This window comes from Aliiroseovarius crassostreae, assembly GCF_001307765.1.
In the GTDB taxonomy this organism is placed as follows: Bacteria; Pseudomonadota; Alphaproteobacteria; order Rhodobacterales; family Rhodobacteraceae; genus Aliiroseovarius; species Aliiroseovarius crassostreae.
The window spans coordinates 1-47,167 of record NZ_LKBA01000010.1 but is presented as its reverse complement, the minus strand read 5'-3'; the positions used below and the strand labels follow the sequence as shown (position 1 = coordinate 47,167).

At 57.2% G+C, this 47,167-nt stretch carries 33 protein-coding genes and 4 pseudogenes; 19 read left to right on the top strand and 18 right to left on the bottom strand.

Features of this window, described 5'->3' with window-relative positions:
* Both AKJ29_RS19695 and AKJ29_RS18850 read right to left on the bottom strand, forming a co-directional pair.
* Positions 1 to 401, bottom strand: a 401-nt coding sequence (locus AKJ29_RS19695; protein ID WP_161805411.1) for a hypothetical protein, incomplete at its 3' end; no start/stop codon positions are given.
* Between the two features lie 250 nt (positions 402 to 651).
* Positions 652 to 935: pseudogene (locus AKJ29_RS18850) on the bottom strand (transposase); the annotation flags it as partial.
* A 107-nt stretch (positions 936 to 1,042) separates the two neighbouring features.
* Between AKJ29_RS18850 and AKJ29_RS11935 the strand changes: the two are divergent.
* Positions 1,043 to 2,845, top strand: coding sequence for an autotransporter assembly complex protein TamA (locus tag AKJ29_RS11935; RefSeq protein WP_161805410.1), 1,803 nt, complete (start codon positions 1,043 to 1,045; stop codon positions 2,843 to 2,845).
* Positions 2,842 to 6,603, top strand: a complete 3,762-nt coding sequence (locus AKJ29_RS11930; RefSeq protein ID WP_055191197.1) for a translocation/assembly module TamB domain-containing protein — start codon at positions 2,842 to 2,844, stop codon at positions 6,601 to 6,603. Before AKJ29_RS11935 ends, AKJ29_RS11930 begins: the two co-directional genes overlap by 4 nt.
* Before the next feature lie 206 nt (positions 6,604 to 6,809).
* Here AKJ29_RS11930 and katG read toward each other — a convergent pair whose 3' ends face one another.
* On the bottom strand, positions 6,810 to 9,002 hold the full coding sequence (gene katG / locus AKJ29_RS11925) for a catalase/peroxidase HPI (protein ID WP_055191195.1): 2,193 nt from the start codon (positions 9,000 to 9,002) through the stop codon (positions 6,810 to 6,812).
* A 120-nt stretch (positions 9,003 to 9,122) separates the two neighbouring features.
* On the opposite strand from katG, the gene AKJ29_RS11920 reads away from it, so the two are divergent.
* The 6 genes from AKJ29_RS11920 (at position 9,123) to AKJ29_RS11895 (ending at position 18,076) form a co-directional block, all read left to right on the top strand.
* Entirely contained in the window at positions 9,123 to 10,070 is a 948-nt protein-coding gene (locus AKJ29_RS11920; RefSeq protein WP_055191192.1) for a LysR substrate-binding domain-containing protein, read from the top strand.
* A gap of 196 nt (positions 10,071 to 10,266) precedes the next feature.
* Positions 10,267 to 10,716: a ribose 5-phosphate isomerase B gene (gene rpiB, locus AKJ29_RS11915; RefSeq protein ID WP_055191190.1), complete on the top strand. Its 450-nt coding sequence runs from the start codon at positions 10,267 to 10,269 to the stop codon at positions 10,714 to 10,716.
* Positions 10,717 to 10,964: 248 nt separating this feature from the next.
* Positions 10,965 to 13,244, top strand: a complete 2,280-nt coding sequence (locus tag AKJ29_RS11910; RefSeq protein WP_055191188.1) for a calcium-binding protein — start codon at positions 10,965 to 10,967, stop codon at positions 13,242 to 13,244.
* Between the two features lie 67 nt (positions 13,245 to 13,311).
* Positions 13,312 to 14,463 (top strand): DegT/DnrJ/EryC1/StrS family aminotransferase, encoded by a 1,152-nt coding sequence (locus tag AKJ29_RS11905; protein WP_082392591.1) that lies wholly within the window; start codon positions 13,312 to 13,314, stop codon positions 14,461 to 14,463.
* A gap of 118 nt (positions 14,464 to 14,581) precedes the next feature.
* The gene (locus AKJ29_RS20330) at positions 14,582 to 16,960 is read left to right on the top strand and encodes a M10 family metallopeptidase C-terminal domain-containing protein (RefSeq protein ID WP_055191184.1); all 2,379 of its coding nucleotides are present in this window, start codon (positions 14,582 to 14,584) and stop codon (positions 16,958 to 16,960) included.
* A 273-nt stretch (positions 16,961 to 17,233) separates the two neighbouring features.
* Complete coding sequence (locus AKJ29_RS11895) at positions 17,234 to 18,076, top strand: glycosyltransferase family 2 protein (protein WP_055191182.1); 843 nt, start codon at positions 17,234 to 17,236, stop codon at positions 18,074 to 18,076.
* Here AKJ29_RS11895 and AKJ29_RS11890 read toward each other — a convergent pair.
* From AKJ29_RS11890 to rfbC, 7 genes are all read right to left on the bottom strand, one after another.
* Positions 18,016 to 19,059, bottom strand: a complete 1,044-nt coding sequence (locus tag AKJ29_RS11890) for a glycosyltransferase family 2 protein (protein WP_055191180.1) — start codon at positions 19,057 to 19,059, stop codon at positions 18,016 to 18,018. The two genes, AKJ29_RS11895 and AKJ29_RS11890, sit on opposite strands and share 61 nt — an antisense overlap.
* On the bottom strand, positions 19,056 to 19,883 hold the full coding sequence (locus tag AKJ29_RS11885; protein WP_161805409.1) for a sulfotransferase: 828 nt from the start codon (positions 19,881 to 19,883) through the stop codon (positions 19,056 to 19,058). Before AKJ29_RS11885 ends, AKJ29_RS11890 begins: the two co-directional genes overlap by 4 nt.
* Positions 19,880 to 20,581 carry a WbqC family protein gene (locus AKJ29_RS11880; RefSeq protein WP_055191176.1) on the bottom strand — a complete coding sequence of 234 codons (702 nt, stop codon included), beginning with the start codon at positions 20,579 to 20,581 and terminating at the stop codon, positions 19,880 to 19,882. The genes AKJ29_RS11885 and AKJ29_RS11880 overlap by 4 nt, the downstream gene beginning before the upstream one ends.
* A gap of 587 nt (positions 20,582 to 21,168) precedes the next feature.
* Positions 21,169 to 22,047 (bottom strand): glucose-1-phosphate thymidylyltransferase RfbA, encoded by an 879-nt coding sequence (gene rfbA, locus AKJ29_RS11875; protein ID WP_055191174.1) that lies wholly within the window; start codon positions 22,045 to 22,047, stop codon positions 21,169 to 21,171.
* A gap of 26 nt (positions 22,048 to 22,073) precedes the next feature.
* The gene (rfbD, locus tag AKJ29_RS11870; protein ID WP_055191172.1) at positions 22,074 to 22,937 is read right to left on the bottom strand and encodes a dTDP-4-dehydrorhamnose reductase; all 864 of its coding nucleotides are present in this window, start codon (positions 22,935 to 22,937) and stop codon (positions 22,074 to 22,076) included.
* 30 nt (positions 22,938 to 22,967) lie between these two features.
* Entirely contained in the window at positions 22,968 to 24,017 is a 1,050-nt protein-coding gene (gene rfbB, locus AKJ29_RS11865) for a dTDP-glucose 4,6-dehydratase (protein ID WP_055191170.1), read from the bottom strand.
* Positions 24,017 to 24,583 carry a dTDP-4-dehydrorhamnose 3,5-epimerase gene (gene rfbC / locus AKJ29_RS11860; protein ID WP_055191167.1) on the bottom strand — a complete coding sequence of 189 codons (567 nt, stop codon included), beginning with the start codon at positions 24,581 to 24,583 and terminating at the stop codon, positions 24,017 to 24,019. Before rfbC ends, rfbB begins: the two co-directional genes overlap by 1 nt.
* 394 nt (positions 24,584 to 24,977) lie before the next feature.
* Here rfbC and AKJ29_RS11855 point away from each other — a divergent pair, with 394 nt between their 5' ends.
* Positions 24,978 to 25,919: a glycosyltransferase gene (locus AKJ29_RS11855; protein WP_055191164.1), complete on the top strand. Its 942-nt coding sequence runs from the start codon at positions 24,978 to 24,980 to the stop codon at positions 25,917 to 25,919.
* 43 nt (positions 25,920 to 25,962) lie between these two features.
* Here the strand turns inward: AKJ29_RS11855 and AKJ29_RS11850 are convergent, their stop codons facing one another.
* The 4 genes from AKJ29_RS11850 to AKJ29_RS11835 form a co-directional block, all read right to left on the bottom strand.
* Positions 25,963 to 26,784, bottom strand: coding sequence for an ABC transporter permease (locus tag AKJ29_RS11850; RefSeq protein WP_235477513.1), 822 nt, complete (start codon positions 26,782 to 26,784; stop codon positions 25,963 to 25,965).
* Positions 26,781 to 27,434 carry an ABC transporter ATP-binding protein gene (locus AKJ29_RS11845; RefSeq protein ID WP_055191162.1) on the bottom strand — a complete coding sequence of 218 codons (654 nt, stop codon included), beginning with the start codon at positions 27,432 to 27,434 and terminating at the stop codon, positions 26,781 to 26,783. Before AKJ29_RS11845 ends, AKJ29_RS11850 begins: the two co-directional genes overlap by 4 nt.
* A gap of 3 nt (positions 27,435 to 27,437) precedes the next feature.
* Positions 27,438 to 28,571, bottom strand: coding sequence for a hypothetical protein (locus AKJ29_RS11840; protein ID WP_055191160.1), 1,134 nt, complete (start codon positions 28,569 to 28,571; stop codon positions 27,438 to 27,440).
* Between the two features lie 195 nt (positions 28,572 to 28,766).
* Positions 28,767 to 29,885 (bottom strand): polysaccharide biosynthesis/export family protein, encoded by a 1,119-nt coding sequence (locus tag AKJ29_RS11835; RefSeq protein WP_074963771.1) that lies wholly within the window; start codon positions 29,883 to 29,885, stop codon positions 28,767 to 28,769.
* 370 nt (positions 29,886 to 30,255) lie between these two features.
* Between AKJ29_RS11835 and AKJ29_RS11830 the strand changes: the two are divergent.
* A pseudogene (locus AKJ29_RS11830) lies at positions 30,256 to 30,416 on the top strand (IS30 family transposase); the annotation flags it as partial.
* Positions 30,417 to 30,892: 476 nt separating this feature from the next.
* Here the strand turns inward: AKJ29_RS11830 and AKJ29_RS11825 are convergent.
* Positions 30,893 to 31,195 (bottom strand): DUF2933 domain-containing protein, encoded by a 303-nt coding sequence (locus AKJ29_RS11825; protein WP_055191154.1) that lies wholly within the window; start codon positions 31,193 to 31,195, stop codon positions 30,893 to 30,895.
* Between the two features lie 260 nt (positions 31,196 to 31,455).
* Here AKJ29_RS11825 and AKJ29_RS11820 point away from each other — a divergent pair, with 260 nt between their 5' ends.
* The 8 genes from AKJ29_RS11820 (at position 31,456) to AKJ29_RS11785 (ending at position 36,965) form a co-directional block, all read left to right on the top strand.
* On the top strand, positions 31,456 to 31,944 hold the full coding sequence (locus AKJ29_RS11820) for a L,D-transpeptidase (protein ID WP_409360028.1): 489 nt from the start codon (positions 31,456 to 31,458) through the stop codon (positions 31,942 to 31,944).
* A 34-nt stretch (positions 31,945 to 31,978) separates the two neighbouring features.
* Positions 31,979 to 32,437 (top strand): c-type cytochrome, encoded by a 459-nt coding sequence (locus tag AKJ29_RS11815; protein WP_055191149.1) that lies wholly within the window; start codon positions 31,979 to 31,981, stop codon positions 32,435 to 32,437.
* Between the two features lie 53 nt (positions 32,438 to 32,490).
* Positions 32,491 to 32,787 (top strand): hypothetical protein, encoded by a 297-nt coding sequence (locus tag AKJ29_RS11810; RefSeq protein WP_055191147.1) that lies wholly within the window; start codon positions 32,491 to 32,493, stop codon positions 32,785 to 32,787.
* 40 nt (positions 32,788 to 32,827) lie between these two features.
* Positions 32,828 to 33,409, top strand: a complete 582-nt coding sequence (locus tag AKJ29_RS11805; RefSeq protein WP_055191145.1) for a c-type cytochrome — start codon at positions 32,828 to 32,830, stop codon at positions 33,407 to 33,409.
* Position 33,410: 1 nt separating this feature from the next.
* Positions 33,411 to 34,310 carry a c-type cytochrome gene (locus tag AKJ29_RS11800; RefSeq protein WP_055191142.1) on the top strand — a complete coding sequence of 300 codons (900 nt, stop codon included), beginning with the start codon at positions 33,411 to 33,413 and terminating at the stop codon, positions 34,308 to 34,310.
* 48 nt (positions 34,311 to 34,358) lie between these two features.
* Positions 34,359 to 35,753 (top strand): multicopper oxidase family protein, encoded by a 1,395-nt coding sequence (locus AKJ29_RS11795; RefSeq protein ID WP_055191140.1) that lies wholly within the window; start codon positions 34,359 to 34,361, stop codon positions 35,751 to 35,753.
* A 62-nt stretch (positions 35,754 to 35,815) separates the two neighbouring features.
* Positions 35,816 to 36,232 carry a c-type cytochrome gene (locus AKJ29_RS11790; protein WP_235477517.1) on the top strand — a complete coding sequence of 139 codons (417 nt, stop codon included), beginning with the start codon at positions 35,816 to 35,818 and terminating at the stop codon, positions 36,230 to 36,232.
* Position 36,233: 1 nt separating this feature from the next.
* A complete protein-coding gene (locus tag AKJ29_RS11785) occupies positions 36,234 to 36,965 on the top strand; it encodes a DsbA family protein (RefSeq protein WP_055191136.1) in 732 nt (243 codons plus the stop codon).
* Positions 36,966 to 37,100: 135 nt separating this feature from the next.
* Here AKJ29_RS11785 and AKJ29_RS11780 read toward each other — a convergent pair whose 3' ends face one another.
* Entirely contained in the window at positions 37,101 to 45,014 is a 7,914-nt protein-coding gene (locus AKJ29_RS11780) for a beta strand repeat-containing protein (RefSeq protein WP_055191134.1), read from the bottom strand.
* A 44-nt stretch (positions 45,015 to 45,058) separates the two neighbouring features.
* The gene (locus tag AKJ29_RS11775; RefSeq protein ID WP_055191132.1) at positions 45,059 to 45,595 is read right to left on the bottom strand and encodes a toxin-activating lysine-acyltransferase; all 537 of its coding nucleotides are present in this window, start codon (positions 45,593 to 45,595) and stop codon (positions 45,059 to 45,061) included.
* A gap of 257 nt (positions 45,596 to 45,852) precedes the next feature.
* Between AKJ29_RS11775 and AKJ29_RS11770 the strand changes: the two are divergent.
* A pseudogene (locus AKJ29_RS11770) lies at positions 45,853 to 46,376 on the top strand (IS6 family transposase); the annotation flags it as partial.
* A 25-nt stretch (positions 46,377 to 46,401) separates the two neighbouring features.
* On the opposite strand, the pseudogene AKJ29_RS20060 reads toward AKJ29_RS11770, so the two are convergent.
* Positions 46,402 to 47,164 (bottom strand): annotated as a pseudogene (locus AKJ29_RS20060) (IS5 family transposase).
* Between the last annotated feature and the right edge of the window lie 3 nt (positions 47,165 to 47,167).

The window sequence follows — 47,167 nt, the reverse complement described above, 5'->3', positions numbered from 1 at the left end:
CTGGTCAGCCGCGGTTTCCCCTCGATCGGCTGCGCCCCCTGCACATCCGAGGTGAAACCGGGTGAGGACCCGCGGGCGGGCCGCTGGCGCGGTGCGGAGAAAACAGAATGCGGCATCCCGATGTCGGTCGTGTTGGTCGAGATGAGGCCATCCTGCGCAGCATCAATCACAGCTTGATCTGTAATGGCAGTTGCCAGAGCGTCGTCCTGCGCAGCATCAATCACAGCTTGATCTGTAATGGCAGTTGCCAGAGCGTCGTCCTGCGCAACATTTTCCGCGTTAAACTGGTCGATTACACCAGCATTTATTTCAGCACTGTCACAGCTTGCGTCGCCAGCAAGAGTACAGTCGATCGCCGCTACAGGTGCCGACTGCGCCAAGGCGCCAGTTGTAGCACTCATCAAAAGCCCTGCTGTCACTGACAAAATACGTAAGTTCCAGCTCCAGTTACAGTTACAAGTCATGTCTTCTCCAAGGTTAAAATCAGTAACACGATGTTTATTCTTCATATTTACGATAATTGAAAGGAGAATCTTATCCCGCTTCAGAAAGATTTGAGGTGCCCCTGGTGTGCAAGATATTTTGCTATGTTTACGGATTGGATTGTTGAAAATACAACAGCCGATGGCAGCTAAGACTTAGGCTCAGGCCTCATAACCAAAACATAACTGTTGCGGCGAGAGCGATGGCCGAGGGGAAGACTTTGGGGCATCTGTCATATCGGGTGGCGACCCGCGGCCAATCCTTCAGACGCGCGAACATGATCTCGATCACTGCCCGGCAGTGCATTGCGCAGCAATGTCACGAGAGGGGCGATTGCGGCGCTTGTAGCGGCGTTTGTCGTATTTGATGGGTTTCTTTCGTGCCTTTCGGCCCGGGATGCAGGGCCTGATCCCCTTGTCTTGCAAGGCTTCGCGGAACGCATTCGCGTCAAAAAGCAATAAACTGCCGAGTATTCAATACGGGTGGTGGCCAAATTCTATTGCGGTTAAGTTGGGGCAATCTATCTTGTCTGATGCCTTCTGGTGACTGGAATTCTGCCGTGACACGCCTGCACTCTGCTATTGGATCATTGGTGCTGGGCACCGGCTTTTTGCTTGGACTGGCATGGCCCGGACTGGCGTTGGATCAGCTTACGTTCAAAGTGACAGGCGCGTCGTCTGAGCTTCGGGACAGTCTGAAATCCGCCTCTTTGCTGGAACAGGCCCACCGGGCGCAGAACGGCACCCCACGAGAGCTTTTTGCCGCAGCACTTGCTGATTATGGCCGCCTGACCGAGGCCCTCTATGGCGAGGGCTATTATGGTGGCGTGGTCCAGATCCGGGTGGACGGACGAGAGGCGGCGGATGTCCCGCTTTTCTCAGTGCCCAAACAAATTCAGCGTATCGACATACAGATTGACCCCGGCCCGCTGTTTCGCTTCGACAAGGCAGGGGTGTCGCCGCTGGCCCCCGGTCACGCCCTGCCGGAGAATTTTCGTGCAGGCAAAGTGGCGCGAAGCGGCGAGGTGCAGATTGCCCTTGATGCGGCGGCCGAGGCATGGCGCGATGCCGGGTATGCCAAGGTCGGGCTGGCGGCCCAGACGTTGCGGGCAAACCACGCCACCCGAAAACTGACCGCCCTCCTAAAGCTTGATCCGGGGCCGAAAGTGCGTTTTGGCGCATTGGTTCAGCAAGGCGAAAGCGGTGTGCGGGCCGCGCGCATTCAGCGGATTGCCGGCCTGCCGACAGGGGACGTGTTCTCCCCCGCAACCCTGCGCAAGGTGGCGACGCGTTTGCGGCGCACCGGGGCGTTCGCCTCGGTATCGCTGAGCGAAGGGGACGTCCTAAGGGCTGGAAATGTGATGGATATCGGCCTGTCTCTTGTGGATGAAAGGCCTCGCCGTTTCGGGGCCGGGGCAGAGCTGTCCACGTTGGATGGCCTGACCCTGACAGGGTTCTGGATGCATCGAAACCTCTTGGGTGGGGCAGAACGTTTTCGCGTGGATGGAGAGGTCAGCGGGATCGGCAGCGTGGATGGTGGGCTGGATTACAGGCTCGGCGCGCGTCTGGACCAACCGGCCACGTTCGGCGCGGATACAAACGGGTATCTGCTCGCCACCCTGTCCTATGAAGATGAACCGGGTTTCATTTCGCGGAAAGTGGAATTGGGGGCAGGCGCCAGCCGGATCTTTTCGGACAGTCTGACAGGCGAGCTGGGGGTCGGGCTGAGCTATGCCGAAACCACCGATTTCAAAGGGGATCGCCGGTTTGTTCTGCTGACCCTGCCGGGGGCGCTGACATGGGACCGGCGCGACAATGAGTTAAACCCGACCGAAGGCTTTTATCTGCGGGCAGATGCCAAACCTTTCCTGTCGCTCGAAGGGGAGGGGGCCGGGCTGTGGGCGCTGACGGATGCCCGCGTGTTTCATGCGCTGGATACGGATGCCCGCTATGTGCTGGCCGGCCGGATGCAGCTGGGAGGGGTTTTTGCAGGTGCGACGGGCCACATACCACCCGATTTCCTGTTCTACTCCGGCGGGGGCAATTCCGTGCGGGGGCAACCCTATAAATCTCTGGGCGTGACCCGAAACGGAAAAATGACAGGCGGTCAGGGATATCTGGCCCTGTCGGCTGAAATGCGGGCGGACGTGACGGATAAGATCGGCGTTGTCGGCTTCTTTGATGCGGGTCACGTGGGGGATGACGGGTTTTTCCAAGGGAAAGACAGCTGGCATTCCGGGGCAGGTCTGGGGCTGCGATACCAGACCCCAATCGGCCCGCTGCGACTGGATCTTGGGGTGCCGGTGACAGGGGACACTGGCAGCGGGCTGCAACTCTATCTCGGGATTGGACAAGCATTTTGAGGCGCATTCTTCTCATATGGCTGGTGACCGTGCTGCTGCCCGGTCTGGCATGGGCACAAGAGGCTCGTTTGCAGTCGGAACTGGATGACCGCGGCTATCTTCAGGCGTTTCTGGAGGACAACCTTTCGGATGTGGGGCGCGATATTCGCATCATCGGCTTTGAAGGGGCGCTGAGTGCCAAAGCCAAGGTGGCCCAGATCACGGTTGCGGATGAAAAGGGGATCTGGCTGACATTGAACGAGGTGGGGCTGGGCTGGAACCGGACCGCAGTTCTGGGGGGGGTGCTGGATATTTCCGAGCTTTCCGCCGAGGAAATCCTCCTGACCCGCCGCCCCATCACAAGCGATGAGGCCCCCTCTCCCGAGGCAACCGGGTTTTCCCTGCCGGACCTGCCGATTTCAATTGATGTGGAGAAAATTTCAGCCTCTCGGATTGTCATCGGGGCCGAGGTGTTCGGTCAGGCGGCAACCATGTCTTTGCAGGGCGAGGCACATTTGTATGGGGGCAGCGGGTCTGCTCGGCTTGTGCTGGAACGTGAAGACGGAGTGTCTGGGCAGTTTTCGCTGGAAGGGGCGTTCACGAATGCCACCCGCGAGTTGACGCTGGACCTTGATCTGTCCGAAGCGCCGGATGGGATTGCGGCCAATCTGATCAACCTGCCGGGGCTTCCTTCCGTGGATATGCGTGTAAGCGGTAGCGGGCCGTTGACAGATTTCGTGGCCGATATCCAGTTGTCGACCGATGGTGCGGAACGGTTGGCCGGTCAGGTGAAGCTGGGTGAAGATCAAGAGGGCCTGTCACAGTTCAAGGTTGAGCTGGCAGGGGATATCGCCCCCGTCTTCCTGCCGGATTACCGCGCGTTTTTCGGAGACGAGATCAGCCTGACCAGCCTGGGGCATCGTCAGGCCAGTGGCGCATTGGTTCTGGAACAGCTGGCACTGTCTACCCGGGCCTTTTCCATGCAGGGGCACGCAGCCCTGTCCCCGGACGGCTGGCCTGATCAGGTTGAGCTGAGCGGGCAGCTTGCAGGGAACGCGGATGGGCGGGTGCTTTTGCCTCTGCCGGGGGAAAAAACCTATGTGAATGCGGGTGACTTTTCCCTTCAATATGATCGCAGCGAAGGTCAGGACTGGCGGTTTCGCGTGGCCTTGGATAGGGTGGAACAGGCGGATGTTTCACTTGAATCCGCGGCAATCGTCGGTCGTGGACAGCTTGGGCCTGCGACGGCGGGCAAGACGGGATATGCGTCCGGTGATTTGTCCGTCACCCTTGCAGGGCTTACCTTTGTTGATCCGGCTCTGACCAAGGCGATCGGGTCAAAGGTAACGGGCAAGCTACAGGTCGACTGGCATGAAGGCGCGCCCGTGGTCCTGTCCGGGCTTGATCTGACCAATGGGATTGCCCGCCTGCAGGGCGAGCTGATTGTGCGGGATTTCGCGTCGGGATTGGTGGTTAAAACCCGCCCGGCGCTCTTGTTGTCGGTATCCGATCTTGCGCCATTTGACCAATGGGTCGGGCAGGATCTGCGCGGTGCGGCCGATCTGGTGCTGACCGGGCAGGCCAACCTTCTGGGCGGCGCGTTTGACATGCGACTGGTTGGGACCGGAGAGGCGCTTGCCTTGGGGCAGCCGCGTGTGGATCCCCTTTTGGCGGGGCAGACCCGGCTGGAAGTCATTGCGGTGCGCGATGCTGAGGGGCTGCGCCTGCAAAAGGCGGATATCGTTTCAGACCACGCCTCTTTCCATGCCAGTGCGGATCTGAAAACCGGGGCCTCAAAGCTGGATTTTTATGCGGAGGTCAAACAGGTCGCGGTGGTGGATCCCGGCCTGACCGGTGCCGCCACCCTGTCAGGTACGGCCCAACAGACCCAGGACCGTTGGGCCCTGAATGCCGATGGCGAAGGCCCCGGTGGGGCGACGCTTATGTTCTCGGGTATCGTGGCGACCAAAGACGGTGCGCCAGAGCGTATCGAGGGACAGGTGACAGGGCGCATTGCCCGTTTGGCAGACCTGCAGGGGGTGATTGGCCAACCGGTCTCTGGCGATATTGAGCTTTCGGCGCAGGGTAATATGGCGGTGGAAAGTGGCGCGTTTGACGTGTCGCTCGATGGGACCGGGCGCAACCTGTCCATCGGTAATGCCATGCTGGATCCGCTGACCCTCGGGAACAGCCAGCTGTCGTTTGCCGCGCACAGAGAGGCCGGGCAACCCATCCTGTTAGATGACCTGCGCCTGACAACGCGAGAAGTGACGCTGATGGCAACCGGGGAAAGTGGCGACAGGGGGCATTTGCTGCGCTTTGACGGGCGGTTGCGGGATCTGGGCCTGTTGGCGGAGGGTGTTTCGGGGCCCGCAGTGGCGCAGGGCACCGCCCACCTGAACGGTTCGGAATGGGAGATTGAGATTGACGGGCAGGGCCCGAACCAGGCGGATATCAAGGCAAGGGGGAGGGTTGCGTCTGATGCGTCGCGGGCGGATCTGGATATTGACGGATCCGTGCACATGGCGCTGCTGAACCCGCTGATCCGGCCACGCGTGATGACCGGCACGGCGCAACTGGATCTTTCCTTGACGGGACCTCTGGCCCTGTCTTCTCTGACCGGACAGGTGGATGTTGAAAATGGGCGGCTGATCCTGCCGCTTTACAATGTGTCTTTGAACCTGAACCGGGCGCAGGCCCGTCTGGCCAATGGACAGGCGCAGGTGGATGTTCTAGCCGCAGTGCAGTCAGGGGGAACGCTGACCGCTCAGGGCAGGTTGGGCCTGTCCGCCCCTTATCAAGCGGATATGCAGATCCGGGCCGATCAGGTGCATCTGAGTGATGGCGTTCTTTATGATACGACGGTGAACGGTAAGGCCGATCTGGCTGGCCCGTTGCGGGGGGGCGCTCAATTGAGCGCCAAACTCACCCTTGGCACAACTGAAATCCGTATTCCGGAGGCGGGACCAAGTGCTGTGCCAATCATGGCTGACCTTGAGCATGTGAACAGGCCCGCGGCGGTGACGCGGACATTGAAAAACGCTGGCATGATATCCGAGCCGGGCGAAGATCAGACCGGTCTGGTGTATCCGCTCGACATTACCATTGACGCCCCGTCCCGGATTTTTGTGCGGGGCCGAGGTCTGGATGCCGAACTGGGGGGGCGGTTGCGCATTACGGGCACAAGTGCAGATGTCGTCCCGCAGGGACGGTTTGAGCTGGTGCGGGGGCGGCTGGACATTCTGGGCAAACGTCTGACCCTGACCACGGGGCAGGTCGGGATGCAGGGCAGCTTTGATCCGATGCTGTATTTCGTTGCTACAAGCCAGGCGGATGTGGCGGATGTGTTTATCACCGTCGAGGGGCTGGCATCCGCGCCGGAAGTGCGGTTCTCCGCGGTGCCGGATCGCCCGCAGGATGAGGTGCTGGCCTTGTTGTTGTTTGGTCGGGACATTACCCAGATTTCCCCGCTTCAGGCGCTGCAGATGGCAGCGGCGGTTCGAACCTTGGCAGGTCAGGGGGGGGACGGGGTTGTCGCCAAGCTGCGGGGATCCTTTGCCCTTGATGATCTGGATGTCGCGACAGATGAAAGCGGCGTGACCAATTTGCGCGTTGGCAAATACATCTCGGACAATATCTATAGTGACGTAGTTGTCGGATCCGATGGCACCAGCGAGGTGAACCTGAACCTGAATATCAGCCCCTCGGTCAAGGCGCGAGGTGGGGTGCGGTCAACCGGCGAAAGCACGCTTGGGATCTTTTTTGAGAGCGATTACTGATATTTAAAGCGTTTCGGGATAAACTTGAGGCTCATGTTTGTTCCGAAACGCCCACGACATTGATATCTCTGACAGTGTTTCGACTTTCCCCTGTCTCAGGTTAAAGTCGAAACGCTTTAACCCCTGTTCAGTCGGGCGATCCCATATCTGACAAGTGAAACGGGCCGCCAAAAGGCAGCCCGTTCCATTGGGGAAATCAAGTCGGATCAGCTCAGATCAAACCGATCCGCATTCATGACCTTGACCCATGCGGTCACGAAGTCTGCAATGAATTTCGCCTCGGCATCTTCTTGCGCGTAAACCTCTGACAGCGCACGCAATTGGGAATTGGAGCCGAACACGAGATCAACGCGGGTGCCCGTCCATTTCACCTTGCCGGTTGCCCGATCGCGCCCTTCAAACAGGGCTTCGGTTTTGTCCGTGGCGGACCAGGATGTGGCCATATCCAGCACATTGACAAAGAAGTCATTGCTCAACGCGCCGGGCCGGTCGGTGAAGACGCCATGCGTGCTGCCGCCATGGTTTGCCCCGATCACCCGAAGCCCCCCAACCAGCACGGTCATTTCCGGTGCGCTCAGGGTCAGAAGCTGCGCTCGATCCACCAGGAGCTCTTCGGCAGAGACGGAATAGCGGGCTTTCTGGTAATTGCGGAACCCATCTGCCACCGGCTCCAGCACATCGAAACTCTCCGCATCGGTCTGATCTTCGCGGGCATCCATCCGACCGGGCGTGAAGGGCACGTCGATTGTGTGGCCTGCCGCATGGGCCGCCTGCTCCACGCCAACAGACCCTGCCAGCACAATCACATCAGCCAGCGAGATCTTCTTGCCGCCGGTGGTGTTGGCGTTGAATGCGCTGCGGATGCCCTCAAGCACATCCAGGACACGAGACAGGTTCTCCGGTTCATTCACCTCCCAATCTTTCTGAGGGGCCAGACGAATGCGCGCGCCATTGGCGCCACCCCGCATATCGGACCCGCGATAGGTTGAGGCCGAGGCCCAGGCGGTGGTCACAAGATCGCGGGTGGACAGGCCAGCGTCTGCAATCTTCGCTTTCAGCGCCGCAATATCGGCCGCATCGACCAGCGGGTGATCGACTGCTGGGATCGGGTCCTGCCAGATCAGATCCTCTTTCGGCACATCCGGCCCAAGGTAGCGCGTTTTCGGTCCCATGTCGCGGTGGGTCAGCTTGAACCAGGCCCGCGCAAACGCATCGGCAAAGGCCTCGGGATCCGCCAGGAACCGCCGGGCAATTGGTTCGTAGACCGGATCATATCGCAGAGAGAGGTCCGCCGTGGTCATCATCGGGCGATGCTTTTTCGCAGGATCAAATGCGTCTTCAACCATGTCGGTGTCGTCCACATCCTTGGCCAGCCACATATTGGCCCCGGCCGGGCTTTTCACCAGTTCCCAGTCATATTTGAACAGAACCTCAAGATAACCCATGTCCCAGGTGGTGGGTTTGGGCTTCCATGCGCCCTCGATACCGGATCCGATCGCGTCGCCCGCCTTGCCGGAGCCATGGCTACTGGTCCAGCCCAGCCCCATTTCCTGCAGGCTGGCGGCCTCGGGTTCCGGCCCGACAAGGGCTGCATCCCCTGCGCCATGGGCCTTGCCGAACGTGTGCCCCCCCGCAATCAGGGCGACGGTTTCTTCGTCATTCATCGCCATGCGGCCAAAGGTGTCGCGCACGTCAAAGCCAGAGGCCACGGGGTCAGGATTGCCGTTTGGGCCCTCCGGGTTCACATAGATCAGCCCCATTTGCACAGCAGCCAGCGGGTTTTCCAGGTCACGGTCACCAGAATAGCGCTCATCGGCGAGCCACTCGCCTTCGGCCCCCCAGTAGATATCCTCTTCCGGCTCCCAGATATCCGCGCGGCCACCGCCAAAGCCGAAAGGTTTCAGCCCCATGGAGTCAATGGCCACATTGCCCGCCAGAATGAACAGATCCGCCCAGGACAGGGCGTTGCCGTATTTCTGTTTCACCGGCCACAGAAGGCGGCGGGCCTTGTCGAGGTTCACATTGTCCGGCCAGCTGTTCAGCGGCGCAAAACGCTGGTTCCCGGTGTTGCCGCCGCCGCGCCCGTCAGCCGAACGATATGTCCCGGCCGCGTGCCAGGCCATGCGCACGAACAGCGGGCCATAATGGCCATAATCGGCGGGCCACCAGTCCTGACTGTCGGTCATCAGGGCGGTCAGATCGGCCTTGACCGCTTCCAGGTCCAGCCCTTCAAAGGCTTTGGCATAGTCAAAGTCATCGCCCATCGGGTTCGACTTTGCACCATGCTGGTGCAGAATGCGCAGGTTCAGCTGTCCCGGCCACCAATCGCTGTTTGACCGCGTGCCGGTTGAGGTTGCGCCATGGGCCACCGGGCATCCTGCCTTGGCATTTCCGTCCATCATTCTCTCCATTCCTTGACCATGAATTCCGGGCTGAAATTGCCCGTGACAGGATCAGGCTAGGGGGAGAGACTGATAAAGGGAAATTGCCTTTCTCAATCGCTGTGATAAGTTTATATTATGATTGATATCACTCTGAGAAAGCTGCGCTATTTCGATGCGCTGGCCCGCACCGGGCATTTTGGGCGTGCAGCGGAAATCTGCGCGGTTTCCCAGCCAGCCCTGTCTGTTCAGATCAAGGAGTTGGAGGAGATGCTGGCCACGCCGCTTTTTGAGCGCAGCCCGCGTCACCTGCGCCTGACCCGGTTCGGGCAGACCTTCCTGACCCGTGCCCGCGAGATCCTGCGCGCGGTCGATGATCTCGAACAGCTCGCCCGCACCTCGCAGGGGCGACTGGTGGGGTCTTTGCGTATCGGTATTATTCCGACCATTGCGCCTTATCTTTTACCGCGGATCATCCAGCGTCTCAGCACGGAATATGATGAGGCGGAGATCCATGTGCGGGAAACGCAGACCTCAACCTTGATCAAGGAGCTGAAAGAAGGGCGGATCGACATGGCGATCCTTGCGCTGCCGATTGCTGATCCCGCTTTTGCCGAACTGGCCCTGTTTGATGAGCGTTTTGTCCTTGTGCGCCCGGAAGGGGAGGCCCGGACCCCGGTGCCCAGCCCGGAGAAGCTTCGGGAAATGCGCCTGCTGCTGCTGGAAGAGGGGCATTGTTTTCGTGATCAGGCCCTGTCCTTTTGCAATCTGCCAACCGGTGCGGTGGGCGGGGGCCGTGTTGAGTTGCGGGAAATGCTGGATGGCAGTTCCCTTGCCACTTTGGTGCAGATGGTCGGGGCAGGCATTGGCGTGACGCTGATCCCGGAAATGGCGGTATTGGTGGAAACGGCCTCGGCCCCCGTATCGGTGGCGCATTTCCCGGATCCACAACCCTCGCGCACGATCGGGATGATCTGGCGGAAATCCAGCCCGATGGGGCCGATGTTTCATGATATTGCCCAGACCGTGCGGGACTGCGCGCAGTTGGGGGCTGCGCCCGGCAACGAAAGCGGTGCGCGACTTTGACCTGAGACAGAGAAACGCCGAAATGCCGTATGAGACCTCAAGGTTAGGTGCAGAATACGCGTCTTATGGGTCTGTCTCTATTCCCTTTGCCGGTGCAATGTGGCAATTCTAACCTCAGCACCCGCCGGGATCCGTTCACGTCACATCCGGATCTTATCACCCTTTGCCCAACCTCTAGAAAGCAAGAGAGTTTTTCATGTCTGCAAAACGCATCGTTCTGTCCAGCGACCACGCGGCCATCGACCTTCGTCAGGCCGTGGCCAAACATATTGCGGAACAAGGTTACGAGGTGGTGGATATTGGCCCGACCACACCCGAAAGCACCCATTATCCGAGACATGGCGCAGCTGCGGCTGAACGTGTAGCATCCGGAGATTGCGATCTGGGCATCATCTTTTGCGGCACCGGGCAGGGGATCATGATGGCGGCCAACAAAGTGCCGGGCATTCGCTGCGGGGTCTGTTCCGACAGTTTTTCGGCCCGGATGATCCGCCAGCACAACAATGCGCAAATCCTGTCGATTGGGGCGCGCGTTGTCGGTGAAGGTCTGGCACTTGAGATTGTGGATGCGTTTCTTGGGGCCGAGTTCGAGGGCGGCCGTCATGCCACCCGTGTTGACATGATCGAGGCCCCCGGCACGGACTGACAGGTTCTTCAGCTGCGCCATTCAACGGTGAGTGGCGTGGCTTTGCTGTTCTTAAAGGGACCGGGGTTGGCCAGGAGGGATTGCCTGTATCCTAAGGCGCCAGGGCCTGTTACGAAAAGACAGCAAAAAACCTCGTAAAATAATAGCAAAACTTGATCATCAGGTCATTGTTTCGCCACCATTTTCCCACCAAATTTCCTGTCTGGTTTTCCATCTTTCCCATGGGTATTGGGGAAGGGTGAAGAGCTATGAGTGGGTATTTCTCAGGCGGCCAGTTCATCAGTGTTGACATGACTTTGCATGACGCTCTGGCGCCGGGCATTGAAATCTCTGGTACCGGGTCGGATCTGGATATTTCGGTCCACCTGTCGGGCGGAAACACAAATCTAAACTACAGCTTGACCAACGGAACGCTGAGCCTGCTGGGCACTGAGCTTGAGCAAGGCGGCTATACCAAGTTTGATCTCGGGAGCAGCCAGATCTGGCTCTACCATGCCGACCTTCTGCGCATTCGAGACGGTATTGGAACCCAAAACCGCTCGGAAATGCTGTTTCACAATCAGGAAGGCTGGAGTGGCAACCGGGCCACCGTGATGATGTTACAGGTGGGTGGGGAAGATATTTTGCTGGCATCGCGGCATGGCATGTCGGGCTTTGCGAGCTTTTCCATGGATGCGGATGGGCTTCTGTCTCCTCTGGCCTCTGTCAGTGACAATGCGCAAAGCTATGCGGCGGATGTCTATCTGATGGCCAGCGCCGAAATCGGCGGGCGAACCTTTGTCTTTACGGCGTCGCAAAGTGAATCCGGGATCAGCAGCTATGAACTGAAATCCGATGACAGCATCACCTTGACCCACAGTATCGGAGCGGCCGAGGGGGTGGGTATGAACGCGCCCAACGTGATGCTGGTTGCCAATGTAAACGGGCAGGACTTCCTTCTGGTCGGGGATGCCGGAACGGATATGATCAAGGTGCTGCAGATCTCGGCCAACGGGGTGTTGAGTGAAGTGCACAGCGTGATGGACAGCACGGACACGCGTTTTGCGGATATCAGTGTCTTGCAGACGATCGAGGTGAACGGCAGAACCCTGGTGCTGGCAGGGGGCAGTGATGACGGGTTGTCGCTTTTTATTCTGACACCGACCGGGCAGCTTGTTTTACTGGATACGATCGAAGATACGAATGCGCTTGGGCTGACCAATGTCACCAATATCGAATTGCGTCTTGATCAGGATGTGATCCACGGGTTTGTCACTTCGGAATCCGTGCCCGGCCTGACCCATATCACAATTGACATCTCCTCTCTTGGGAACGTGCTTGTTGGTGACGGGGGGGCCGACACCCTGACAGGAGGGGGGAAAAACGACATTCTGCTGGATGGGGCTGGGCAGGACGTGCTGACCGGCGGCGCGGGGGCAGACCTGTTTGTCCTGGCTGCGGATGGCGCGCGCGATGACATCATGGATTTTACCATCGGACAGGATCGGGTGGATCTGTCCCGCTGGGAAAACCTTTATTCCGTGGCGCAGTTGGAGATTGTGTCCATCACCGATGGCGCAAGGGTGAGCTATGGCACGGAGGTTATTTATCTGCACACCGTCAATGGTCAGTCGCTGACCTATCAGGATTTCATCGACAACGATCTTCTGGGTCTTTATCGCCCGCCCCCAACCTTCAATCAGCCAAAGATCAGGATGGGCACGACAGAGAATGATCGCCTGACGGGCACTTCCGCTGATGAAAAGCTGTATGGCTTGGAAGGGGATGACTGGCTGGAAGGCCTGGATGGCTCAGACGAGATCGACGGCGGTCAGGGTAATGACACTTTGTACGGCGGAAATGGTGATGACAGCTTCATTGGCGGTGTGGGTAACGACCATGTCTGGGCGGGGAACGGTCGGGATGTTGCGTGGCTTGGGTCCGGTGACGACATTTTCTACGACAATGGACAAAGTGGTGAGAATGGCCGGGACACGGTCTATGGCGGCAGCGGCAAGGACCTTATCAACGGCGACGCTGGCGATGACCATTTTTATGGCGATGGCGGAGATGACACGATTTTTGGCGGGGACGGAGATGACGTTTTGTCCGGCGGATCGGAATGGGATCAGCTTTCAGGGGGCGCCGGAGATGACCGCGTTTGGGGTGGTAATGGGTGCGACCAGGTCTGGCTCGGCGATGGCAATGACACATTCTATGACAATACTCAGACCGGGGAAAACGGGGGGGATTCCGTCTGGGGAGGCAGCGGTTCCGACACCATCCATCTGGGAGGGGGGAATGATCTGGTGTCTGGCGGTGCGGATGCAGATGTTTTTGTCTGGAATACCACACAGTCGACAGGTGAGGATCGGATAACTGATTTCCAGGATGGTCTGGATCTGCTGCAGATGAGTGGTGTCAGTTTTGCCGACCTGACCATCAACCCGACAGCTGATGGTGCGTTGGTGTCCTGGTCGACAGGGTCGGTTCTTTTGCTGGATGAAGACCCTGTGAACATCACCGCAGATGACTTCGTGTTCATCTGAAAGGAGGTGCTGATTAAGTGTTTTTACATGTTTTGGCTGCATAAGGGGTGGTGGTTGCCTGTTGGTAATGAGAACTCTGGAAGGCTTTATTACGATGATCCCCTTTCTGAAACCCAATCTGGACCTGAGCTCATTTGGCGAGCGTCTTTCCGAACTGACGGTTGGCTGGTATTCTAACTTTGGTCCGGTCGAGACCCAGTATTGCGATGCCATGCGAGTGCAGTTTTTCCGCCCCGACCACCACATTGTTGGTGTGAATAACGCAACTGTCGGGCTTTCGGTCGCCTTGCGGATGGTGGATGAAGCCTTTCACGACACGCCGGCAGAAATTGTTCTGTGCCCGTCCTTCACATTTGCAGCGACGGGGCTGGCTGCCCTGTCGATTGGCAAGAAAGTGGTGTTTTATGATCTGGACCGGCAGTTTCAGCCGGATCTGAATCAGATCCTCGGCTTCATGGATGCTCAGGCAGGTGCCCCTGTTTCCCTGATCCTGTATGAAACCTTTGGAAATCAGATTGATCCGGCCATTCTGGACAGTTTGCACGACAAAGGCATCCCTTATGTGCTGGATTGCGCAGCCAGCCTGACCTTGCCGTCAAATCACAAGACACGCCGCCCGAAATGCATTCAGGTCTTTTCGACCCACGCAACCAAGCCGTTCCCCACTATCGAAGGGGGCTTGATTGTGTGTAATGGGGATGAACTCGATCTTCTGCAGATCCGCTCATACCTGAACTTTGGGTTCCGCGGCAGCCGCTGCGCACAGGTGAATGCCACCAACGGAAAGCTTGGCGAAATGCATTCTCTGGTCGGCCTTGGCACAGTGGAACGTTTCCCCGCCCTGATGCGCAGCTATCACGAACGGGCAAACCGGTATCGTGAGCGGTTGCATGACATCCTTGCCCCCATGCCGCAACATGGTCATGAACCGGCCTATCAGTTCTTTCCCTGCCTTTTGAAAGATGGCCTGCCCGCTAAGGACATCATTGCGAAGCTGACCAATCAGGAAGAGTTCGGGACCGGGCGCTACTTTGTACCATGTCTGCACGAACAGCCTGCTTTTTCCGAGGCGACATGCGCGGGGCCATTACATGGCACCCAGTGGCTGGCGGATCATATCATTGCATTGCCGCTCTATTCCTCACTTTCGATGCAGGATGTGGACCGCATTTGCGATCGGGTGCTGGAAGCAGCAGATGCCCGTGTGAGTGTTATGTGATCCCCGCTACCCCTGTCTTTTTCTGCATGCCGTGAGATCGGTGTCATGGCCATAAAACTATGCCCAGCTTTTGACGACACTTGCTGATAGGCTCTCTCCGCCAGAAAGGATTTTCGCGATGGCCAAAACCTCCCCCGATCAAATCTCTCTCGTGTTGAACCAGACTGTCAATGAGAGTGGGGATGCGGCTGCCGGTATTCAGACCACTGCCACCATGTCGGTGGGGGATGAGTTTCGGGGCACACTTGGGAGCTCTGGTGATGCGGACTGGGTCCGGATCTCACTCACCGCAGGTGAAAAATATGTTTTCACCGTTTGGGGCACCGGGGGGAGCGCTGCGGGCGTGGATGACACGACCCTGACACTATACGATGCAAATGGTAGCCAGATCCTTTTCAATGATGATTCTGATGCCTCGAACGGAGTGCGCTTCTCGCAGATCAGCTATACAGCTGCGACCTCTGGCACCTATTATCTGAAAGTGGATAATTACTCCGATACGGATACAGGAAACTATATTCTGGAGGCAGCAACGGATGTGTTCACCGTTGATCAGGTGGTCAATCAGCTGGCTGAGTACGGATGGGGATTTTCCACACCCGTTGCCTTTGATCACACCAACATCACGGTCAACCTGACAGGGCTGACCGCAGAAGGGCGCCAGCTTGCGCTATGGGCCCTTGAGGCGTGGGAAGCCGTATCAACGCTTCGTTTCACGACCACAACCTCCAGCTCTGCCGACATGATCTTTGACGATAATCAGCCAGGTGCTTTTGCCGGGCCCGGGCAAATCAACACAAACACCGGGACAAACACCCAATCAACAGTCAATGTCAGCACAAGCTGGATTAACGCCTATGGGAGCGAAATCGGGTCGTATTCATTCCTGACTTACATGCATGAAATTGGTCATGCCCTGGGATTGATGCATGCCGGACCGTATGATGGGAGCGCAACTTACGGCAGCGACAATACCTATCTCAATGACAGCCTACAGATGACGATCATGTCGTATTTCAACGCAAATACAAATACCTTTGTAAATGGCAGCGAATACAATCCGATCACACCGATGATCGCGGATATCGCGGGGATCTGGCAGCTCTATGGAACGCCTGCAGATATCAACGCAGGGAATACGGTCTGGGGGCATAACTCCAATGTCGGAGGCTATCTGGGGGGAGTTTCGGCAATTCTTTTTGATGGGGGCGCTGACCGGAACCAGATCCTTGATGAAAACGCCCCGATTGGGCTGACAATTGTTGATACCGGTGGTTTTGATACGCTGGATCTCTCGACTGCCAGCGGCACCCAGACCGTCAATATGGCAGCGGGCGGTATCAGCGATATTGGTGGCCTGACCGGCAACCTGGTCATCGCGCAGGGCACGGTGCTTGAGAAATATGTGGGTGGCGCGGGGCAGGATAATGTCACGGGCAATGATGTGGGGAATGTCATCAAGACCGGCGGTGGCGATGACAAGCTCTTTGGTCAGAGTGGCAATGATACGTTGGATGGTGGCGCCGGAAATGACACGCTGTCCGGGGGGGCTGACTGGGATCAGCTGACCGGGGGCGATGGCAATGACCGGGTCTGGGGCGGCGACGGACGTGACAAGGCGTGGCTTGGCTCCGGGAATGATTTCTTCTTTGATAACGCGCAGGCTGGCAGCAACGGTGCCGATACCGTGTATGGCGGTGGTGGCCATGACAAAATCAATGGCGGCGGCGGCAATGACGTTTTCTATGGGGGGGCAGGCAATGACACATTGTCAGGCGGTGATGGTGACGATGTCCTGTCTGGTGGGACTGACTGGGACCAGTTGACCGGTGGAAACGGAAATGATCGCATCTGGGCTGGCAATGGTCGGGACAAAGTCTGGATGGGTGATGGCGACGACATTTTTTATGACAATGATCAGACCGGAACCAATGCGGTTGATACGGTCTATGGCGGTGCGGGCAAGGATCGCATCAACGGCGGCGGCGGAGATGATGCCTTCTACGGTGGTAGTGGCAATGACACGCTGTTTGGCGGCGAAGGCAACGATATTCTGTCCGGAGGGACGGACTGGGATCAACTGTCGGGTGGAAACGGCAATGACCGTGTCTGGGCCGGCAATGGCAGTGATAAAGTTTGGCTTGGCGGCGGCAATGACACGTTCTTTGACAACACCCAGACCGGCAGCAATGGCAAAGATACGGTGTATGGGGGGCTCGGCGACGACACGATCAACCTTGGGGGCGGTGATGACTGGGCCTCTGGAGGCGCAGGGGCTGACACCTTTGTCTGGAATGCGGATCAGAATACCGGGGCCGATCTGATCTCGGACTTCGAGGATGGCACCGATGTTCTTAAGATGGCGAACATCACCTTCGCCGAACTTTCGATTTCGCAAACGGCAAATGGCGCAGAAGTGTCCTGGGACAATGGATCCATCCTGTTGGAGGGGGTCGCGTCCTCCGCCATAACTGCGGATGATTTTGTTTTTGTCTGATCGGATCCCTGCGGGTCGGATATGTGATTTGCGGTGAAACCGGGCCTGTAAACAGGGCGCGTCCGATCCTGATCGTTTGATCCGTTGTCCCCGCGTATTGAGCTTGCACCTCTCTGGTGTTCCGCAGGCGTTTCGAGATAAAATGAAACACATGTTTATTCCGAAACGCCCACAACAATGATATCTCTTGTGGCGCTTCGCCTTTTCCCTGTCTCAGGCTAAAGTCGAAACGCTTTCGCACATCGCCAAAGCAAACTTGAAACGGATTGACCCATGCTGACAGTTGTCGTGACAGCCTACGAATGCGCGGCAACCATCGAATATGTGCTTGATGGGATCCGCTGGCAGAAATTGCCGGAGAATATGCCTGTCAGGATCCTTGTCGGATATGAAAATTCGGCAGACCGAACGCTTGAGGTCTTGAAAACGTGGGAGGAAAAGCTGCCCCCAGAGGGGTCTGTTTCAATGCAGATCCTGATGTCGCCCGGGCAACAGATTATTCATGGGCGTGTCACCGGCCGGGGCAACCTGTTCAACGTGCTGAAGCAGGTGGGCGAGACGCCGTTTCTCGCGTTTTGTGATTGTGATGATATCTGGGTTGATCCAAACAAGATTGCCAAACAGATCGAAGTTCTGAAAGATCAAAAGATTGCTGCTGTCTACGGGCAGACGGCGCCGCCGCAGCGCCAGTTTGATGGGTCCAAAAACCTGTTCTGGCGGGGCAATCGCTACTGTTTTTCAAGCCTCTTGACCCGCGGCACATACCTTCAAAACAGTCTGAAACAACATGAAGAGCTTTTGCAAAAGACCCCGGTCTTTGACTGGATGTTTGCGATTACCCTGCAGCAACAGGGAAAGCTGGTTTGCCTTGCGGATCCAATGGTTGCCTTTGGAGTGCAGGCCGATGAGAAAGCCGGGCCGGTTTCCAGCTGGCACGGCGACAGCGTGTCTGCTCAAAAGCGATACAGTGCCGTTACCGCCAGCCAAATTGCCTTTTCCATGACAGGGATCAGCAGCGCCAGCAGGGTGGGCGCGGCGCTGCTGGCACTTAGGCTTTATTGCGGTTCGAAAAGGTTTATGCGCCGCGCCGTGCGCAGCTCGGACCCGTCCAGATAAGTCTCGCGGTATTTCCGGACAAACCGGCGGTATTTGGGATAGCCCCACATCAGATGCAATGTGGTTAAGGCGAGGTTGACGAGGATCAACGGGTTTTTTGTGCGCTTCAAGGCTTTTAGCACCTCATTGCGATAAATGCGTAGGTTTTGATACCAGCCCACCCAAAGTGCCGTTTTCTTCTCTCCGTCATAGAGCTGCATCAGGTCTTCCCGGATCCACAACCGGCTTCTGAGCTTTTCAAGCTGGGTCAGCGAGGACCAGACACCGGCGCCGGTAATATTATAGGCCGTCATCGGACGGTCCATATACCGGCATTTGCCATGCTCCAGGAAATAGAGCGCAATGCCGTAATCGGTGAAATACGGTTCCTTGAAGCGTTCGGGAACGGTTCCCATCGGGAAAATCCGGCGATACATGAAGCTGTGCAGGAAGAAATACTTGTCTCCTGATGCCACCGCGTCAAACGTAACCTCATTGTCGCGTTGTCGGGTTTCCAGATGACGCCGCAGAAACCGTTTGCCACGCCAGATGCCTGTATCGTGGCAACAGGCCACATACTCTTCTTCCTGATCGAGGAAAGAGGCCTGAAGGTCCAGTTTGCGCTCGTCCATGTAGAAATCATCACCGTCGATAAAGGTGATGAACCGGCCGCGTGCCTTGGTGATCAGATCACTATGCAGATGGCGGGCCGTGGGATATCCAAGCCGATAGGTGTTTTCAAACCGTGGAGCTTCGTAAAGGCGCACGATATGCGGCGCGAGTTTTGCGACGCGTTCCAGCAATTTAATGGTGCCATCGGTGGACCCGTCATCGCCCACGATGATCTCAAAGGTGAATTTTGTGCGCTGGGTCAGGATGCTTTCAATGCAGCGCCAGGCCGTTTTGGCGTGGTTGTAAGTGGTGACGATAACCGAAATATCAACGGCATGGCCGTCGTATTTGACGTCTGCAGGAGCGGTTTGGGCCGGGGTCGCTGGGATCATGACTGATGCCCCTCTTCGTCACGGATAATTTGCCGGATTTCTTCAATCTTCGGTGCGTATGGCTTGCTGCGCGGTGCGATGCGCCGCCGCTTTTGATAGGCGCCAGCAGGCGCAGTTTCGGTCGATTCCATCAGATAATCGACCAGTCGCGTGACCTGCCCGGCGGGTTCCAGTTGCAGAAAATCAAAGATCTGTGCCAGCACAGCTTTGGGGTTGGTGACCAGATCTTCATAATTAAGGCTCAGCACCCGTGATGGGTAACGGGCTTTCAGCAGCGAAGAAATCTCACGGAATTCAGCAATCTTTTCATAGCCGTAAAAGCTGTTTTCATCATTGCCGTTCTTTTGCTCGGCACGCCGCCAGGTGTTTTCCGTCAATTCGTATTGACCAAGTTCGGCAAAGGCGGTCAGCTGGGAGGCGATCAGATCTTCGGACTTGCGATTGAGCAAGATAAGCTGAGCACGCGGCGCGCGCATCCAGTCATTCAAATGGTTGTGAAATCGCACCTGCTTGATCAACATGACAGGTGCCGATCGGCGAGAGACAGATTGGATATGGGTGTCCAGGTCTTCACGGCGCCACTGGCGGATGAAGGGATCCTGTGTGGTGCGCAATTCCGTGGCAAGCGCTTCCAATCCGTCGTGACCAAGATACTCCCCCAGCCGATCCCGATATTCGTAAGACACCAGTGGTTGGTAGCGATAGGAAATGTCCGGATGCCCGGCCAGCAGCATGCCCAGAAGAGAGGTCCCGCTGCGTGGCAGGCCGTGCAGAAGGGCAATGCTGTCATTGCGGTTGCGGGGGAGATGGGGTTGTAGGTTCATCGGTCCCATTCAGCCTCTTCCAAAGTATAGTTGCCCAAGGCGGCTTGCAGGTCTTCGAGTGGATTGCGTGCAATTAGATCCAGAACAGAAAGGAAATTCCCCCACCCTTCAGGTTGCCCCTCCGGGGCCATGCGCAGGAAGCTCAGTTTCAACCCAGCTTCCGAGAAGTCATTGTTGAAGTAAAGCGTCTTGCCGCCGATTGGATTGATGTAATGGGTGCCACCTATGGCTTTGACCAGGCCGATGACCTTGTCAGTTGCGCGCAGGTCCGCAGGCAGGTTCAGATCGCTGGACAGCTCAATTGGTGTTGTAATCCCAAGTACCTCACAGGTTTTGCGCAGGTAGTGGACGTTGATATCGCTGATCCGGCTAGAGGTTGGCATGTCGCGCAGGATATCAAGCACCAGTTTGCGGTTCGGGGTTTTTGCATAGAAGCTTTCAAACTGGCCGATGACCTTGCGTATGTCCTTGGCAAATTGCGGGGCTTCAATCGCGTTGATATGCGCCTCGACAGGGGCCTTTTGCACCGTTACCCGAAAGTATTCGGGAGTGCCGTTTTTCGACAGTCGGTTTCGTGCAATCCACCCCCCTTTGATGAATTGAACATCGTCATGGATGATGAAACGGTCGGTGGCATTTACGTGCTGGAAATACCCGAAATAGGGGAAGAAATATGGCTGCATAATGCCAACAATCATGATGTCACCCCTATGTTCTGCCGTTTCCGCAGGCTGTAGAAAAAAATAAAACGCACATATACAAATTCATGTGGTCTTCTTGTTTTCGGTATCGCCAATAGGCCAACTCTTTTCCCCCGGAACATTCTCATCTGGCAGTCAAAAATAATTTTTGGAGGAAAATAACTGCAATTTTGTTAATTTTTGGGGGAAACCCGCATGGCGACATATAGCGTGGAACTGGGAGGCGCAGATCTCAACAATATCGAGGCCGTCGTTGGCACCATTGCCTAAAGCGTTTCGACTTTAATCTGAGGCAGGGAAAAGTCGAAACGCGGCAAGAGATATCAATGTCGTGGGCGTTTCGGCATAAACATGTGTCTCAAGTTTATCTCGAAACGCTTTAGGGTGGCGGACAGGCAGCCCAGGTTCTGGATCTGTATGACTACGTGAACGATGTCGAATATGCTTTCTATCTTTCAGGGGCGACCCTTCCGGCCCTTTCCAGCACACAGGACCTGCTTGATTTCAGCCCGACCATGATTGGCATGACCACCAGTATGGGGTCGACCTTCTCGCTGATCCTACCGGCGCCCGCCCGTAGTTGTTCAGTGATCTGTCATAAGTGACAGCAGGTATTTACCGTACGTGTTTTTAATGAATTTCTGTGCGCGCTCGTGCAGCAGCTCCGCGCTGATCCAGCCTTTTTCAAAAGCAATCTCATCAGGATTTCCGGTTTGCAGGCCCTGCCGGCGCTCAAGTGTGCGCACGAAGTTCCCTGCATCCAGCAGGCTGCCATGGGTGCCGGTATCCAGCCAGGCATATCCGCGCCCGAGTTTCTTGACCGTCAGAGAGCCTTCGCCGAGATACATCTCCAAAAGCGTGGTGATCTCGAGTTCACCGCGGGCCGATGGGCGCACCTGTCGGGCTCTTTCCGGGGCTGATCCATCCAGGAAATAAAGGCCTGTCACCGCATAGCTGGACGGTGGGCGCTCCGGTTTTTCGATGATCTCGGTAACCTGTCCGGTTTTGTCAAACCCCACAACACCATATCGCTCGGGATCTGCGACGCGATACCCGAACACGGTGCCGCCCTGCTCCTGTGCACTGGCTTCTTGCAGGATGCGCGACAGCTCGTTGCCGAAAAAGATATTGTCGCCCAGAACCATTGCGCTGGGGGCGCCATCCAGAAAATCTTCAGCCAGAATATAGGCTTGCGACAACCCGTCGGGATTGGGTTGTTCGATATAGGTCAGGCTCAGCCCCCATTGGCTGCCATCCCCCAACGTGTTCTTGAACTGTTCTTGATCCTGAGGTGTGGTGATCACAGCGATCTCACGGATGCCCGCCAGCATCAGCGTGGTCAGCGGGTAATAGATCATGGGTTTATCATAGATTGGCAAAAGCTGTTTCGATACGCCAATGGTGATGGGGTAAAGCCGGGTGCCAGAGCCGCCGGCCAGGATGATGCCTTTACGCTGTGTCATGATGAAACCTTCCTGTAAATTTCGGCTTAGGGAGTGATCTTATCCAGATCCCTCAGAATATCGTTGAGCCCCTTGCGCCAGTCTGGGCGGAAATATCCAAATTCCGCAAGGGTGGAGCCGTTGTCGAGTCGAGAGTTCAGTGGGCGTTTGGCAGGGGTCGGATAGGCCGCGCTGGGAATATCCTCGACCTGGCAGGGCAGGCCGGATTGCCGGAAAATCTCACGCGCGAAATCTGCCCAGCTGACGTCAGGGGCACCGGAAATGTGATAGGTCCCGCTTTTCTCGGGGGCGTTAATCAGCTGCCGTGCGACCGTCAGGCAAAGATCCGCGATGTCGGCTGCAGGGGTCGGGCCGCCGATCTGATCGGCGACGATGCTCAGCTGGTCCCGCTCGGCCCCGAGCCGCAGCATGGTTTTGACGAAATTGTTTCCATGCGCGCTGACCACCCATGATGTGCGCAGGATCGCGTGGGGGCCGGCCGCCGCGCGCACCTGTAGCTCTCCCGCAAGTTTGCTGCGCCCATAGGCGCCAAGGGGGGCGGTGGGGTGATCGGTGTGAAACGGCGCCGTTCCTGCGCCATCAAAGACATAATCGGTCGAGATATGAACGAAAGGCAGTCCACGCTTTGCGGCGGCCTGCGCCATGCGGCCCGGCGTGCTGCCATTCACCACAGTTGCAAGTGCTTCGTCCTCTTCGGCCTGGTCTACAGCGGTATAACCCACCGCGTTGATCACCGCGTCGGCATCTGTGGTCTCGATCAGCTGCACACAGGTATCGGGATCTGAAAAATCCGCACTGTCACGTCCGTGAACGTCCAGGATCACTGCACCGGCACGGCGTTGCAGTTCGGTGGCCACCTGACCGGTTTTGCCAAATAGGAGGATTTTCATCTCAGTTCTTTCCCGAAGTCTGCCCCCGTTTTACGCCTTGGTGCCAAGCCGCTGGCCGACCCCCTCGCGATTTTGCAAGGCCTGCCACCAGGAGGTGTTTTCAAGATACCAGTCCACGGTCTTGTCCAACCCCTCCTCAACCGTCACGCTGGGCCGCCAGCCCAGTTCAGTGCGGATCCGTGTCGGATCAATTGCATAGCGGGCATCATGGCCCGGGCGGTCGGTCACAAAGGTGATCTGATCGGCATAAGACCCGGTGTCGCGCGGGCGTTTGCGGTCGAGAATGGCGCAGATGGTCTGCACCAGTTCAAGGTTGGTGCATTCATTCTCGCCGCCAATATTATAGCTGCGTCCATTTTCACCGCGCTGCAGCACGGTCAGCAGCGCATCGGCGTGATCCTCGACATACAGCCAGTCGCGGATGTTGGACCCGTCGCCGTAGATCGGCAGCGGCTTGCCCGCCAGCGCATTCAGGATCACCACCGGGATAAGCTTTTCCGGGAAGTGATAGGGGCCATAATTGTTTGAACAATTGGTCAGGACAATCGGCAGCCCATAGGTTTCATGCCAGGCGCGCACCAAATGGTCCGAGCTGGCTTTCGACGCAGAATAGGGCGAGCGCGGATCATAAGCCGTGTCTTCGGTAAACTGTTCGGACGGGTCCGGAGAGAGAGAGCCGAAGACTTCGTCGGTCGAAATATGGTGAAAGCGGAACCCGTCGGGTTTGCCCTGCCGTTCCCACAGCGCGCGTGCGGATTGCAACAGGTTGAACGTGCCCATTACATTGGTTTCGATAAACACGCCCGGCCCGTCAATCGACCGGTCCACATGGCTTTCAGCGGCCAGGTGCATAATCGCATCAGGTGCATGTTTGGCAATCACGGCCTCAACCGCGTCAGCCTCACGGATATCAACCTTTTCAAAGGTATAAAGCGGGTTGTCCGCCACCGGGGCCAGGTTGTCCAGGCAGGCGGCATAGGTCAGCGCATCGAGGTTGATCACCTCATGCCCTTGTGCCACAGCCTGTCGAACGACGGCTGATCCGATGAACCCGGCGCCGCCGGTGACCAAGAGCTTCATCACGCATCTCCTTCATAGGTGAAAGGGCTGTCAAACTTATCCAGTGAAGGGGCGGTTTCGTCTTTTTCGGAAAGGACGGGGGTGATCCCTGTCAGAGGCCAGTCGATGCCGCAGCTGTCCCATCGCACCGCGCCATCGCATTCGGGCGCGTAGTGATCGGTGCATTTATAGATGATCTCGGTCTCGGGCTCGAGGGTCATGAACCCATGCAGGAACCCCTCGGGGATCCATAATTGACGTCCGTTTTCGAAACTCAGCTCCTGACCGGCCCATTTCCCATAGGTCGGGCTGCCTTTTCGAATATCCACCGCCACATCGAAAAACCGCCCGCGACCGCAGCGCACCAGTTTTCCCTGAGCGTGAGGAGGGGATTGGAAATGCAGCCCCCGGATGGTGCCGACAGTGGTTGAGAGCGAGTGGTTGTCCTGCACGAAGTCTGGCAGGTTGACCCCGGCCGCTTTCAGGGCTTTCTTGTTCCAGCTTTCGGAAAAAAAGCCACGGTTATCGCCAAATCGTGGAGGGGTAAGGACAAGCACGCCATTCAGCGCGGTCTTTGCGATTTCCAAACTCTGCTCCTCTACTCACTCAAACAAAATGGTCTTGCTGGTGCCTACCAAACTGGTCGAAACATGTCATCCTCATTTTCCCTGCCCGGCCTGCGGGTGGGGGACCTGCGCTCACTGCATTTCGGGGATTTTGCCGGGGCGCTTGATCTGTTCTGATCGGCCCTGACAGGTAGGGTGTGGCGGATGGGTTTGAGGATTGCTTGAGGCCAGGGGGAGCTTGCTGTAAGCCGGGGCATATGTGTGGAAAACCTGAGCTCGCGGAATTTTTGTCCCACTTGCTCAGTCCGTTGCCTGATCCGTTTGCTCGGCCGTTTTCTTGGCCCGTTTTCTTGGCCCGTTTTCTTGGTCGGTGAGGTGAGTGATTGTCTGATGCGTTATCGTGATGAGGTGTGATGTGAGCGAGCACCCAAAAAGAACGCTTATTCTGCTGGCCACCTATAATGGGGGTCAGTATCTGCGTGCGCAGCTGGACAGTTTCCTGGCACAAACAAATGACCAATGGGATCTTCTGGTGTCAGATGACGGATCGTCTGACGATACATTGGAAATCCTGACCGGGTTCAAAGCGCAGGTGTCTGGCAGGCATGAGGTCACCCTATTGCCCGGCCCACAAAAAGGTTGTGCACAGAATTTTCTGTCGCTTATCCGCCATGTCCCTGAAGGCACGGGATTTCTCATGTTCTCCGATCAGGATGATGTCTGGTTGCCGGAAAAAATTGCCCGCGCGCAGGCGGTCCTTGCGCGGGAGGGGGCACAGCACCAGCCTGTCCTTTATGCGGCGGGAAGCCTGGTGAGCAATGAGAGCCTGACGCAATCTGTCAAATCACCCGCCCTGCGGCGCGCGCCGAGTTTCGGGAATGCGTTGGTGCAATCCATCGGCGGCGGAAATACGATGATGCTGAACGGTGCGGCCACGGCGCTTTTGCGGGCGGCGGCTGAGGATGTGGACACGATTGTTGTGCATGACTGGTGGGCGTATCAGGTGATTTCCGGGTGCGGAGGCAAGGTGATCCGAGAGCAATCCCATCTGCTTTACTATCGCCAGCACGGGGGAAATGTGATCGGGGCAAACAGTTCCGTTCGTGGCAAGCTCTATCGCCTTGCCTTTGTTGCCGGGCGCCAGTTTGCGCAATGGAATGACACGAATATCAAGGCCCTTACCGCCTCTTCCCATCGGTTGACACCAGAGGCCAGAGAGGCGCTTTTCCAATACGGCGAAGCGCGCAACGGGGGCGTGTTGCATCGGCTGCGGGCGCTTTGGAAATCAGGTGCGGCACGCCAGACCTGGAAAGGCACCGCTGCCCTCTATCTTGCCTGCATCGCGCGCAAACTCTGAGATTGGCCGACCCTTTCGTGCGGGGCCCAGCGGGGGAGGGGCGTCAGTTTTCCAGCAGGCGCTGGTGATTGCGGTAAAGAAGCAGCAGCCCGAGGCTCATGAGGGTCAACCCGGTGAGCACGGGGAAAGTAAAGGACAGATAGGCGCCCTCGTAAAGCGGGGCATAGATCCCTTTGCGAAGAAACCCCACCACATGCATCAGCGGGTTCCACCACAAGATCTCCTGCGCAATCCGCGGCATTGCTTCAAATGGCAAAAACAGGCCCGAGACAAAGATCAGCGGTCGGGTGAGGATCTGCCAGACCCGTTCCCATACCGGAAAGCTCATCATCACGTAGCAGTTGAAACAGCCGACGCCAAAACCCAGCACCCCGCCGACCAGATAGGCAAGGGCGATTTGTGTGTAATCCGGGTGCAGCTTCAGGTCGAGAAAGAGGACCATGCCGAAAAACACGATGTAACCCACAAGGATATGGGTCAGCAGGTGCAGCAGCGCGCGCGCCATCAGAGCGTCAAGGAAGGTCACCGCCGGATAGCGCAGCAATGGCCGGGAATAATTCAGCGATGTGGCGGTCTTGTTGGCCACGTCATTGAACAGCATGAAAGGCAGATAGCCGGTGGCATAGAATAGCGGGAAACTGTCCCCAAGCGGAGGGGTGCGGATCACGAGGGAAAAGATGATCGACAGGGCAGACAGCGCCAGAACCGGTTCAAGGATGGCCCAGGCATAACCGCCCGGCGACCGGCCATATGTGGTCGACATCTCGCGCATCATCAGGGCAAACACCGTCCTGAAGGTGCGAAATTTCCGGGCGCGCATGGTATCGCGTTCCAAAATGTCCTGGCTGGGCGTTTCACTGGTCACTTCATGTTCTCCATGTGATGCGCAATCCCCTGTTCCACATCGTCATACATTGTCAGGCGCCCGTTTTCGAGCACGGCCGCCTTGCTGCATAAATCACGGATGACAGCCATGGAATGCGACACCACGATAGCGCCGGATGCGCCGATCCGACGCTTGAACAGGGCGCTTGCCTTGCGGCGGAACTGTTCGTCCCCGACGCTGGTCACCTCGTCGACGAGATAGGTGTCAAACCGGATGCCCATCGACACACCAAAGGCCAGCCGCGACCGCATTCCCGAGGAATAGGTGCGGAAGGGATAGTGGAAATGCGGACCCAGCTCGGCAAAATCCTCGACGAAATCATTCAGCATGTCGGTGTCGATACCGTAGATCCGGGCGACAAATCGTACATTCTGTGCCCCGGTTAACTCGCCATGGAACGATCCTGCAAACCCCACCGGCCAGGAAATGGTTCCGTCACTCCAGATCCGCCCGCTGGTGGGCTTCTGATTGCCTGCAATCAACCGCATCAATGTGGACTTGCCCGCGCCGTTTCGCCCCAGAAGGGCCACGGCGATGCCGGTGGGAAACACGGCATTGATGTCGCGGGCGACAACCTTTTCCTCTCCCTGCGTCCGATAGACTTTCCACAGATTTTCGCAGACGATCATGGTTCAGCGCCGATCCCGGATGCTGTAGAAAATCAACAGGCCGATCGACCACAGAAGGGTCATGAACAGAGAGATCACGACCAGCGTCGTCGGGCGCTTCGGATAGAGGCTTTTCTCAGCCAGCGTCGGTTTGACATGCGCCACCAGATAGCTGGCCTTGCGTTTGGCTTCTGACAGGGCCGACTGATAGGTCAGCTGGGCGGTGCGATATGCTTCCTCGGCAAAGGTCAGATCAGATACCAGCCGTTCGTAGCGGGAAAACAGCGTTGCATAATCTTCGCCTCCCGGCCCGTCCCCACCGCGTCCAAACTTTTTCTGCTCAATATCAATCTGCAGTTGCAGGGCCGAGATTTTGCGGTTCAGCTCCTCCATCCGTGGATCATGTTCCCTGACGGTCTGGCTGAGCAGGTCTTTTTGAATAAGGGCTTCGGCCTGTTGGGTCTGCAATTGCGCAAGGATCCCCATCTGGGCCTGAAGTGTCGCATTGGGGTCAACGATCTGCGCGCTCAGGCGAAAGCTGGTCATGGCTTCGCGGGCAGCCCCCAAACGCTCCTCTGCGGCCTGAAGCTCGTCGCGGCTGAAGCGGGTGGCGTCCAGTCTTGCCTCTTCGGACAGGCGATTGATCAGATCGCGGCTGTTGCTGTAGATCCGTTCGGTGATCTGCAACGTGGTTTGCGGATCATAGCTGCGCACGGTCAGGGTGACGATGCCATTTTCCGATTGTGTGGTGACATTGTTTTGCCAGTAATCCTGCAGGTCCTCAAACTCACCGGATGGATCATAGGCAAACACGAAATCCATTGGCCATTCGGCCGAGAATACCGCGGCCAGATCAATTTCGGAGTTTACGAGCTGGATCAGGTCGCCGCTGGCGATGAACTGGGTCAGGATGTCAACATCACTGCTGCTGCTGCCCGTGATCGAAGACAGCCCACCGAGAAGGTCCGCTGCGGATTGCAGGCTTTCGGTGCGCACCGAGAAAGACATGCTTGAAACATATTGGTCTTTTGCAAAGCCCCACAGATAGATTGCCGCCAGAATGATCGGCGCAATCACGACGATTGCGAAGGACTGCATCAGCCGATAATGGCGGGGTTTCATCCGGGCGGGACCAGCAATGTTCGCGACATCGTTCATTACGCTTACCTTCATAAATTTGTCTCGAACCCGAATGCACCATGTGGTGAGAGAACAGGGGCCGGTTTGCTCAGCTCATATTATTTCTACACCTCACGCGCAAAATCAATTCATGGATCGGCGTTTTGCCCGTGTCGAAAGGATTGCCCGGGCAACCGGGTGAATTTCATCGGGGTCTGAGTTCAACCTTTTTCATCAGTTCGAGATGTTGTTAACCGAGGTGCCGATGCCGACGGCTGCGCCAATCACACCCAGCACGGTGCGGGCGGAGGACACAATTGTTTCGGTCCCCAGCACCGTATCTTGCGGGCTGATCTGGAATTTGCGTGCCGCAAACAGCCCATCCGCCGAGGTCAGGTCAAACGCAAAGACAACCTGTTCTTTCTCGGGTCCCAATCCATTCTGGCGCAGCGCCGAGGGGGCGTAGTCGCGCAGCACCAGCACCGCGTTGAGGTTTGCGCGGGTATCTGACAACCCGCCAATCATGGACAAGGCTTCCAGCGCCGTGATCTGATCACGGTCAAAATAAACCAGCTCCTCGCGCCCGGTTGACCCCAGTGCGGTAAAGAACCGTTTGTCTTCTTCCACCACAATCTTGTCGCCACCCAGAAGGGGGGTGTTCATCTCGGGGTTTGACAACAGCTTATCCACCCGGACCTCATAGGCGCGTCCGCGGCGCAGAAGGCGCAGGATCGGGTTGCGCAGATCGGGCAGCACACCACCACCTTCCGCAAGCAGGTTCAGCACCGAGTAGTCACGATTGAGCAATGGATAGCTTCCGGGACGCGATACGCCGCCGACCAGCGCCGCCGAATTGCGTTGTCCGGCTGCAACCGAAAGCTGGACCTGCGCCGAGGGAGCAATATTCTCCATTGCCTTTTGAATCTTTTGGCGCGCTGCCTCTGGGGTCAGATTGGCAATTTTGACGTCCCCCAGATAGGGGATGAAAATTATCCCGGTCGGGGAGACGAGCATTGAGGGCAGGGCGGCCTGTTTTGCGGTGGCCGGGGCCAGAAGGGAATTTTCCTGTCCTTCCCAGATAACAAGGCTGACTTCGTCACCCTCGCGCACCAGATCGGCCTGAGATCCCCGGTTGTTGCTGATCCAGTTCAGGGGGCGTTCAACAGCAGGCTTGGGCCAATCTGCAAGTTGTGGAACGTTGTCCCGGACAACCTGCACAACCTGATAGTCCTTTGTGGCATTGCTGTTTTCAGAAAGGATTTCGGAGGACCATGCAGCCCCGCGTGGGATGGCGCAGCCGGACAGCCCCAATAGCACCAAACACAGAAGCACCTTACATGTGTTTCGCGACACTGACCTGACCTCTTTCGCTTGCCCGTCTCAGACGGATCCCCGGGCAAAACATCTGCCCCTTTTTGTGCGAATATCTATGAACTTCCAACACCACGCAACACCACGATTGGGCTGCTGGCGAATTTGTGTCGCATCGGCGCGTTTCAGCGATCCCGGCTGCCAAGTCTGTTGCAAAGGCGTCACATAGGGTCGAGGTGCAACCTTTGAAAGGTTGTGGGAATTGCACATATGGATTTGGGAAATTCTCTAAAGCGTTTCGAGATTAACTTGAGACACATGTTTATCCCGAAACGCTTTAATCCCTCTTTGAATTCAGTAGGATGTGATGATCGGTACTTTTACCAAGCTGAGCTTGGTGGAGCGTCGTGTCCTGGCGCGCTACGCGCTGGAACGGCGGCGCAAGCGCAAACCGCGCTATGCCAAGAAACCCCGCAGCCTTGTGGTTCCTGAGAAAATGACCCTTCAGAACCGACCCGAAGAGGTCAATGATCGCAGCCATTCGGCAACTGGAAAGGCGATCTGATGATCTTTTGGCGCGCGCGGGTTGTCCAAAGGCGCCACGCTGGTCGCTGCCCGTATTGCAGGCGGTCGCCGTGCCCCCTCAAATTCAGCTGCGCATCAGTTCACCGAGTTGGTCCAGGCTGCAATCGGGCTTTGACCAAAGAGGCCAAAATCAACCACTATGGGCAATACCATTTTTTGGAGAGTGGAGAACCTGATCATATTTTGCAGTATTCCGCTGCCCGAGCTGTTACTCGGAAGATTTTAACATGCTACCCAGATCGTCAGAGATGATATATCCTTGGCGTCCGTTTTCACAGGCAAGACGCTGTACAGAGCCAGCGGAGCCCCCTTCAATTCTGCATCCTTCCGGCATGGTCAATGCCGCAATCCTAGAAGAAAGCGCCATGCCATCCGGTTTAACGCATTGAGCAAGGTTTGCGGAGCAACCGCTGATCCCAAATCCCAGCAAACCGACCAATACGTAGCGACATCTCCTAATCAAATCAGACGCCTTGGCGCTGCGTATTTTCCACCCGTTGGTCCGTGAGTGGTGGAATTTCGTTTGTCCTCTCTTCTTTCTTTGAAGCCCCGTGACAGGATTTCCCCATCATTTTGTGCATCACGAAATGTGCGCCGACGCAAAGCAGAAGCGGAAGGAACGCGATCGAGTTGCCCCACAGCCCACCAATCGTACCGCCAGCAATCAAGTAGCCGACGATTGGCAAAAACATAATGGCGCAACATGCCATCATCCCATAGTGCATTAATTTGGAATGGCCTGACCCGGTCATTTTTTTCTCGCTCATCTGTGCCTCATGTGCCTCACAAGATTGATCTCGCACCCATTTGCGGGCCTCTTATGTGGTAAGGTCAAGGATACATTTCGATACAAATATCACCGCCTTGTCGGGTTGATATTGGACGTCCTTCCAGTAGACAAATAATCGGAAACAGACCGGATGAAACCTTGAGTTGGAGGCATGGCGTGGGCAGAGCTCGAAAAAGCGAAATCGACAGACGGCAACTCTTTTTGGGTGTGTCGGCGTTTCTGGCGACCCCCGCAGTGCTGCGCGCGCAGGGATCCGAACGCGTTCTTCGCAATATCTCTTCGTTTGTTCTGCATGATTGGAAGGACCATTTCGACACCTTGGGAAAAGGCATTTTGTTGTCCGACATGACCACCAAGGTCCTGCAGCACTGGACCTCTGACGGGGAAATGCGGGTTTATCCGACCTCCGTGCCGTTAACGGATGAACTGACAAAACGTGGTTACACCGAGGTGGTTGAAAAACGGGAAAACCCTGGGTGGGCACCAACACCATCCATGCGCGAGCGAAACCCCGAGTGGCCCGCGTATATCAAGGGCGGCGACCCCAGCAATCCTCTTGGAACGCGCGCACTTTATTTGTCGTGGCAATACTACCGTTTCCACGGAACACAAGACACACGCAAAATCGGACGCCGATCGTCAAATGGGTGCATCGGCCTTTTTAACGAGCAGATCGAAGAAGTTTACGACCGCGCGCCTGTCGGAACACAAGTGAAACTGATCTGAGAATTCTAACGAAGCACTGGAAGAGGTTGGGGATATGGGCAAATTAGGTCTGTTAGTGGGTGGAGTGTTTGCGGCGGGAGTGGCCGCGGCGGTTTGGCAGTTCATGCAACCAGCTCCGGCAAGTCAGGGCCATTCCATGGAGCCTCCTGACATAAGTCAGATCGCGCAGGGTGCACCAATCGCTGAGGTTCGCGTGCCGGCCAAACTGTCATCCGAAGCTGAAATCGGGAAGCGGGTATTTGAGGCAAAATGCGCCGTTTGCCATGGCACAAATGCTGCTGGCCAGAACGGTGTTGCACCCCCATTGGTTTACAAAATATACGAGCCGAGCCACCATTCAGACATGGCGTTTGTTCGGGCTGTGAAGAATGGAGTGCAGGCGCATCATTGGACATTCGGCAACATGCCACCGGTTGAGGGTCTGACACAGGGCGACGTGAAGTACATTGCCAGCTACGTGCGTGAGCTTCAGCGGGAAAACGGGATCAATTGATGGGTGGTCAGAGGGGAAAGGTCGCAGGGCTCCTATGTCGCGTTGTAGCGATTATGGCATTGACCTTTTCCCTTGCGCTACCAGAAATCGGGCGTGCGCATTCTGGCATCGACACTGTTGGCGCTGATGGGGAAAAGCTGTCTCATCAGAATGTGCATGTATCCGGGATTAATGGGATTTCTGACCTTTGCCACCCTGAACAGGACTGTTTTGTCACCGCCGCTCTTTCCTTCCAGCCCAACATCAAAGTTGCAAGAGCTGAAGCCAGCCTGAAATTTTCATTTATGAGCCATTCACATGAGAGCTGGATGATGTTGTTTGATCCTCCACCTCCGAAAATTTGGTCCTGATTGCAATGAAATCAAATCATACAGATCAAGGACCAAACCAATGAAGAAAACTTCTGTACTCACCGCTCTGATATTCACCTCGACCGCGATGGCAGCCTACGCACATGGCGGCGCCACTGGCGTCGTAAAAGAACGCATGGATGCCATGGTCACCATAGGAAAGGCTGTCAAGGCAATCACCCCGATGATGCGTGGGGAAACCGAATTTGACGCTGCGATCATACGTTCGGCCGCCGAAACGATTGGAAAACATTCCGGCACCAATTTCTCAGATCTGTTTCCCGAAGGAACTGGCGGAGCGCCGTCTGAAGCCAGGGACACGGTCTGGACCAATTGGAGTGAATTCAGTGAATTGTCAGACCAGCTCAGAGTCTATGCTGACGGGCTGGCAAGAGCTGCCGACAACGGCATGAAGGCAGATGGCCAGGATGATATGTCTTCCAGCGCTATGATGGGCAGCAGTTCGATGATGGGCTCGGGAACGAACTTGATGGGTGGTGGAAAGTCTGAGAAAGCCATCACAGCTGATGACATCGCGCAAATGCCGGTGGACAGTGCCTTTGCACTGGTTAGTCAGACGTGCTCTGCCTGCCATACAAAATTCCGAGTGGATTCCAAATAAGATGAAGCGAGTCATCTTATTTGGTTTCGGAGTGGCATTGCTGGGCGTTGTTGGCCTTGGGGCGCTTGTGAAGTGGCCCATAGGTTCACAACCTGCTCCAATCGAACTGGCTGGCGATGTAAACCGCGGCGCATATCTTGCGCGCGCAAGCGGCTGCATTGCGTGTCACACCGATTTTGAAGGTGGTGGGGCTCCGCTTGCGGGCGGTGTGAAGCTGGATACACCCTTTGGTGCGCTTTATTCTGTAAATCTGACCACCGATCCCGAATACGGCATTGGTGGCTGGACGATCACGGATTTCGCCAAAGCGGTCCGGCAGGGTGTCTCTCCTGAAGGCGAGCCCTACTACCCGGCTTTCACCTATCCGTTCTATGCGAACTTCTCGGATCAGGATATCGCCGATCTTTGGGCTGCCTTTCAGACGGTTCCCGCTGTGCCTGAACCTGCCCCAGAACCTCAGCTGGCGTTTCCATTCAACCAACGCTGGGGTTTGAAGTTGTGGCGTGCGGCGTTTCTTGAGCCGCCGAGTACGGATCCAATCGAAGGCAATGGACCCGTCTGGAACCGAGGGAGAGAGCTCGTCGAAGGCGTGACGCATTGTGCGGCTTGCCACACAGGCAGGAACCTCCTGGGTGCCCGGAAGTCCGATAGCGAGCATTTCGCTGGAAACCCGTCACTTCCAGGCGGCAACAAGGCGCCGGCGATTGACTATGAGACGCTCCAGTCTCGTGATTGGACTGTTGATACGCTCGCCTACGCCCTGAAGACGGGAATAACACCCAGCGGCGATGCTTTTGGGGGCTCAATGGGCGAAGTTGTTCTGCAGGGCACGCAGTTTCTGACCGATGCAGATCGACAGGCCATCGCCACCTATTTGATGGATGATCACACAGGTGGCTAACAGGATTGCGGGCGGCCTTGTGCCGCCCGTGACGTAGAAAGGGAATACATGGAACTAACTCGTCGGAGATTTTTATGTGCAAGTGGCACAGCAAGCCTGGTTGGTATTCTGCCGAACAGGGTGTTCGCCGCTTCGGATAGGGCCACAGTAATGACGGCACGAGTTGCCGATGTGCAACTGTTGCCAGCACAGTATCCGCAAACAAGTATCTGGGGGTATGATGGGCAGATGCCAGGTCCGGTAATCCGAGTGGGCCAGGGCGAACGGGTCACGAGACGGTTTGTGAACGAGCTGCCGCAGGCGAGTTCCGTTCATTGGCATGGTATTCGCAGCGACAACGCGATGGACGGCGTCGCGGGCCTCACCCAGGATGCAGTGGAACCGGGACAGAGCTTTGACTATGACTTCATTGCTCCGGATGCAGGCACCTATTGGTTTCACTCTCATAACCGGTCGGTAGAACAAGTGGCACGGGGCCTTTACGGCGCGTTAATCGTTGATGAGCCGGACGCCCCCGATGTGGACCGCGATGAAGTGCTTGTGCTGGACGATTGGCTGCTGGATCCGGAAACAGCCCAGATCGACACTGAATTCGAAGCCCCCCAAGACCGCAGCCATGCCGGACGGAGAGGCAACTTTGTCGCCACCAATGGCCGGTCGGATTTTGCGCTGTCGGTCAAGCGCAATGAACGGCTTCGGCTACGCTTGATTAATGCAGCCAACGCCCGGATTTTCGAATTGGGCCTTGCCGGACTGAAGGGCTGGGTTGTGGCCTATGACGGGATGCCTCTGCCGCAACCTGAATTGGTCGAAGCCAATTTTCCACTCGCGCCGGGCCAACGCATCGACTTGATCGTCGATGTCATTGCCGAGGTTGGCGAAACGGCACATCTGATCCGGATTGACGACAAACAGCCCTATTCCCAGACCCTGTTTACTGTCGACGGAGATGCGGCATCGACTTCTCGTCCCGATCCGATCCCGCTGCCGCCCAACCCCAATATGCAAATCAGCGGTGTTGAAACTGCACAACGGTTGCGCCTGAACATGGAAGGCGGGGCGATGGGCCGTTTGAAAGCAGCGGTGTTGGATGGCGAACAGAAATCTTTTCGCGAGCTTGTTCAGGACAATCAATTTTGGGCGTTCAATGGCGTCATGGGCATGACTGATACGCCGTTTGCGCAATTGTCGCGCGGTGAAACCGCAAGATTGGAAATCTACAATGACACGATTTTTCCGCACGCGATGCACCTTCATGGCATGCATTTCCGTGAATTGCAGAAAGATGGCTTGATGGGGCCGCTCAGGGACACCCTCTTGATGTCCGCTGGTGAGACACGAGAAATCGCATTTGTCGCAGATAATCCTGGCAAGTGGCTCTTTCACTGTCACATGCTCTCGCACGCGGCCTCGGGTATGATGACATGGATCGACGTCTCATGAATAAAACAACAATCTTGCGTGGCGGCGCAGCGGTGGTTTTCCTGGCGGCAGCGGGGTGGATCATGCCCCAAAACAGCCGTGCCCAGACAAACACCGTGTCAACTGCCCCCAATATTCAAGCCGGCCAATCACTGTATGGCGAATATTGTGCGTCATGCCATGGTGCAAACCTTGAGGGGCAACCGGATTGGCGTTCACCGGGGGATGACGGGCGGTTGCCTGCCCCTCCGCATGACGAGACCGGCCACACCTGGCACCATCCGGATCAAATGCTCTTCAAATACACGAAACTCGGCGGCAAAGCCGCATTGGCCAGTCAAGGCATAGAGTTCGACAGTGGCATGCCAGGTTTCGGAGAGGACCTGAGCGATCAGGATATTTGGAACATTCTTGGTTTCATCCAATCAACCTGGCCGGAGCGCCAACGCCAGGTTCAGGCTGAACGCACAAAACTTGATAGTGAACGGGAAGGAAACTAACATGAAATACCGAAACGTCATCGGCGCGCTAGCGTTGGCAATTGCGGTTCCATTCACTGCTTATGCCGATCAACTGGATGAGACGCGCGTGAGAGAACTTGTTCTCGAAACAATTCGCACCAACCCTGAAATCGTGATGGAAGCGGTCGCAATCCTTGAAAAACGCCAAGCGACCGCTCAGGCATCCGCTCAGGCTGAAGTTCTGGTTAACCAAAGGGAGCTTCTGGAGAAGGATCCGAATGCTCCGGTGCTCGGCAATCCGGATGGAGATGTGACGGTTGTCGAATTCTTCGACTACAACTGCCCTTACTGTAAGCGGGCAATGCCGCAGGTGCAGGGCTTGCTCGACGCGGATCAGAATGTGCGCCTTGTGTATCGAGAGTGGCCGATCCTTGGGGATGGATCAGTTTTCGCCGCCAAGGCGGCCTTGGCGGCCCGCAACCAAGGTAAATACGAAGAATTTCACTGGGCCTTGATGGGTATGAAGGGGCGCGCTGAAGAAACAACCGTCCTGCGCGTCGCAAAAGAGGTGGGCCTGAATATCGAACAGCTTCGTCGCGACATGGAAGCTCCGGAAGTAAAGGAACATATTGCGGCATCAATGCGCCTGGCACGGGACCTTGGGTTCAATGGCACGCCATCTTTCGTGATCGGTGATTCCCTGGTGCCGGGTTTCGTGGAGCAATCTGTACTGGAGGGCTATGTGTCGGACGCCCGCGCCGGAGCGGAATAAAAGAAACATACCGCCTCAGGAAAGATCTTGAGGCGGTATGCCCGATTTCACGCGCCAACAGGTTCTGATGCATAGCCCGCCTGTTTCAACATCAGGCTCACCTCTTCTTGTGAAAGAGACGTATCAACAGGGCCCTCAGACCCAATCAATCCCCATCAGGTCGGTGTAGTACTCCATCATCCCCGCGTAATTGCCTTGCAGCAGATCTGCGTTCGCACTTGCTGGGGCCGACTGGGACGCAAGATAGCCTTCCTTGAGGAAGTCGATAGTTTCCTGAAGGCCCTGTGCCACCACGGATTCCACGTCGAACTGGTTGAAGCGTGACTGCACTGCGGTTATCGCCTTGAGTTCTGCGAAGGTCAGGCTGATGGTGCTGTCGTGATCGATCAACTGGATCACGTCGTGATCTTCCCATGTCTCCAGCAAGACTTGGCCCAGAGAGGTGCCGTCGACCACCACGTCGAGCGTGCGCTGATCATCAGACAGGCGCAGGTTCGACATCGAGAGGTCGAAGACCTGAGAAGGAGACGTTTTGAAGACCAGCGTATCAACGAATCCATCGCCGGTGCCCGAGGAGGTGTCCGTTGTGTCGCTGCTCTGTGTCGTGGTCGTATTGCTGTCGGTGATGTTCTCGTAATAGCTGTCCACCGCGTCGCCCGAAGCCACGGAGCCAAGCCCTTCCGCCACGCCGCCCTGGGTCCCAACCTTGGACATCAGATCGGTGTTGGATTCGTCGGATATCGTCAAGCATCCGCTGCCGAGCGTGTAGATATAGGTGTCGGCCCCGGTGCCGCCATAGGCGTAGCTGCTGCCGAACCCCGCAACAAAGGTGTCCTCACCGGAGCCGCCGTGGAGGATGCTGTTGTCGGCAAAGTTGAAGAGGCTGGCGAGTGCGGCGCTGCCGTCGACGTTGAAGCTGGCCATCACCTTGTCGATTGCAGCAACCGAGCTTGCCAGAGTCTTGCCGAAAAGGCCGATGGCCTCGCCGGACAGAGCATCCAGAAGTCCCATTCCAAAATTCAGGAAGTTGTCGTTGCCGGCCCCGCCGGACAGGATACCATTGCCGATACTAAGGAAGGTGTCGTCGCCCTCACCGCCAAACGCGCCGTAAAAGGTGCCAACATTGACAATCACGTCATTGCCGAGCCCGCCAGTCGTTAGGCTGGCCACGCCGAGCACGATGGCCGCGTCATCTCCCGATCCCAACGACGTCAGGTTCCGTACACCGGTAGTGATCACGAGATCGTTGCCACCCGCCGCCATCACGGTGTTGAAGACACCGGCCACAAAGACCCCGTCATTCGCTCCGCCAGCATTCACCGTATTGCGGCCACCGAGGGCGAAAATGATGTCGGCCCCGTTTGACTGCCCGGAGCTGTCGCCAATAATCGTATTGTTGAAGCCGAGGCTGAGCAACACATCCGCGCCATTGCCGAGATCGATCGTATTGTCCTTGCCGATGCCAACGACGATGTCATCGCCACCGCCGGCCGAGACCTTGTTCTCGACCCCGACAACGAGGATCGTATCATTTCCACCCCCGGTACTGATGTCGTTCTTCTGCCCGATGGCGATGGCGATATCCTTGCCACCATTCAGGTCGGTGCCAGACGGCCCGGTCTTAAGCGTGTTTTCCTTTCCGATGGCGATCATGATATTGTCGTCGCCACCGTCGCCGATATCGTTGGTGCCGGCATTGATCGTGTTGTTCTCGCCAATCGCGAACAGGATGTCATTCCCGGCCCCGCCGTTGATGACATTGGTCTTGCCGAGCGCCATCGCCAGATCGGCCCCCGCGCCCATGTCCAGAAGGTTGTATTCCGTCCCAAAGAGCGCGGCGGCATCATTTCCGTCGCCGGTATAGACGATATTGCTCTTTCCCAGGACCAGGGCCGCATCGTCACCGCCGCCGGTATAGGCGCGGTTATCGCGGCCCACCACGACTGCGATATCGCCATCGCCGCCATCGACCTTGCTTTTTTGCAACAGGTCATAGGTGTGGTTGAATGCGCCGAACCGGGTGCTCCAGTCAATGCCCACGACATTGGGCAATGTCAGGCTGGGGATCCTGAACGTCTGCGCCGCAAGGGTGAGGTCGGCGCGGCTGGCGTAATCGTCAAGGTTGAAGTCCGGGATCTTGAGGTATTCTTCCGGAATGTCGAACTCTGGAATCGTGAGGCCGAAGAATGAGCGCCCGCCGAGAAGGTCATCGATTTTTGCGAGACCGGAAAGATCCATGCCGCCGATACTGAAGGACGGTATCGAAAGCTCCGGCAGGGTGAATGTCGGCAGATCGATGGTTGTCGTCGCTTCGAGCTTGACCTCTTTGACGTAATCCGCCGGGGGTTTGTAATTTTGGTAGCTGAGCGCCTGGCGGGTGTCGGGGTCGCCGGGCGACGCACCCGAAATGACCTCTTCGATCTTAAGGCTGCTGCTCCCATCCGTGTCGTAGCTCACCGTCTTGAAATCATACATCCCGTCGGTTTCGGCGGTAAAGCTTACCGTGACGGTCTGGAGATCGTCGGACGGCGTTGCGTTGACCAGGGTCTCGCCGTCGATTGTGAACAGGAGATAATCCTCGTAGGTCACTTCGAATGTGTGGGTTCCGGCGGTGAGGTAGATCTCGCCCGTAACCTCATGGATTACATTGTCGTTGGCGTCTGAACCTGTGCCGGTGTAGGCCAGAGCCGATCCTTGAAGGTAATCCGCCACGGAGCCGGAGCTCTCGGAAAAGTCCAGTTGGTTCACCTTGTAAGTTTCGAACTGGTTCAGCGCTGCCGTGCCCAACGCAGTGAGCACTTCATTCATGCTGCCGGCCGCGCCAAAGAGCGTACGGCCTTTCCAGGTGCTCGCAGTCGGCTCCAGCTTGGCGTCGTAGTCCGCATCCGACGTGAGTGTGTTGTAGCCACCCTTGCTGGTGCCCGAATAGGTGCTGGTATCCGTCAGACGATCGGCCTGGAAGAAGCTGTTGGAACTGCCCGTCGCCGGGCCAACGTCAGCATTCTGGATTGCATAGCTCTGCAATCCGGGATCGCCATTGCCGGGTTCGATCCTCAACAGGTTATTGGAGGTGAAAACTCCCCCCTTGCCTTCGGCGCTCTCCTTGCCAACGAGGTCTTTGTAGATGTTGGACAGGCTGCTATAGAAGTCGGGTTTGACGTCGATATCGAGTGAGAAATCAAAGGTCAGCCCGTCATCACGGAACCCGAACTTGGTCACGTCCGGCATTGAGAAAGACGGCAGGGTCTGACCCGGGATGTTCAGATCCGGAATCGTTAGGTTCGGAAGGCTGATCGCCGGGATGCCATAATTGCCTAGCGTACCGTATTTGTAGTCCGGCCTGCTTTTCAGGTCCGGCGAACTGGGAATTTCAAGATCGATCTGGGGCAGGTCGAAGCCCGGTATCTTCCAGTCCGGCGCATCGGATGAGAATTCCAGGTCGGGGAACAGCATCGAAACGCTGCCCGCCGCCTTGAGCCCGGCGCTAATCGACACGCCGAGGTCCTTGTTCTCATAGGATGCGCTGACACCGTTGGGGCCGGCTTTGGTCTCCAGATTCGAAGAGGTTTCCGGTTCGGGCTCGCTCGGGGCGTCGGGGGCCTTGTCCTTGCTCTCGGCCTCATTCTTGGCGGCCTCTTTCTTGGCCTTCATGTCGTCCTGGTACTTTTGCAGTTCGTCGATGGAGATGGTGATCTCGTTGTCGGTAACCACGAAGTTCGACTGTCCGACGGCCAGCACGATGTCCGAGCCGGAGCCCGCGGCGATCAAGTTGAACTTGCCGAACGCTGCGACCATGTCGTCACCGCTGCCGCTGAGCACGAAATTGTCCTTGCCCACGGCAAGAACTACGTCATCGCCAGATTCGGTCAGAAGAACGTTGTATTGACCTGCCGCCACGACCACATCGGCGCCGGCTCCGGCGGATACCACATTGTAGCGACCTGCGACCGCGACGAAATCGTTGCCGCTGCCCGCGAGAACCACGTTGGCCTCACCAAGCGAGATCACCGTGTCGTCGCCGCCCGAGGTGACGATGACGTTGTAGCGCGCGGCGGAATAGATCGTATCGTTGCCGCTTCCGGTGAGAACGACGTTGGAATAGCCGCCAAGGACCACGTCATTGTCGCCATCGCCCAGCAGCGCGATGTTGTTGGCCCCGAGGATCACCCCGCTGTCATTGCCGTCTCCGCCCAGCACAAAGTTCGTCGAGCCGATCGTGACAAAGGCGTTCTCACCATCGCCCAGATTGATCGCGTTGAACTGGCCGATGGCGAAGAACGTGTCATCATGCTGTCCGCCGATGATGATATTGGTCGCCCCTATCGCCAGCACCTCGTTCGAACCGCTGCCCAAGTGGAGAAGGTTGCTCGACCCGGTGATTACGATGCTGTCGGTTTCACCCTCGTTGCCGCCGCCAACGATCACGTTGGTGCCGAGGGCCAGCCCGGTGACAACATTGTTGCCGGTGCCAAGAAGCAGAACGTTGTTGCCGCCGATCAGTTCAACCCTGTCCTCGCCGCTGCCCCCCCAGTATGCGTTGTTGAGACCGATTATGCGTGCGCTGTTGTTGCCGTTGCCCGCCACGATGAGGTTGCCGAGACCAACTGCCGTGATGGCGTCATCGCCGCTGCCAGCCTGAATCAAATTGCCGCCGCCATAGGCCTTGACGCTGTTGTTGCCGTCACCCGCGATGACGATGTTGCCGAGGTTCGCAATGGCGCCAACCGCGTTCAGCAGAATGTCGCCCGCGCTTGATTCACCGTGCACTGTCCCATCCGAGGTCCCGAAGAGCGACTTGGCAAAGCCCGAATCGCTTTCCGAGGCGGCCTTGGTGGCGGCCTCGGCCGCGAGGTTCAGCAGGCTGCCCGCAATGATCTTGTCATCGCCTGAGCCGCTGATCACGAGATTCCCGTACCCATATGCACGGATTTCGTTGCCGCCCTCAGAGCCATCCCAGCGGTCATCAGGCTGAGTGGATTTTGCTTCATTGACTGAGTCGGCCTGCTTCTCCACGCGGATATTGTCGATCACGCCGCCGATGCTGTCAGACGTGCCTCCGCCGCGCAACTCAAGCCGACTGGAACTGCCCGTCGCTCCGGTCACGGTGAAGGTATAGGTCTTCCAATCACCGTGGGTTTCGCTGATCGTGCCCACCACTTTGCCGTCCCAAAGGACTTCGACGGTGTTATTCTCCGCCGCGAGATGATCGCGTGCGGTGTAGTCGATGCTGATTTCGTAGGTCTGCCCAGCCTCGGTGCGCAGATCCTGATAGATGCCGGTATTGGCGTCTGAATCCAGTTCCACCCCGAACCGGCCAAACGGGGATTCGGTCACGTCCCCGACGATCTGGGTGTCGAGCCGCTCGATATGGGTGCCGGGCATCGAGGCATTCCTGAACCATCCGTCGGGCGCGCCGCCATTGCCAGGTGTGTACGCTTCAAAATCACCATTGGTGACCAGATTGCCGCTCTCGGGACGCTCTGTCAGCATGTCTGAGACATCTTCGGTACGCCCCTGAAGGACTTCGCGCACACTGACATTGTCCACAAAGCCGCCGTACCCGTCCGCGGCCCCAGCCGCCCTGAGTTCAAGACGGGAGGTGTCGGTCCCGGTTGCAACGAAGGAATATTCGCGCCAATCCGAGTGGTCGCCGGTAATGATGCCGATCAATTCGCCATTCCACCAGACCTCGACGACTTTGCTCTCGTCAGAGACGGCCGCCGCACCGGAATAGAGCAGGCTGATTTCGTAGGTAGCTCCGTCGCGAGTCTCTATGTCCTGTTGAATCTTTGCATTGGCCCCCTGGTCGAGCGACAGCACGTTGCGGCCCTTTCCCGAGGCGCCGACGTCGATGGTCACGCCGTTGACCGGTGTGCTGCCGTCGACCTGCGTGGTGTCATGGACCATGGACAGGCCATCGCTGACGGTCCAGCCATCGGGCACCGACAGGTTAGTCGGCTGGTCGTAGTTGTTTCCAAGCTCGAAAGAGCCATTGGTGACCAGATTGGCCCCACGGTCGTCCCTGGTTACGTCCTGAGCGCGGGTGTTGAGAGTTGAGTTGCCGTTGCCCGCGAGGATGATGTTTGCGCCGCCCGCCGCCATGATCCGGTTCGAGCCATCGCCAACCGCGATCACGTTCAAGCCGCCGATGGCGGTCGCGTCGTTGCTGCCGTCACCCAGGAACACCGCATTTCCGCCGCCATAGGCGCGGGTGACGTTGTCGCCATGCCCCGCAAGGATCACGTTCAGTCCGCCGTAAGCATCGATATTGTTGTTCCCGTGGCCGGCCTGAATGACGTTCAGCCCGCCTCCGACCTCAACATCGTTGTGGCCGTTGCCGGCCGAGACGATGTTCACCCCGCCATAAGCCGTGATGATATCATTGCCGTCGCCGCTGTCGATGGATTGTCCACCGACGCCAAGCGACCAGATCCGGTCATCGCCCGAGCCGGTCGTGGCGGAGACGCCAAAGCCCGCCGCCTCAATGATATTGTCGCCGTTGCCCGCGTTGATCTCCGCTCCTAGAACCTTGACCAGAATAGTGTCGTCGCCGTCCCCGACACGGACGCTGCCACCGACGGCATTGAGTTCGACCGTGTTGTCGCCGTGGCCAAGATCCAGAAGACCCACGCCCGCACCCACATAGGCAGTGTCGTCGCCGTTTCCGGCCGTAACACGGACCCCGGCGGCCCGGGCATCGATGATGTTATCGCCAGCACCAACGTTGATCTCGGCCCCGACGGCCCGCAGGATCACCGTATCGTCCCCGCCGCCCACGCGGATTTCTCCGCCGACGGCGTTCAGCTCTACCCGATTGTTGCCCACGCCGAGATCGATCAGACCGACCGCAGCATTCACTACGGCAGTGTCATCGCCGTCGGCCGCACTCAGTCGGGCCCCGGCCGCATTGACGTTGAAGGTGTTGTCACCCCGACCGGCATCGATGTCCACGCCGACCGCTCCCACGTTGATCGTGTCGTTGCCGTCACCGACGCGAACCTCTCCGCCGATGGCATACATGTTGACCGTGTTATTGCCGCCGCCCAGATCGAGCAGTCCGACCCCCGCGAGCACGTCGGCATAGTCATCGCCATCACCTGCGATGATACGGGCCCCGGCAGCGCGCACGAAAATCCGGTTATTGCCGCCACCCGCATTGGCGGAGACCCCGACCGCGTCAATCTTGAACGTATCGTCTCCGTCGCCCACGTAAACGGAGTTAGCGACCCCGCGAAAGACGATCTGATTGTTGCCTTGTCCGGCATTCACCGACCCAATGGCTGCGGCGATCTCGATAAAGTCGTTCCCGTCTCCGGTAATTACGGTACTGTTCAACCCGGCCGCACGGACAAGGTTATTTCCACCGTAGGATTTGATGTAGATGTCGAACACGCCCAACGCTTCGATCACATCATCAGAATACCCCGTGACCACCTTGGAGTAGGCTGAGGATTCAATTCTGATAATGCGACCATTTTGACTATCATTATAGAACGCATATGTCGCAAAACTGATCGCGTCCTCATAGTTCCAGCCCGACGTAGGAAAGGACTTTTCCAGATCGGCAGGTGACATGGTCTTGCTGGCTTCGGCGCGCAATTCGGCATATTGCGCCACCGCGGCGGCGTATGCCTCTTCCCAGGTCAACGGCACATCAAAGACGGTTTCGATGATCTCGACATTGCCGACGACGCCGATATCGACGCGTTTGGTTCCTTTGCCCAGCCAGATGTCAATGTCGCTGCCTGAGATGATGTCGTAAGTATCGTTCCCTTGCGAAGCGTCGATATCGAGGTTGACCGCTCCGCCCCGGACATAGTCATCCCCGTCGCCGTCATTCACATAAGCCCAAGTGACGGCCCTATTGGATATATCAAGCGTATCGTTGCCCGTGCCGAGGTACACCTTGAGATTGGAGCTGGTGTGGGTCCTGATTGAGTCGTTGCCGTCACCGAGATAAAGCTCGCTCTGAATACCGGTAAACGCGCCGTCGAACGATCTACCGGCGTCATCGTACCAAGCCGTGTTTTCGACATGAGTCGTCCCCATCGCATTCTTCCTTTATTCCTGATGGCTTAGCAGATCACGCGCGCTTAAACCGCAGCGTGCACTTTTTCCGCGAGAGCGGCGTTGATCGCGCGGCGGGCGGCGCTGCGCCGATTGTCCCAGCGCCCCAAGCGCCAGTTCTGACCGTCCTCAGAGATCCGGTGCAGATGGGCACTCGGGGTGTCGGGGTACTCGGTCTCCAGAATATCGACGATGGCCCGGACCATCGGCTGCACCCGCGAACTGAGCACCGCGAACTCGACCACCCACAGGTGAGGGCCGCTTTGCCAGTCATCCGGCAGAAGCTGCTGCGGCCCTTCGGTCAACATGCGCTTGTGCAGCGCCTCCGAGAGGCAGGCCCAAGTCACCACACCAACTGGCGCGCCCTGTTCCGTACGAAACATCCGCCCCTGACCAAGTCGGATCGGGCGGATGAACCGTTCATGAAGATTGCGGATGGGCTGACGATTGTGAAGCTCGGACCCTGAGAGGATGAAGGCCACTTCGCCCGCTATCTGAATGAGATCCTGCCGGATGGCCGGCGCGCGCTCAACGACACAAGGTGCGGGTTCTTCACGTTGCACTACTAATACCTCATTGGATGCCACTAACGCGAGACATGCACACACTCCACTTTGAATTGCATTAGGAATGCGAAACATGCGCAATACTCTACCCTACATTGCATTGGGAAAAAAGTTCTGGCAAGACTTTTGATGCCAAAGGCATTGATGATGTGACCGGGGTTGTTACAGAGCTCTGATCGCAAAGGATTCACATCACGAATCCAGGCGGCATTGCCACGTTGTTTGTGCTGCTCGACTTGGGTAGAGGCTTGGGCATGCAAATCCCATCGCCCATGCCGCGCCTGAAGGGCTTTCGTTTTCCCCGTGAGATCATTGCCTATGCGGTTTGGGCTTACTACCGTTTCGCGCTCAGCACGGCCGATGTCGAGGATCTATTGGCGGAGCGAGGCGTGATCGCCAGTCGTGAAACCATCCGCCTTTGGGTCAACCGGTTTGGCGCTCATTTTGCCGCTTGTATCCGCCACGAACGGCCGCGCCCGAACGATAAGTGGCACATGGACGAGGTTGTAATCCCGATTGGCGGCGTGAAGCACTGGCTGTGGCGGGCCGTGGACGCGAATGGGGACACCCTCGATATCCTGGTCCAAACACGCCGCAACGCAAAGGCCGCCAAGCGCTTTCTACAAGACTGATCGCACAATTCGGGCAGCCGAGGGTGATTATTACCGACAAGCTACGCAGCTACATCAAGCCGATCGCACGCCAAGCACCTGATGCCGACCACCGGGTCCGCAAGGGGCTCGACAACAGGATCGAAGGCAGCCACAGGCCGTGTAGGGCTGACCACTGTCTAGGGCGTAGACTCATAAGAGCCAAATGACTGTTGCGGCGATGTGGGCTGCTGCCAAGAAGGTTTTTGGGCAGCGGAAGGTGCGTCGTGATAGGTGTCGCCAAACCTTGATGCGGTTGAACATGCGCTCGACGATGTTGCGGGTTTTGGAGAGGTCTGCGTCATATTCGAATTGCATTTTGCGGTTCTTGCGCGGTGGGATGCAGGCGGTTGCCTTGGCGTCGCTCAGCCAGTCGCGCAGGTGATTTGCGTCGTAACCTCGGTCTGCAATGACGGTGGTTCCCCTGGCAACATATGGCTCAAGGCATTGATTCGCATTGGTAATATCGGCTCGATGCCTGAGGTCAGATGCAGATGGACCGGCTTGCCACTGCCATCGCACACCAGATGCAGCTTTGAATTCAACCCGCCTTTTGTCTTGCCGATATCCCGTCCTTCGCCGGTGTTTTTTTGGCACCATTGGCTGCGATGCGATGGGTTTTGACATGGCTGGCGTCGATCATCAGCGTGGAAAGATCTGCCGTCTCCCGCGCCAAAGTTTCGAACACATGCTCGAAAACGCCTGCTTCAGACCAGCGTTTGTAGCGGTTGTAGAGCGTCTTGGCGGGGCCATATTCCGGCGGCACATCGGACCAGCGATAGCCTCGCTGAATGCAGAAAATGATGACCGATAACACGCGCCGGTCGTCGACACGCGGAACACCGCGCGGCGTATTGGGCAACAAGGGCCTGATTTTATTGTACTGTTCTTCGGTGAGCCAGAAATGCGACGACATGAA

What these genes read in the sequence shown, in the direction of transcription:
- AKJ29_RS11840 (WP_055191160.1), bottom strand. Translation starts at nt 28,571, where the DNA reads ATGAACGATGTCGCGAACATTGCTGGTCCCGCCCGGATGAAACCCCGC.
- AKJ29_RS11845 (WP_055191162.1), bottom strand. Translation starts at nt 27,434, where the DNA reads ATGATCGTCTGCGAAAATCTGTGGAAAGTCTATCGGACGCAGGGAGAG.
- AKJ29_RS11810 (WP_055191147.1), top strand. Translation starts at nt 32,491, where the DNA reads ATGGCATTGACCTTTTCCCTTGCGCTACCAGAAATCGGGCGTGCGCAT.
- AKJ29_RS11805 (WP_055191145.1), top strand. Translation starts at nt 32,828, where the DNA reads ATGAAGAAAACTTCTGTACTCACCGCTCTGATATTCACCTCGACCGCG.
- AKJ29_RS11815 (WP_055191149.1), top strand. Translation starts at nt 31,979, where the DNA reads ATGGGCAAATTAGGTCTGTTAGTGGGTGGAGTGTTTGCGGCGGGAGTG.
- AKJ29_RS11785 (WP_055191136.1), top strand. Translation starts at nt 36,234, where the DNA reads ATGAAATACCGAAACGTCATCGGCGCGCTAGCGTTGGCAATTGCGGTT.
- AKJ29_RS11920 (WP_055191192.1), top strand. Translation starts at nt 9,123, where the DNA reads ATGATTGATATCACTCTGAGAAAGCTGCGCTATTTCGATGCGCTGGCC.
- rpiB (WP_055191190.1), top strand. Translation starts at nt 10,267, where the DNA reads ATGTCTGCAAAACGCATCGTTCTGTCCAGCGACCACGCGGCCATCGAC.
- AKJ29_RS20330 (WP_055191184.1), top strand. Translation starts at nt 14,582, where the DNA reads ATGGCCAAAACCTCCCCCGATCAAATCTCTCTCGTGTTGAACCAGACT.
- AKJ29_RS11895 (WP_055191182.1), top strand. Translation starts at nt 17,234, where the DNA reads ATGCTGACAGTTGTCGTGACAGCCTACGAATGCGCGGCAACCATCGAA.
- rfbD (WP_055191172.1), bottom strand. Translation starts at nt 22,937, where the DNA reads ATGAAAATCCTCCTATTTGGCAAAACCGGTCAGGTGGCCACCGAACTG.
- AKJ29_RS11885 (WP_161805409.1), bottom strand. Translation starts at nt 19,883, where the DNA reads ATGAACCTACAACCCCATCTCCCCCGCAACCGCAATGACAGCATTGCC.
- AKJ29_RS11780 (WP_055191134.1), bottom strand. Translation starts at nt 45,014, where the DNA reads ATGGGGACGACTCATGTCGAAAACACGGCTTGGTACGATGACGCCGGT.
- katG (WP_055191195.1), bottom strand. Translation starts at nt 9,002, where the DNA reads ATGGACGGAAATGCCAAGGCAGGATGCCCGGTGGCCCATGGCGCAACC.
- AKJ29_RS11905 (WP_082392591.1), top strand. Translation starts at nt 13,312, where the DNA reads ATGAGAACTCTGGAAGGCTTTATTACGATGATCCCCTTTCTGAAACCC.
- AKJ29_RS11800 (WP_055191142.1), top strand. Translation starts at nt 33,411, where the DNA reads ATGAAGCGAGTCATCTTATTTGGTTTCGGAGTGGCATTGCTGGGCGTT.
- AKJ29_RS11795 (WP_055191140.1), top strand. Translation starts at nt 34,359, where the DNA reads ATGGAACTAACTCGTCGGAGATTTTTATGTGCAAGTGGCACAGCAAGC.
- AKJ29_RS11880 (WP_055191176.1), bottom strand. Translation starts at nt 20,581, where the DNA reads ATGATTGTTGGCATTATGCAGCCATATTTCTTCCCCTATTTCGGGTAT.
- AKJ29_RS11825 (WP_055191154.1), bottom strand. Translation starts at nt 31,195, where the DNA reads ATGAGCGAGAAAAAAATGACCGGGTCAGGCCATTCCAAATTAATGCAC.
- AKJ29_RS11910 (WP_055191188.1), top strand. Translation starts at nt 10,965, where the DNA reads ATGAGTGGGTATTTCTCAGGCGGCCAGTTCATCAGTGTTGACATGACT.
- AKJ29_RS11790 (WP_235477517.1), top strand. Translation starts at nt 35,816, where the DNA reads ATGCCCCAAAACAGCCGTGCCCAGACAAACACCGTGTCAACTGCCCCC.
- rfbB (WP_055191170.1), bottom strand. Translation starts at nt 24,017, where the DNA reads ATGAAGCTCTTGGTCACCGGCGGCGCCGGGTTCATCGGATCAGCCGTC.
- AKJ29_RS11890 (WP_055191180.1), bottom strand. Translation starts at nt 19,059, where the DNA reads ATGATCCCAGCGACCCCGGCCCAAACCGCTCCTGCAGACGTCAAATAC.
- rfbA (WP_055191174.1), bottom strand. Translation starts at nt 22,047, where the DNA reads ATGACACAGCGTAAAGGCATCATCCTGGCCGGCGGCTCTGGCACCCGG.